63 protein-coding genes (2 of these 63 running past the window's edge) are annotated in these 54,458 nt (G+C 61.3%); 42 read left to right on the top strand and 21 right to left on the bottom strand.

Features of this window, described 5'->3' with window-relative positions:
- Positions 1-122, bottom strand: partial view of a YbaN family protein gene (locus tag BM216_RS23425; RefSeq protein WP_093001635.1) — the start only. It extends 235 nt beyond the left edge of the window; the window shows 122 of its 357 coding nt (coding positions 1-122); its start codon is at positions 120-122; the stop codon falls past the left edge of the window.
- 188 nt (positions 123-310) lie between these two features.
- On the opposite strand from BM216_RS23425, the gene galE reads away from it, so the two are divergent.
- From galE to BM216_RS23375, 9 genes are all read left to right on the top strand, one after another.
- Entirely contained in the window at positions 311-1,300 is a 990-nt protein-coding gene (galE, locus tag BM216_RS23415) for a UDP-glucose 4-epimerase GalE (protein ID WP_093001633.1), read from the top strand.
- 12 nt (positions 1,301-1,312) lie between these two features.
- Positions 1,313-1,708 (top strand): VOC family protein, encoded by a 396-nt coding sequence (locus BM216_RS23410; protein ID WP_093001632.1) that lies wholly within the window; start codon positions 1,313-1,315, stop codon positions 1,706-1,708.
- A 13-nt stretch (positions 1,709-1,721) separates the two neighbouring features.
- On the top strand, positions 1,722-2,417 hold the full coding sequence (gene ung / locus BM216_RS23405; protein WP_093001631.1) for a uracil-DNA glycosylase: 696 nt from the start codon (positions 1,722-1,724) through the stop codon (positions 2,415-2,417).
- A gap of 143 nt (positions 2,418-2,560) precedes the next feature.
- Complete coding sequence (locus BM216_RS23400) at positions 2,561-3,490, top strand: VOC family protein (protein ID WP_093001714.1); 930 nt, start codon at positions 2,561-2,563, stop codon at positions 3,488-3,490.
- A 103-nt stretch (positions 3,491-3,593) separates the two neighbouring features.
- Positions 3,594-4,208, top strand: coding sequence for an alpha/beta hydrolase (locus BM216_RS23395; protein ID WP_093001630.1), 615 nt, complete (start codon positions 3,594-3,596; stop codon positions 4,206-4,208).
- Positions 4,209-4,305: 97 nt separating this feature from the next.
- Entirely contained in the window at positions 4,306-5,589 is a 1,284-nt protein-coding gene (locus tag BM216_RS23390; protein ID WP_093001629.1) for an NAD(P)/FAD-dependent oxidoreductase, read from the top strand.
- Positions 5,590-5,661: 72 nt separating this feature from the next.
- Complete coding sequence (locus BM216_RS23385) at positions 5,662-7,086, top strand: aldehyde dehydrogenase family protein (RefSeq protein ID WP_093001628.1); 1,425 nt, start codon at positions 5,662-5,664, stop codon at positions 7,084-7,086.
- A 149-nt stretch (positions 7,087-7,235) separates the two neighbouring features.
- On the top strand, positions 7,236-9,140 hold the full coding sequence (locus tag BM216_RS23380; protein ID WP_093001627.1) for a diguanylate cyclase: 1,905 nt from the start codon (positions 7,236-7,238) through the stop codon (positions 9,138-9,140).
- A gap of 97 nt (positions 9,141-9,237) precedes the next feature.
- Positions 9,238-9,849, top strand: a complete 612-nt coding sequence (locus tag BM216_RS23375) for a YceI family protein (RefSeq protein ID WP_093001626.1) — start codon at positions 9,238-9,240, stop codon at positions 9,847-9,849.
- 21 nt (positions 9,850-9,870) lie between these two features.
- Here BM216_RS23375 and BM216_RS23370 read toward each other — a convergent pair whose 3' ends face one another.
- On the bottom strand, positions 9,871-10,440 hold the full coding sequence (locus BM216_RS23370) for a transglycosylase SLT domain-containing protein (RefSeq protein ID WP_093001625.1): 570 nt from the start codon (positions 10,438-10,440) through the stop codon (positions 9,871-9,873).
- Between the two features lie 230 nt (positions 10,441-10,670).
- Here BM216_RS23370 and BM216_RS23365 point away from each other — a divergent pair, with 230 nt between their 5' ends.
- The 3 genes from BM216_RS23365 to BM216_RS23355 all read left to right on the top strand — a co-directional run bounded on the left by BM216_RS23365 (position 10,671) and on the right by BM216_RS23355 (position 12,953).
- Positions 10,671-11,936 carry a DUF3422 domain-containing protein gene (locus tag BM216_RS23365; protein WP_093001624.1) on the top strand — a complete coding sequence of 422 codons (1,266 nt, stop codon included), beginning with the start codon at positions 10,671-10,673 and terminating at the stop codon, positions 11,934-11,936.
- A 46-nt stretch (positions 11,937-11,982) separates the two neighbouring features.
- Positions 11,983-12,267, top strand: coding sequence for a hypothetical protein (locus BM216_RS23360; RefSeq protein WP_093001623.1), 285 nt, complete (start codon positions 11,983-11,985; stop codon positions 12,265-12,267).
- A gap of 167 nt (positions 12,268-12,434) precedes the next feature.
- Positions 12,435-12,953: a transglutaminase-like cysteine peptidase gene (locus tag BM216_RS23355; protein WP_093001622.1), complete on the top strand. Its 519-nt coding sequence runs from the start codon at positions 12,435-12,437 to the stop codon at positions 12,951-12,953.
- Positions 12,954-12,987: 34 nt separating this feature from the next.
- Here BM216_RS23355 and BM216_RS23350 read toward each other — a convergent pair whose 3' ends face one another.
- Positions 12,988-13,875 carry a DMT family transporter gene (locus BM216_RS23350; protein ID WP_093001621.1) on the bottom strand — a complete coding sequence of 296 codons (888 nt, stop codon included), beginning with the start codon at positions 13,873-13,875 and terminating at the stop codon, positions 12,988-12,990.
- Positions 13,876-14,139: 264 nt separating this feature from the next.
- Between BM216_RS23350 and BM216_RS23345 the strand changes: the two genes are divergently transcribed.
- The 4 genes from BM216_RS23345 to BM216_RS23330 all read left to right on the top strand — a co-directional run bounded on the left by BM216_RS23345 (position 14,140) and on the right by BM216_RS23330 (position 20,058).
- Positions 14,140-15,438: an adenylosuccinate synthase gene (locus tag BM216_RS23345; RefSeq protein ID WP_093001620.1), complete on the top strand. Its 1,299-nt coding sequence runs from the start codon at positions 14,140-14,142 to the stop codon at positions 15,436-15,438.
- 58 nt (positions 15,439-15,496) lie between these two features.
- Positions 15,497-17,923, top strand: coding sequence for a hypothetical protein (locus BM216_RS23340; RefSeq protein WP_093001619.1), 2,427 nt, complete (start codon positions 15,497-15,499; stop codon positions 17,921-17,923).
- A gap of 144 nt (positions 17,924-18,067) precedes the next feature.
- Entirely contained in the window at positions 18,068-18,493 is a 426-nt protein-coding gene (locus BM216_RS23335; protein ID WP_143102845.1) for a DUF2946 family protein, read from the top strand.
- A gap of 161 nt (positions 18,494-18,654) precedes the next feature.
- Entirely contained in the window at positions 18,655-20,058 is a 1,404-nt protein-coding gene (locus BM216_RS23330) for a PepSY-associated TM helix domain-containing protein (protein WP_210217062.1), read from the top strand.
- Positions 20,059-20,144: 86 nt separating this feature from the next.
- On the opposite strand, the gene BM216_RS23325 is transcribed toward BM216_RS23330, so the two are convergent.
- The 8 genes from BM216_RS23325 to BM216_RS33630 all read right to left on the bottom strand — a co-directional run bounded on the left by BM216_RS23325 (position 20,145) and on the right by BM216_RS33630 (position 28,967).
- Positions 20,145-20,981, bottom strand: a complete 837-nt coding sequence (locus BM216_RS23325) for a class I SAM-dependent methyltransferase (RefSeq protein WP_093001616.1) — start codon at positions 20,979-20,981, stop codon at positions 20,145-20,147.
- Between the two features lie 36 nt (positions 20,982-21,017).
- Positions 21,018-22,427: an APC family permease gene (locus BM216_RS23320; protein WP_093001615.1), complete on the bottom strand. Its 1,410-nt coding sequence runs from the start codon at positions 22,425-22,427 to the stop codon at positions 21,018-21,020.
- Positions 22,428-22,625: 198 nt separating this feature from the next.
- Positions 22,626-23,528: an RNA polymerase sigma factor RpoH gene (rpoH, locus tag BM216_RS23315; protein ID WP_093001614.1), complete on the bottom strand. Its 903-nt coding sequence runs from the start codon at positions 23,526-23,528 to the stop codon at positions 22,626-22,628.
- A gap of 194 nt (positions 23,529-23,722) precedes the next feature.
- Positions 23,723-24,508: a class I SAM-dependent methyltransferase gene (locus BM216_RS23310; protein ID WP_093001613.1), complete on the bottom strand. Its 786-nt coding sequence runs from the start codon at positions 24,506-24,508 to the stop codon at positions 23,723-23,725.
- A gap of 329 nt (positions 24,509-24,837) precedes the next feature.
- Positions 24,838-25,020 carry a DUF1127 domain-containing protein gene (locus tag BM216_RS34695; protein WP_244530288.1) on the bottom strand — a complete coding sequence of 61 codons (183 nt, stop codon included), beginning with the start codon at positions 25,018-25,020 and terminating at the stop codon, positions 24,838-24,840.
- A 213-nt stretch (positions 25,021-25,233) separates the two neighbouring features.
- Positions 25,234-25,407, bottom strand: a complete 174-nt coding sequence (locus BM216_RS34135) for a hypothetical protein (protein ID WP_177230884.1) — start codon at positions 25,405-25,407, stop codon at positions 25,234-25,236.
- An 81-nt stretch (positions 25,408-25,488) separates the two neighbouring features.
- A complete protein-coding gene (locus tag BM216_RS23300; RefSeq protein ID WP_093001712.1) occupies positions 25,489-26,322 on the bottom strand; it encodes a helix-turn-helix domain-containing protein in 834 nt (277 codons plus the stop codon).
- Between the two features lie 1,046 nt (positions 26,323-27,368).
- Entirely contained in the window at positions 27,369-28,967 is a 1,599-nt protein-coding gene (locus tag BM216_RS33630; protein ID WP_143102843.1) for a hypothetical protein, read from the bottom strand.
- A gap of 96 nt (positions 28,968-29,063) precedes the next feature.
- Between BM216_RS33630 and BM216_RS33625 the strand changes: the two genes are divergently transcribed.
- Complete coding sequence (locus tag BM216_RS33625; RefSeq protein WP_143102842.1) at positions 29,064-29,489, top strand: hypothetical protein; 426 nt, start codon at positions 29,064-29,066, stop codon at positions 29,487-29,489.
- Positions 29,490-29,922: 433 nt separating this feature from the next.
- Positions 29,923-30,360 (top strand): hypothetical protein, encoded by a 438-nt coding sequence (locus BM216_RS23275; RefSeq protein ID WP_143102841.1) that lies wholly within the window; start codon positions 29,923-29,925, stop codon positions 30,358-30,360.
- Positions 30,361-30,432: 72 nt separating this feature from the next.
- Here the strand turns inward: BM216_RS23275 and BM216_RS33620 are convergent, their stop codons facing one another.
- Positions 30,433-31,569: a hypothetical protein gene (locus BM216_RS33620; RefSeq protein ID WP_143102840.1), complete on the bottom strand. Its 1,137-nt coding sequence runs from the start codon at positions 31,567-31,569 to the stop codon at positions 30,433-30,435.
- A gap of 338 nt (positions 31,570-31,907) precedes the next feature.
- Here BM216_RS33620 and BM216_RS23265 point away from each other — a divergent pair, with 338 nt between their 5' ends.
- Positions 31,908-32,267, top strand: coding sequence for a hypothetical protein (locus tag BM216_RS23265; protein WP_093001606.1), 360 nt, complete (start codon positions 31,908-31,910; stop codon positions 32,265-32,267).
- A 206-nt stretch (positions 32,268-32,473) separates the two neighbouring features.
- Here BM216_RS23265 and BM216_RS23260 read toward each other — a convergent pair whose 3' ends face one another.
- From BM216_RS23260 to BM216_RS23235, 7 genes are all read right to left on the bottom strand, one after another.
- Positions 32,474-33,670 (bottom strand): site-specific integrase, encoded by a 1,197-nt coding sequence (locus BM216_RS23260; protein WP_093001605.1) that lies wholly within the window; start codon positions 33,668-33,670, stop codon positions 32,474-32,476.
- On the bottom strand, positions 33,643-34,026 hold the full coding sequence (locus tag BM216_RS23255; protein WP_244530282.1) for a hypothetical protein: 384 nt from the start codon (positions 34,024-34,026) through the stop codon (positions 33,643-33,645). The genes BM216_RS23260 and BM216_RS23255 overlap by 28 nt, the downstream gene beginning before the upstream one ends.
- The gene (locus BM216_RS23250; RefSeq protein WP_093001604.1) at positions 34,023-34,286 is read right to left on the bottom strand and encodes a hypothetical protein; all 264 of its coding nucleotides are present in this window, start codon (positions 34,284-34,286) and stop codon (positions 34,023-34,025) included. The genes BM216_RS23255 and BM216_RS23250 overlap by 4 nt, the downstream gene beginning before the upstream one ends.
- A 75-nt stretch (positions 34,287-34,361) precedes the next feature.
- The gene (locus BM216_RS23245) at positions 34,362-35,021 is read right to left on the bottom strand and encodes a GIY-YIG nuclease family protein (RefSeq protein WP_093001603.1); all 660 of its coding nucleotides are present in this window, start codon (positions 35,019-35,021) and stop codon (positions 34,362-34,364) included.
- A 17-nt stretch (positions 35,022-35,038) separates the two neighbouring features.
- Positions 35,039-35,209 carry a hypothetical protein gene (locus BM216_RS34130; protein WP_177230871.1) on the bottom strand — a complete coding sequence of 57 codons (171 nt, stop codon included), beginning with the start codon at positions 35,207-35,209 and terminating at the stop codon, positions 35,039-35,041.
- Positions 35,206-35,535: a hypothetical protein gene (locus tag BM216_RS23240; RefSeq protein ID WP_093001602.1), complete on the bottom strand. Its 330-nt coding sequence runs from the start codon at positions 35,533-35,535 to the stop codon at positions 35,206-35,208. The genes BM216_RS34130 and BM216_RS23240 overlap by 4 nt, the downstream gene beginning before the upstream one ends.
- Positions 35,536-35,635: 100 nt before the next feature.
- Positions 35,636-36,334 carry a helix-turn-helix transcriptional regulator gene (locus BM216_RS23235; RefSeq protein ID WP_093001601.1) on the bottom strand — a complete coding sequence of 233 codons (699 nt, stop codon included), beginning with the start codon at positions 36,332-36,334 and terminating at the stop codon, positions 35,636-35,638.
- Between the two features lie 694 nt (positions 36,335-37,028).
- Here BM216_RS23235 and BM216_RS23230 point away from each other — a divergent pair.
- The 19 genes from BM216_RS23230 to BM216_RS23140 all read left to right on the top strand — a co-directional run bounded on the left by BM216_RS23230 (position 37,029) and on the right by BM216_RS23140 (position 49,377).
- The gene (locus BM216_RS23230) at positions 37,029-37,343 is read left to right on the top strand and encodes a hypothetical protein (protein ID WP_093001600.1); all 315 of its coding nucleotides are present in this window, start codon (positions 37,029-37,031) and stop codon (positions 37,341-37,343) included.
- A complete protein-coding gene (locus BM216_RS23225; RefSeq protein ID WP_093001599.1) occupies positions 37,340-37,630 on the top strand; it encodes a hypothetical protein in 291 nt (96 codons plus the stop codon). Before BM216_RS23230 ends, BM216_RS23225 begins: the two co-directional genes overlap by 4 nt.
- Before the next feature lie 2 nt (positions 37,631-37,632).
- Positions 37,633-38,964 (top strand): hypothetical protein, encoded by a 1,332-nt coding sequence (locus tag BM216_RS23220; protein ID WP_093001598.1) that lies wholly within the window; start codon positions 37,633-37,635, stop codon positions 38,962-38,964.
- A 63-nt stretch (positions 38,965-39,027) separates the two neighbouring features.
- Positions 39,028-39,336 carry a hypothetical protein gene (locus tag BM216_RS23215; protein WP_093001597.1) on the top strand — a complete coding sequence of 103 codons (309 nt, stop codon included), beginning with the start codon at positions 39,028-39,030 and terminating at the stop codon, positions 39,334-39,336.
- On the top strand, positions 39,333-39,536 hold the full coding sequence (locus BM216_RS23210) for a hypothetical protein (RefSeq protein ID WP_244530281.1): 204 nt from the start codon (positions 39,333-39,335) through the stop codon (positions 39,534-39,536). The genes BM216_RS23215 and BM216_RS23210 overlap by 4 nt, the downstream gene beginning before the upstream one ends.
- On the top strand, positions 39,536-39,715 hold the full coding sequence (locus BM216_RS23205) for a hypothetical protein (RefSeq protein ID WP_093001596.1): 180 nt from the start codon (positions 39,536-39,538) through the stop codon (positions 39,713-39,715). Before BM216_RS23210 ends, BM216_RS23205 begins: the two co-directional genes overlap by 1 nt.
- 58 nt (positions 39,716-39,773) lie before the next feature.
- Entirely contained in the window at positions 39,774-40,547 is a 774-nt protein-coding gene (locus tag BM216_RS23200; protein ID WP_093001595.1) for an ATP-binding protein, read from the top strand.
- Positions 40,547-40,693, top strand: a complete 147-nt coding sequence (locus BM216_RS34125) for a hypothetical protein (protein WP_177230883.1) — start codon at positions 40,547-40,549, stop codon at positions 40,691-40,693. Before BM216_RS23200 ends, BM216_RS34125 begins: the two co-directional genes overlap by 1 nt.
- A gap of 29 nt (positions 40,694-40,722) precedes the next feature.
- On the top strand, positions 40,723-41,292 hold the full coding sequence (locus tag BM216_RS23195) for a DUF669 domain-containing protein (protein ID WP_093001594.1): 570 nt from the start codon (positions 40,723-40,725) through the stop codon (positions 41,290-41,292).
- A gap of 134 nt (positions 41,293-41,426) precedes the next feature.
- A complete protein-coding gene (gene dnaN, locus BM216_RS23190) occupies positions 41,427-42,485 on the top strand; it encodes a DNA polymerase III subunit beta (protein WP_093001593.1) in 1,059 nt (352 codons plus the stop codon).
- A 3-nt stretch (positions 42,486-42,488) separates the two neighbouring features.
- Positions 42,489-42,776 carry a hypothetical protein gene (locus tag BM216_RS23185; protein WP_093001592.1) on the top strand — a complete coding sequence of 96 codons (288 nt, stop codon included), beginning with the start codon at positions 42,489-42,491 and terminating at the stop codon, positions 42,774-42,776.
- Positions 42,776-43,705 (top strand): PDDEXK family nuclease, encoded by a 930-nt coding sequence (locus tag BM216_RS23180; RefSeq protein WP_093001591.1) that lies wholly within the window; start codon positions 42,776-42,778, stop codon positions 43,703-43,705. Before BM216_RS23185 ends, BM216_RS23180 begins: the two co-directional genes overlap by 1 nt.
- Positions 43,706-43,724: 19 nt before the next feature.
- The gene (locus BM216_RS23175; protein ID WP_093001590.1) at positions 43,725-44,267 is read left to right on the top strand and encodes a sigma-70 family RNA polymerase sigma factor; all 543 of its coding nucleotides are present in this window, start codon (positions 43,725-43,727) and stop codon (positions 44,265-44,267) included.
- Positions 44,267-46,057, top strand: coding sequence for a DEAD/DEAH box helicase (locus tag BM216_RS23170; protein WP_244530280.1), 1,791 nt, complete (start codon positions 44,267-44,269; stop codon positions 46,055-46,057). The genes BM216_RS23175 and BM216_RS23170 overlap by 1 nt, the downstream gene beginning before the upstream one ends.
- Before the next feature lie 9 nt (positions 46,058-46,066).
- Complete coding sequence (locus tag BM216_RS23165) at positions 46,067-46,636, top strand: hypothetical protein (protein WP_093001588.1); 570 nt, start codon at positions 46,067-46,069, stop codon at positions 46,634-46,636.
- On the top strand, positions 46,633-47,361 hold the full coding sequence (locus BM216_RS23160; protein WP_093001587.1) for a hypothetical protein: 729 nt from the start codon (positions 46,633-46,635) through the stop codon (positions 47,359-47,361). Before BM216_RS23165 ends, BM216_RS23160 begins: the two co-directional genes overlap by 4 nt.
- A gap of 295 nt (positions 47,362-47,656) precedes the next feature.
- Positions 47,657-47,932: a hypothetical protein gene (locus tag BM216_RS23150; RefSeq protein ID WP_093001585.1), complete on the top strand. Its 276-nt coding sequence runs from the start codon at positions 47,657-47,659 to the stop codon at positions 47,930-47,932.
- Between the two features lie 39 nt (positions 47,933-47,971).
- On the top strand, positions 47,972-48,547 hold the full coding sequence (locus BM216_RS23145; RefSeq protein WP_093001584.1) for an MT-A70 family methyltransferase: 576 nt from the start codon (positions 47,972-47,974) through the stop codon (positions 48,545-48,547).
- Positions 48,547-49,377 (top strand): methyltransferase, encoded by an 831-nt coding sequence (locus BM216_RS23140; protein ID WP_093001583.1) that lies wholly within the window; start codon positions 48,547-48,549, stop codon positions 49,375-49,377. The genes BM216_RS23145 and BM216_RS23140 overlap by 1 nt, the downstream gene beginning before the upstream one ends.
- A 5-nt stretch (positions 49,378-49,382) precedes the next feature.
- Here BM216_RS23140 and BM216_RS23135 read toward each other — a convergent pair whose 3' ends face one another.
- Positions 49,383-50,093, bottom strand: coding sequence for a hypothetical protein (locus BM216_RS23135; RefSeq protein WP_093001582.1), 711 nt, complete (start codon positions 50,091-50,093; stop codon positions 49,383-49,385).
- A gap of 71 nt (positions 50,094-50,164) precedes the next feature.
- On the opposite strand from BM216_RS23135, the gene BM216_RS23130 reads away from it, so the two are divergent.
- From BM216_RS23130 to BM216_RS23120, 3 genes are read left to right on the top strand one after another with little or no spacing between them, the layout of a single operon-like run.
- Positions 50,165-50,506, top strand: a complete 342-nt coding sequence (locus BM216_RS23130) for a DUF6511 domain-containing protein (protein WP_143102838.1) — start codon at positions 50,165-50,167, stop codon at positions 50,504-50,506.
- On the top strand, positions 50,503-51,447 hold the full coding sequence (locus BM216_RS23125; protein ID WP_093001580.1) for a hypothetical protein: 945 nt from the start codon (positions 50,503-50,505) through the stop codon (positions 51,445-51,447). Before BM216_RS23130 ends, BM216_RS23125 begins: the two co-directional genes overlap by 4 nt.
- Complete coding sequence (locus BM216_RS23120; RefSeq protein ID WP_093001579.1) at positions 51,444-51,845, top strand: hypothetical protein; 402 nt, start codon at positions 51,444-51,446, stop codon at positions 51,843-51,845. Before BM216_RS23125 ends, BM216_RS23120 begins: the two co-directional genes overlap by 4 nt.
- Positions 51,846-51,853: 8 nt before the next feature.
- On the opposite strand, the gene BM216_RS23115 is transcribed toward BM216_RS23120, so the two are convergent.
- Entirely contained in the window at positions 51,854-52,675 is an 822-nt protein-coding gene (locus BM216_RS23115) for an HNH endonuclease (RefSeq protein WP_244530279.1), read from the bottom strand.
- Here BM216_RS23115 and BM216_RS23110 point away from each other — a divergent pair.
- Positions 52,674-54,458, top strand: partial view of a bifunctional DNA primase/polymerase gene (locus BM216_RS23110; protein WP_348272010.1) — the 5' portion only. It continues 516 nt past the right edge of the window; 1,785 of the gene's 2,301 nt are visible here — the first part of the coding sequence; it begins with the start codon at positions 52,674-52,676; its stop codon lies off the right edge, out of view. The genes BM216_RS23115 and BM216_RS23110 overlap by 2 nt on opposite strands.

Below are 54,458 nucleotides of genomic sequence, written 5' to 3'. Positions count from 1 at the left end.
GAGCGGGCGAAGCAGGCAACGGCGAGCAGAAGGAACGGGGTCGTCGGAAGGATGGGCAGGAATGCGCCGATCACGCCGAGCGCGACGAACAGCCAGCCGAGACAGAGAAAAATGAGTCGCATGAAGGGCCTATGGCAAAATCCTGAACAGGATAGACAAGTTTGACGCCCGCGTCTTCACGTAAAGATTCAGGAGATGGCTGCCATCCACCGCGACAACCATTCCGTCCTTCGCATATGCAGCATACACCCTTCCCATTTGATCCTCGGCGGCTATATTGCCGCCGACTTCAACAATTCTCGAGGACATGATGTCGAAGAAGAAAGTGCTTGTCGTAGGCGGGGCCGGCTATATCGGGTCCCACACGTGCCTGGTGCTGGCGGACAAAGGCTACGAGCCGATCGTATTCGACAACCTCTCAAACGGACATGCAGAATTCGTCCGCTGGGGTGAACTGGAGCAGGGCGATATTCGCGATCGCGCCCGCCTCGACGAGGTCTTCGCCAAGCACAAGCCGGATGCGGTCCTGCATTTCGCGGCGCTGATCGAAGTGGGTGAATCGGTGAAGAACCCGGTCGGCTTCTATGACAACAATGTCATCGGCGCGCTAACGCTGATGTCGGCGGCGATGGATGCCGGCGTGAAGGCCTTCGTCTTCTCCTCCACCTGCGCCACTTACGGCCTGCCGGACCGCGTGCCGATGGACGAAACCCACAAGCAGGCGCCGATCAACCCCTATGGCCGCACCAAGTTCATCATCGAGCAGGCGCTCAAGGATTACGGGCAGTACAAGGACCTGAAGTCCGTCATGCTGCGCTATTTCAATGCCGCCGGTGCCGATTTCGAGGGCCGGATCGGCGAATGGCATACGCCTGAAACCCATGCGATCCCGCTCGCCATCGAAGCCGCCCTCGGTCGCCGCCAGGGCTTCAAGGTGTTTGGTGACGATTACGACACCCGCGACGGCACTTGCGTGCGCGACTATATCCATGTTCTCGACCTTGCCGATGCGCATGTCCGCGCCGTGGATTATCTGCTCGCCGGCGGTGACACCGTCGAGATCAATCTCGGCACCGGAACCGGCACGACGGTCAAGGAACTGCTGTCAGCGATCTCGGACGTCTCCGGCAAGCCGTTCCCGGTCGAATATGTCGGCCGGCGCGAGGGCGATTCTACCTCGCTCGTCGCCAACAATACCAAGGCGCGCGACGTGCTGGGCTGGGAGCCGCAGTATACGCTGGCCGATATCATCAAGTCCGCGTGGGACTGGCATTCCCGGTCGAACCACGTGATGAGTTAAGGAAGTTCTTGCATGGCCAAGCTGGTCCATTCGATGATCCGCGTCCTCGAAGAGGCGCGGTCGGTCGATTTCTACGACAAGGCCTTCGGCCTGAAGGTTGCAGATCGGGTGGCCTTCGACGGCTTTACGCTGATCTACCTGTCGAACCCGGAAACCGGGTTCGAGCTGGAACTGACCGTCAACGACGGCCGGACAGACGCCTATGATCTCGGCAATGGCTATGGCCATCTGGCTGTCACGGTCGAGGACATCGAGGTGGAATACAAGCGCTTCACCGATCTCGGGCTGACCATCGGCAAGCTGGTCGAGATGCCCCATAAGGGCAAGCCGTTTGCAAAATTCTTCTTTGTCACCGATCCGGATGGTTACAAGACCGAAGTCATCCAGCGTGGCGGCAGATTCCAGTAAGCAGGAGAACGACATGGCGGAAGGTGAGGTCAAGCTGGAAGAGAGCTGGAAATTCGCTCTGGAGAGCGAGTTTTCCGATCCCTACATGGCCGATCTCAAGCGTTTTCTCGTTGCAGAAAAGCAGGCGGGAAAGCGAATCTTCCCAAAGGGTTCGGAGTATTTTCGCGCGCTCGACCTTACCCCGCTCGATGAGGTGAAGGTAGTCATCCTCGGGCAGGATCCGTATCACGGCTTCGGCCAGGCGCACGGGCTGTGCTTCTCGGTCCAACCCGGCGTGCGCACACCGCCATCGCTCGTCAACATCTACAAGGAAATGCAGTCCGACCTCGGCATCCCGCCGGCAAGTCATGGCTTTCTCGAACATTGGGCCGAACAGGGTGTGCTGCTCCTGAACAGCGTGCTGACGGTCGAAGAGGGCAAGGCTGCCGCCCATCAGGGGCGCGGTTGGGAGCGCTTCACCGATGCAGTCATCCGTACGGTCAATGACGAATGTGACGGCGTCGTCTTCATCCTCTGGGGCTCCTATGCCCAGAAGAAAGCTTCTTTCGTCGATCAGCAGCGACATCTTGTTCTGAAATCCGCCCATCCGTCGCCGCTGTCGGCCCATAACGGTTTTCTGGGCTCGCGGCCTTTCTCCAAGACAAACGAGTATCTACAGTCGATCGGGAAGGATGCGATCGACTGGCAACTGCCGGAAAACGTTCAATAGGTGAACGTGAGCGGGTTTCCGTCAACGTTTGTCGAACAATCCGTTCGGATGTGATCGTCTATCCAATCCGGGCTCGATCGCCCAAATATCACCCCATGAACAGCGGGCCGCAGGCGCGGCTCCAGAGAGACAAGGGGTTTGACATGCTTACCCAGATCAAGGGCCTCCACCACGTCACGTCGATGGCTGCGAGCGCGTCCACCAACAACAGGTTCTTCACCGACACGCTCGGCCTGCGCCGGGTGAAGAAGACCGTCAATTTCGACGCGCCGGATGTCTACCATCTCTATTACGGCGATGAAGTCGGCACGCCCGGTTCGGTCATGACCTACTTCCCGTTCCCGCATATCGCTCAGGGCCGTCCAGGTACCGGCGAAGTCGGCACCACGATCTTCTCGGTTCCGCAGGGTTCGCTCGGCTACTGGACCGATCGCCTGACAAAGGCCGGTGCCGATGGCCTGAAGGCCGATGAAGCTTTTGGCGAAAAGCGCCTGCATTTTGCCGGTCCGGATGGTGACGGTTTTGCGCTGGTCGAGGTGAAGGATGACAATCGTGCTCCTTGGACCGGTAATGGCGTCAGTGCTGAGGAAGCGATCCGCGGCTTCCACTCCGCCTCGATGCGGCTTCGCGACGAAGGCTCTACGGCAGAATTGCTGAAGTTCATGGGCTACGAACAGGTCGATGCCAAGGATGGCGTTACCCGCTTCGGTATGCCCGGCGGCAATGGCGCGGATTTCATTGATGTCGAGACGATGCCAAACATCAACAGCGCCCGTCTCGGCGCAGGCTCCGTGCATCATATCGCTTTCGCCGTCGACAACCGCGAGAAGCAGCTCGAAGTGCGCAAGGCACTCATGGACACGGGCTATCAGGTGACCCCGGTGATCGACCGCGACTATTTCTGGGCGATCTATTTCCGCACGCCGGGCGGTGTGCTGTTCGAAATCGCCACGAACGAGCCGGGCTTCGACCGGGACGAGGATACGGCCCATCTCGGCGAGGCGCTGAAGCTGCCGACGCAGCACGAGCACCTTCGCAAGGCGCTCGAAGAACATCTCGAGCCGATCGCGTAAAGCCCATTTGGGGCAAGGTGGCTTACCGCCCTGCCGACCTTCCTTCTACGCAATTCCAGATGCAGGCTCTCCTCGCTGGAATTGCTCTCTTTTGGAGATTTCCATGAGTTACGACAGCTATTTGCACCGGGCGCGGCCCGGTGCGCCCGGATCGCCGATCCTGTTCACCTTTCACGGCACAGGCGGCGACGAGAACCAGTTCTTCGATTTCGGCAGCCGTCTGATACCGGGCGCCACGGTCGTTTCGCCCCGTGGCGACGTTTCCGAACATGGCGCGGCGCGGTTCTTCCGCCGCAAAGCGGAGGGCGTTTATGACTGCGACGACCTTGCGCGCGCCACCGCGCGGATGGCCGAGTTCGTGACGGCCAATCGCGACCGTTACGAATCTTCCACCGTGCTCGGCCTCGGCTTTTCGAACGGTGCCAACATTCTCGCCAACGTGATGATTGAAAAGCCCGGCCTGTTTGAAGCCGGCGTGCTGATGCATCCGCTCATCCCCTTTGCGCCTGCGGAGAGGACTGTCCGAGAAACTGCCCATGTGCTGATCACCGCAGGCGAGCATGATCCGATCTGCCCCGTGCCGGCGACGTTGAAGCTCGCCGACTACTACAAGCAGCAGGGCGATGCCGTCACGCTCGAATGGCATTCGGGCGGTCACGAGATCCGGCCGAACGAGATCGAAGCGATCAAGATGTTCCTTGCGCCCTATGGGGCGTGAGGTGGATGGACGGCATATCCGCCGCCTGTCAGTCGCCGATTGCAGGTGTCGGTGAAGCTGCTAGGTTCGGCTCATCATCTTGAGCCGGACGCAGCCCTTGGAACTGCCCTTTTCAGACCCGATCTGGCAGAGGCCGGCAAACAGACACCGGCTACACACGCCGCTTGAAACCAGCGAGACTGTCGATGTCGCGATCGTCGGCGGCGGGCTGCAGGGGCTGTCGACCGCCTATCACGCTGCATGCCGTGGCCTCGCCGTCCGCGTCATTGAGGCACGACGGATCGGCCAGGGTGCTTCCGGTCTCAACGGCGGACAGGTCATTCCCGGCCTGAAGCATGATCCCGAAAGCCTGGTCCGCATGCTCGGGGAAGAGCAGGGGGAGCGTCTGATCTCCTTCGCTGCGGGGACTGCCGACGCGGTCTTCGGACTGATAGAAGATCGAGCGCTTGATGTTCCTAACCGGCGCAACGGCTGGATACAGGCCTGCCATACCCATACCGCGCTTGCCTCCGCTGCCGATCGCCATCGCCAATGGCAGGCGCGCGGTGCCGATGCAGCCCTTCTTAATGCCGCCGAAATCAGCCGGATGACGGGCAGTACAGCCTATGTCGGCGGCTGGCTGAACAGGAGGGCAGGCGTCGTCGATCCGCTCAGTCTGACCCTGGAGCTCGCGCGCATCGCTTCCGAGGCCGGCGCTCTCATTGCAGAGGAAGAGACGGTTTCCGGCATCCGGCGGGAAGGCGGTGGATGGCGTCTCTCGACTGCGTCGGGAAAGGCGATCCGGGCAAAGAAGGTGGTCGTGGCCACAAACGCTTATTCTGAAGCTCTCGTCCCGGGATTGCGCGAAAGCCTTGTGGCGCTGCATTCGTTTCAGATCGCCACCGCAGAACTGCCTGCCTCGCTGCTCGAGACGATCCTGCCCGGCGGGCAGGCGGCGTCCGATTCTCGCCGCATCCTGAATTATTACCGTATCGGGCCGGGCGGGCGCTTTGTCCTCGGTGGCCGTGGCAGAATGAGCGTGCCGAAGAGCGAAGCCGACTGGCGGCATCTTGAGCGGTCCATGGTGCGGCTCTACCCGGCGCTTGAGGGTATCCGGATCGAGCGGCGCTGGTTCGGGCGGGTTGCCGTGACGCCGGATTACATGCCGCGCCTCCATGCGCCCGAGGATGGGTTGATCATGCTGGCTGGGTGCCAGGGCAGGGGAGTCGCGATGATGACGGCGATCGGCGGCCCATTGGCCGAGTTCCTTCAGACTGGCGAAGCGCGCGCCCTGCCGTTCCTGTTATCGCCGATCCGGCCGATCCCCTTCCACCGGTTCCGTCGCGTCGGCGTCGGAGCGCATGTCGGCTGGTATCGCCTGCTCGATCGTCTCGAAAGATGACCTGTTTCGGCTTGCGCCGCCGAAATCCGTATCTGATAGTGCGTCGTCGTCTGTCCGGCAGGGAGGTCCGCAGTGAGCAATCACCTGAAGTTCTTCATCGATGGAGCCTGGGTGCCGCCTGTCGTTCCGGTGGCGCTCGATGTGATCGACCCTTCGACCGAGGAGGCCTTCACGCAGATCGCCGTCGGCTCCAAGGCGGATGTCGACAAGGCGGTAGCCGCTGCGAAGGCGGCATTCCTGGCTTTTTCCCGATGGACGCAATCCGAACGTCTGCAGCTCCTAAAGCGCATCCTTGCCGAATATGAGAAGCGTGCCGAAGACATCGCGCAGGCCGTCAGCCGGGAAATGGGCGCGCCGATCGCCTTTGCTCGCGATTCCCAGGTTGGTGCCGGTCACGGGCATCTGAGTGCCACGATCGCGGCGCTGGAAAATTACAAGTTCACCGAACAGCGCGGCACGACGATGATCGTCAAGGAGCCGATCGGCGTCGTGGCGCTGATCACGCCGTGGAACTGGCCGCTCAACCAGATCACCTGCAAGGTCGGTCCGGCGATCGCTACCGGCTGCACCATGGTGCTGAAGCCGTCCGAAATCGCGCCGATCTCCGGCATCATCTTCGCCGAGGTGATGGAAGCCGCCGACGTGCCGAAGGGCGTGTTCAACATGATCAACGGCACCGGGCCGGATGTCGGCCAGGTCATGGCCGGTCATCCGGATGTCGACATGGTCTCGTTCACCGGCTCGACACGGGCGGGCATCATCGTCGCCAAGACGGCGGCCGATACGGTGAAGCGCGTGGCACAGGAACTCGGCGGCAAGTCGCCCAACATCATCCTGCCCGATGCCGATCTCGCCCAAGCGGTCGCCGATGGCGTGACAGGCTGCTTCGGCAATTCCGGCCAGTCCTGCGATGCGCCGACGCGCATGCTGGTGCCGCGCGATCGTCACGACGAGGCGCTGGAGGTTGCGAAGGACGCTGCCGAGAAGCTGGTGACCGGTGACCCGCAAGGCGAGGGCATCGATCTTGGACCCGTCGTCAGCCAGGTCCAGTTCGACAAGATCCAGCGGCTGATCGAGGCCGGCATTTCCGAAGGCGCAACGCTCGTCACCGGCGGGCCGGGACGACCGGAAAGCCTCAACCGCGGCTACTACATCCGCCCGACCGTATTCGGCAATGTCACCAATGACATGACGATCGCGCGGGAGGAGATTTTCGGGCCGGTTCTCTCCATCCTGCCCTATGACAGCGAGGAAGAAGCGGTCGAGATCGCCAACGACACGCCTTATGGTCTGGCAGCCTATGTGCAGGGTGAGGTGGAGCATGCGAGAAAGATCGCCCCGCGGCTCAGGGCCGGATCGGTCTATCTCAATTATCCGGACTGGGATCTGTTTTCCTCGTTCGGCGGCTACAAGCAATCCGGCAACGGGCGCGAATATGCCGATTGGGGCATTCACGATTTCCTTGAGATCAAGAGCGTCGTCGGCTACGGCGGTTAGCTCCGGGCGATATCGCCGGATCATCAGAGAGCGTTAACTCTGCCGAAAGCTCGTTCGGCTTGAGGGCGTCGTGCTAACTGATCGTTATCTGAGCAGGATTTAAGGCTGGGATATAAACAGCTTTATGGAGTGGCCGCGAGGTTGATGGGTTGAACAGTCTTTGGATAGGCCTGCTGGCGAACACGGCGATCGTGGCGCTGGTGATTTCGTTCTGGTCTAACCTCCGTCTGGCGGCTTTCGACCGGCCGGGCGCTTTCCATCGTCTGGAAATCGGCTGCCTGTTCGGGATGGGCGCGATCGGCGTGATGTCGATCCCGTTCCAGATCAGCGAAGGCTTCTTCATCGATCTGCGCATGACCATGATCGGCACGGCTGCCTTCATCGGTGGACCCGTGGCCGGGGTGGTGACCGCGCTCGTGGCGGCCATCTTCCGCATCTATCTCGGCGGCGCCGGCGTTCTCATCGGCCTGGCGGGCATTGTCGTGGCCGCCGCCGTTGGTCTCATCGGCTACCGTTTCAAGGCTGCAGAAGCGCCTAGCATCAAGGAAAGCGTCATCTTCGCGCTTGCCATGGCAGCAAGCTCTTCGGTGCCGTCACTCATTCTCTCTCTCGACAACTCGTCCGGCCTGCACATCCGCCTGCCGTTCATGACCATCGTTTTCCTTGCCTCGCTGATGGCTTCGCTCGCGATCGCCAACGAACTGCGCCGCCGCGAGATCGACCAGCGCAACCACATGTATCGACACGTCATCGACAGCCTGCCGGACGCGCTCAACGTCAAGGACCGTGAAGGCCGGTTCATCATGGCCAATCCGGCGACGGCCGAACTGATGCATGTCGATGGCGTGTGCACGCTGATCGGCAAGACGGATTTCGACTTCTACCCGGCAGAGATCGCCGCCGCATTCAAGCTTGATGAGGAGAAAGCCTACAGGGCGGCGGTCCCGATCGTCGAGGAGCAGGAACTGGCGCATCTCGATGGCACCAAGGCCTATCTCTCGACCCTCAAGGCGCCGTTCACCGATGCCGATGGCCAGTGCATCGGGCTGATCACCCACAATCGCGACATCACCGACAAGAAGCGGCTGGAAGTGGCGCTCACCCAAAGCGACCGCCGCGCCGCCGAGGCGCTGTCCAGCATTTCCGACGGCCTCGTCATGTTCGACAAGGACCTGACGCTGGTCTTCTGCAACGAGCGCTATCGCTCGATGTTCTCGATGACGGCCGATCTGCGCGTGCCCGGCACGGCCGCGGCCGCGATCCTTTATGCCTCGATCGCGCGGGGAGAGCTGATCGGCATTCCGCAGGAACAGGTCGCTCAGTGGGTGGAAGCGGCACTTAGCCGGCTGCGCGAGGCCGGAACCGTGCAGTTTCCGCTGTCCGACGGCCGCTGGATCGAGTCGCGCACGCGGCCGACGCCGGAAGGCTCCTGCTTCGTCATCTGCTCGGACATTACCGCGGCCAAGCAGCATGAGCTGAAATTGCAGGACATGAACGACAAGCTTTCCGTGCTTGCCGAGACCGACGGCCTGACCGGGCTGCGCAATCGTCGCGCCTTCGATGCCGTCATGGTGCAGGAGATCGAGCGGGTTGGCCGCGGAGAAGGCGGGCTGGCGCTGCTGATGGTCGATGTCGACTACTTCAAGCGTTTCAACGACACTTATGGTCATGGGGCGGGCGACCGCTGCCTGAAGGCGGTGGCCGACTGCCTTCGCGCCTCTGTCCGTAACCCTACCGATAGCGCAGCGCGTTATGGCGGCGAGGAAATGGCGCTGGTCCTGCCCGATACGGACGAGAAGGCCGCACTTGCGATTGCCGAGGATTTCTGCCGACGGCTGCGCGAATTGCACATCCCGCATTCCGGCAGCCATATCGGCATCGTCACCGCAAGCGTTGGTGTCGCAGCGCTGCCGAGTGGTGGCCCGGTCATCAAGGCGACGCGTCTTGTTTCTCGCGCGGACGAAGCGCTTTATGCCGCCAAGGGCGCCGGCCGCAATGGGGTGAAGACCTGGGAGCCCAGCCGCCCGCGCATCGTCCATTCGGATATCGCCTGATCCGGGCACGTCGACAATGTGCCCACCTTGCCCGCGACAAAGGTGAGGCAAGGCGATAATAAATGGGTCTGCGACTCGAAGCCCAGGACCCATCTCCATGAAATTTCTCAGCGTTTTTACACTGGCGACACTCTGCGCGACAGCAGCCCTGGCCGCCGACGTGAAACCCGCTCCCTCCGGCACCTATGTTTCCGATCCCGCGCATTCGAGCGTGACGTGGAAGATCAGCCATCTCGGCCTGTCCCACTACACCGCTCGCTTCACGAAGATGTCGGTCGAGTTGGTCTGGGATGCCGACAATCCGGCGGCTTCCAAGGTGACGGCGACTATCGACCCGCTTTCGGTTCGGACGGATTTCCCGCGGCCGGAAGAAGAGGATTTCGACAAGGAAATCGGCACGGGCGAAAATTTCCTCGCATCTCAGGAGATCCGCTTCGTCTCGACATCGGTCAATGTGACGGAAGGCAACAGGGGCGAGGTGAAGGGCGAACTGACCTTCCGCGGGCAGACGCATCCGGCCACGCTCCTCGTCACCTTCAATGGTTCGATGGCAGAACAGCCACGCGAGAAGACGCCGAAGATCGGGTTTTCCGCCGAAGCGAAGTTGAAGCGCAGCGACTGGGGTGTGGCGTCTCAGATCAAGTCCATCGGCGACGAGATTACCGTCATCATCGAGACCGAATTTCAGCCGTCCAAGAAGGCCGACTGATCTTTCGCTCGGAGCTGCGGATCAGTATCCGCAGCTCTGCAACTGGGCGGCATAGCGTGCCGCGACAGCTGCCGATTTCTTGGCGGTCTGTCTCAGGCTGCCGCTGAACTGGCCGCGATCATAGCCGGACTGGCCGGAATAGTAGGCGAGGTAGAGGTTATAAGCGTCGTTCCGGGCGATGCCGTTCCGCTTGTAGCTCTGGTAGTGATACCAGCCGACGAATTTGATCGCGTCGCCGAAGTCGTTGCGGCGCGCCCCCCAGCGTCCGGTGTCGCGACGATAGGTGTCCCAGGTGCCGTCCAGCGCCTGGGCATAGCCAAAGGCGGTGGAAGGACGTTTTGTCGGGATGAAGCCGAGCAGCCACTTGCGCGGCGGGCGCGCATTGGCCCGGAAGCTCGATTCCACATAGATGGTCGCCATCAGGATCGAAACGGGGATGCCATACTCGCGTTCGGTGGCACGCGCCTCTCGGGCCCAGTTGTTGAACAGGCCGTCCTTCTGGTCAAAAATGGCGCAGGCATTGGTGATACGGCTCGGCGCACTGGCGCAGCCGGTCAAAGCCATGAGCGCGATGAAAAACGCAATACGCATCGCAGAAACTCGGGTCATGCCCCGATAGATGACTCTTAAGATTTAATGAAAAGTTTAAGCAGCCGGATCTGCTGCCGATGACGGTGCATTCGAGCGGCTTGTCGAATGGACTGCATGCGCGCATCTTCTGCGGCAAACCGCCGCGTCGTACCGTTCATCGCATTTGATAATAGGCAGGTAACAATAAAGTGCAGATCACGCGCGATCGGGCCGTAGCCGGGGAACCATGAATGACGAAACGCAGCTTTTCGTTTCCAGTCGCTGACGTCAGGGCGCGTGCGCTCGGTGAAATCCATTCCCGGCCCTATACGCTGCTTTCGTTGCCGCGCGTCATCTTCCAGGTAGCCTTCCTGACCGAGGATAATTTTGCTGCCGACCAGTCCATCCTGGCGGAGCTGTCGCTTGGGCAGGGCGTTCCGGCCCCGGCGCCCGACACGAGCCATCACACGATGACCTGGGGCAGCGGTACCTTGCGCTGGGAGCGACATACGGAATTCTCCACCTATTTCTGGGATGCTCCGGCGCCTGCCGCCTTCGGTGGCGAGGTTTCCGTCAATCCGTTCGGCGCGAGTTTCGCGGCGCCGGGCCCGTTCATCTCCGGCGTGCGCATCGAGATCCGTCCCGCAAGCGAGGACGTGTCTTCTGTCATCGAGAATTTCGATCCGACCAGCCTCTGCCAGAGCATGGTTGCCGATGGAAATGCGACTGTCATTACCGACTTCCGCCAGGACGGTGACGGGCTGACGAAATTCCTGATCCTTGACCACGGCATGACGGATGCGGCGCGCGGCATGCTCGCCCAGCGTATCCTTGATATCGAGACCTACCGGACGCTGGCGATGATGGGCCTGCCGCTGGCGCAGACGCTGTCGCCGGAAATCCGTCGCATCGAGGAGCGCTTCACAGCGGTGACGCAGCGGATGAAACAGCATGCGCGAAGCGAGGCCGACGGCATGCTGGCGGAGATCACGGCACTTGCCGCCGAGCTGGAAGCCAATGCGGCGCTCAGCCTCTATCGCTTCGGCGCCAGCCGCGCCTACAACAACATCGTGCTCGAACGCGTCGCCATGCTGGCGGAGAAGGCGCTGCCCGGCAACGAGACGCTCGGCGCTTTCCTTAATCGCCGTCTGGCGCCGGCCATGCGTACCTGCCAGTCGGTGGAAGAGCGGCAGGTCAACCTGTCGCGCAAGCTGACCCGCGCCACGGCCCTGCTGCGCAGCTGGATCGACGTCGACCTGCAGAAGTTCAACACCGAGATCCTCGCGTCGATGGACAAGCGCGCGCATCTGCAGCTTCGTCTGCAGCAGACGGTCGAAGGCCTGTCCGTGGCGGCGATCTCATACTATTTCATCGGTCTCGTCGGTTATCTGGCCAAGCTCGCCCACAATGTCGGGGTGGAAATCGCTCCGGAGACGCTGACGGGTGCGGCGGTGCCTGTCGTCGTGCTGGCCATCTGGTGGACCGTTCGGCGCATTCGCAACAAGCACAAGGACTAGCCGTTTCGGGCGAGGAGGTGAGGGAATGCCAAGGACAATGGGTAGCTTGAGCGCAGTCTTCGTTTCCCTCTCTTTATGCCTGTCGGCCGGTGTCACTCTTGCCGCCGACCTGCCGGTGGATGTTGCTGCCTTCGTCGAAGAGCGGCAGCAATGCGATCATTTTCGCGGCGAAGAGGCTTATGACGAGGCCAGGGCGGCGGAGATCAACAAGGCTCTCGATCGCTATTGCAGTGGCACCGATGCGCGGCTTGCGAAGCTGAAGGCAAAATACAGCAAGGGACCGGCAACGGCCGTGACGGCTCTCGACGAGTTCGAGGACCGTATCGAATAGGGCCGGTCAAAGCTTCATCGGTCGCTGTTGTGCCAAGACGAGAAAAAAATCGATTTCAATAAAATTGCATCTTTCCGCTTAAGCGCGCTGAAAACCTGTCGGCCTATTGTCGTGCCATAACGAAACGAGATGGCCGAAGAGCCGTCCGGCAAACAGGGTACGGTGCAATGATCAAGAAGCTCATCATTTCGGCGGTCGTCCTCACGGCCCTCATCAGTGGCAAGGAAGCCAACGCGGCCGGTGCAGCCGGTTTCGCCCGCGCGCTTGCGGCATCCGTCGCACATTCCGAAGTCGCGGAACTCGCCCCCGCCACATCGTCGATCGGCTTCACCGCCGAGAAGCGCAGCGAAATTATCGGCGTCAGCGCCGAAGTCGACAAGACGATTCAGGGCGTCGATGCCTACTTTGACATGTTTGCTGAAAGCGATGCGAAGGCGGCCGCTCCGCAGGGCTGCTTCGACTGCGCCGACATCAAGCGCGACCAGCTGATCGGTCTCGGATGGTCTGCCGATGCGATGCGTATCGCTTACGCCATCTCGGCCGAGGGACGCATCGAGCGGGTGCTGATCGTCGAGACCGCGCTTGGTGAACTTCTGGTCGGCGAAGGCCGCCCGAGCTTCATCGGCGAAGAGGACGCGCGGGACATCGAGCTGCCTTTCGGCGCTGACTTCTCCTACGAGATCTGATCTCCACGGATTTTCGAGCTTGATACGGCCGGGTTCACTGCGAGCCCGGCTTTCCCCGTTCCGCGATCGCGATGCCGCCGAGCGCCAGGACGAGGGCGACGACGTGGAAGAGTTGCATATCCTCGCCCAGAATGACGACCGATAGAAGCGTGCCGAAGACGGGAATGAGGTTGATGAACAGGCCGGCCCTGTTGGCGCCGATGCCGACGACACCGAAGACATAGAGCGTCTGCGCGACCAGTGAGGCAAAGACGGCGGTATAGGCGGCGATCACCCATCCTGCCGTGTCCGGCCAGATGGCATTGCCGCTCGATATTTCCCAGCCGACTAGCGGGATCGTGGTCAGGAGCGCGAAGAGTGCCGGTAGCGCCATCAGCGTGCGCCAGTGAACCGGCGGCTTCCAGCGCAGCGAAACCGTATAGACGGCATAGGCGACCAGAGCGATGATCATCAGCGCGTCGCCGAAGTTGAGCTCCAGTTCCAGGAGCGACATGAGGTCGCCATGCGATGCCGTGAGCGCCACGCCGATCAGGGTCAGAGAAAAGCCGCCGATCTGCGCCCAGGAAACCCGCATGCGAAACAGTGTGAAATTGAACAGGAAGATCAGCATGGGGATTGCCGCCTGCTCGATCGTCACGTTGATCGCGGTCGTGTATTTGAGCGCGGTGTAGAGCGTCGCGTTGAAGGTCGTGAAGCCGATCACTCCGAAAAATGCCAGTATCGGCAGGTGCTTGCGGGCGATCGGCCAGTCTCTCACCAGTTGCGGCATGGAGATCGCAAAGATCACGACAACGGCGAAGAACCAGCGCCAGAAGGTCAGCATCATCGGGCTGATATGGCCGACCGCGAGTTTTCCGGCTACCGCGTTGCCGCCCCAGCAGAGAGTTGCAAGGACGAGGTACAGGTAAGCTCTGTTCAGCAAGGCATCTCCCCCGATTGCCGTAGGCAGGCGACTACACGGCTCGCGGGCAATACAGGCAGGTATCTGTGTTTGTCACGCAAAAACCTCAGCGTGTTCATAAACAGGTCGCTTTCCTCGTGCCAAGGCATTATAGATGCGCGCGTTTGTGGTGCTCCGGGTCCTTGAGGCGCGGGCATCGAGAAGAAGAATTGGTATCAAGGCCGACGTCTTTTCCAATCCGTTTGAGAAAAGCGATCGGCCGCCGTCCGAAGGGCAGGAAGCAAAATGACGAACGTTGTAGTCGTAGGTTCGCAATGGGGCGACGAGGGCAAGGGCAAGATTGTCGACTGGCTCTCCGAGCGCGCCGATATCGTCGTGCGTTTCCAGGGCGGCCATAATGCGGGTCATACGCTTGTCATCGACGGCACAAGCTACAAGCTTTCGCTCCTGCCTTCGGGCGTCGTACGTCCGGGCAAGATGGCCGTCATCGGCAACGGCGTGGTTGTCGATCCCCATGCCCTGATCGCCGAAATGGGCCGCCTGAAGGACCAAGGCGTCGTCGTTACGCCCGAGAGCCTGCGAATCGCCGAGAACGCCACGCTTATCCTGTCGCTCCACCGCGAGCTCGACGGCATGCGCGAAGATGCGGCCTCCAACAGCGGCACGAAGATCGGCACCACCCGCCGCGGCATCGGCCCGGCCTATGAAGACAAGGTTGGCCGCCGTGCGATCCGCGTCATGGATCTCGCAGATCTCGATGCGCTGGAAGGCAAGGTCGAGCGTATCCTCACCCATCACAATGCGATACGTCGCGGCATCGGCGCAGCCGAGGTCGAGCACAAGACGATCATGGAGGAACTGACCTCGATCGCCGACAAGGTTCTGCCGTTCATGGACAGCGTCTGGCAGCTTCTCGACAAGGAGCGCCGCAAGGGCTCGCGCATCCTGTTCGAAGGCGCGCAGGGCTCGCTGCTCGACATCGACCACGGCACCTATCCCTATGTGACCTCGTCCAACACTGTTGCCGGCCAGGCTGCGGCAGGCTCCGGCATGGGGCCGGGCTCGCTCGGCTATATCCTCGGTATTACAAAAGCTTACACGACCCGCGTCGGTGAAGGTCCGTTCCCGACGGAGCTTACCGACGAGATCGGCCAGTTCCTTGGCGAGCGTGGTCATGAGTTCGGCACCGTTACCGGCCGCAAGCGCCGTTGCGGCTGGTTCGATGCGGCACTGGTGCGCCAGTCGGTTGCCACCAACGGCATTACCGGCATCGCGCTAACCAAGCTCGATGTTCTCGACGGCCTGGAAGAATTGAAGATCTGCGTCGGCTACAAGCTCGACGGGCAGGATATCGATTACCTGCCGGCATCGATGGCGGCCCAGGCCCGGGTCGAGCCGGTCTATATCACCCTCGAAGGTTGGAAGGAGTCGACGGTCGGCGCACGCAAGTGGGCGGATCTGCCGGCTCAGGCCATCAAGTATGTGCGCCAGGTGGAAGAGCTGATCGGTGCGCCGGTCGCACTGCTATCCACAAGCCCCGAGCGCGATGACACCATACTTGTGACCGACCCGTTTGAGGACTAAAGTCAAGAATTGATTATCCATTCGGCCGGCCGACGCTGGCGACCATGAGAAAGTCCTGATGGCTGATTTTGTAGCGGTGATCCGCCGCGCTGTTGACGGTTTGGCGACCAACACGCCTGAAGCACGCGTACGCGTGTATGAAAAGGCTCGCGGCGCGGTCCAGCGACAGCTCGAAAACATGAAGCCGCGTCCGCCAGAAGAGATGCTCCGTCGCCAGATGGACAAGCTCGAAGCGGCCATCGCGGAAGTTGAAACCGAGCATGCCGAGGCGCTGCCGTCCGAGACGGTGGCTCCAGTCCCGACGGAAATCTACGAGGCTCCAGCGCCTGCCGTAGAGCCGACGCCGGTTGAAGCTGCAGAATCTCCCGAACCGGAAGTGCCTGCCTCGGCAACGGAACCGGTCGTCACCGACGAAGAACGTGCGCCGGAAACCTATGCGGCACACGACCCCTACGAGCAGCCTGCAGAGCCCGAGGCGGCGGCAACCACTGAGGCGCAGGCCGACGACGAATGGCGTCGCGAGCCGGAGCCTGACACGGTCCAGCCTGTCCAGCATCACTGGAGCGAGCCGGAGCACGCTGAAACTGTCGAGCCCGTCGCCGAGGAGCCGAAGGCGGAACGCTACGGCGACTGGCGTGACGAGGTTCCCGAAGGCGAATCGGCACTCGCCGTATCCGGCGAGGCCCAGCGCGACGAGCATTTCCACGCCCATGAGGACGACGCATCGATCCAGCCGCCGGAACGGGCGGAGAGCGAGGATGCGCGGGCGCATGAGCATGAGCATGAGCCGGTTCATCATGTCTTCGACGAGGACCGTCGTGAGCAGGTTGCTGCAGCAGAGCACGACAACGTATTGTCCTGGCCGAGCGCAGATCACGATCATCCCGTGGAGCAAGCGCCGGAAGCTGCCCCAGCCGAAAAGTGGGACTGGTCGGCGTCCGATCCTGCGCCTGCCTCTGGTGACGACCGACCTGCCGCTACCGCCTGGGACAATGGCGGCGAGCTTGCCCAGCCGTTCAACCAGACGCAGAGCGGCGACAGCGTAGATGCCCATTTCAGCCCGGAAATGCGTGCTTCCGTCGACCCCGTCCGCATGCCAGCCGCGAGCGACATTCCCGATCTCACCCGTCCGGCGGACGCCGCGCAGGAACAGGATCCGTTCGAGGCCTATGTGAATGCGCAGCCCTCGGCACCGTCAGCAACCGCGGCCAAGTCCGATGAGCGCGATCCCTGGAGCGACCTCGAGGATCTGATCGGTTATACCAAGGAGGCTCCCGCTGCGGAGCCGGGCAAGCAGCAGGCGAAGGCATCCGAGGACGACCTCAGCGATCTGCTGGCACCGCCGGCAAAGCCCTATCGCGTGACGGCTGTCCGCAAGCGCAATTACGGCGGCATGATCCTCGGCCTCATCGGTTTGCTCCTGCTTGCAGGCGGCGGCTATGCGCTGTGGATCAATCGCGATTCGCTGAACGACATGGTCGGTGGCCTTATCGAATTCGGCACCAGCCAGACCGCCGATCAGGCTCCGGCCACGAACGAAACCGCTCAGCAGGCTGCGCCTTCGCAGCCGGCGCAGAGCACGCCACCGGCGCAGAATTCCACGCCGCCGGCTGGCCAGAATACTCCGGCCGCGCAGGCACCGGGCACTCCGCCTCCGGCTGACGGTTCGTCGTCGACCGGCAAGTTCACCCAGCGCCTGATGCAGGATGGCTCCGAGACCGATGCAGGTCCGGGCGATGCCGGCAGTCTGGCGCAGAACGCGGAGGGCCAGTCGGTTTCGCAGCTTAATGCCCCGCCGGCCAATCCCGGCACGGCTGCTCCCGCAGAGACGCCGGCGACAGGCGGAGCGGCTGCGCAGACGCCCCCGGCATCCGGTGCGCCCGCCGCGCCAACGGCGACGCCTTCCGAGGCGCCTGCCGCAGCGGGTGAGCGCATGTTCCTCTATGAGGAGCGCATCGGACAGAGTGCGCCTACGGCAATCGAAGGCACCGTTTCCTGGTCGCTCCAGCGGGAAGCACCGCAGGGCGGTGGAGCACCGGAACCGATGGTACAGGGACGCATCACCGTGCCCGGCCGCGGCCTCACGGCGTTGCTGACCCTGAAGCGCAACACCGATTCGTCGCTGCCGGCCAGTCATCTAATCGAAATCGTCTTCGCCGTTCCGCCGGACTTCGAAGGCGGCGCGATCGACAGCGTTCTGCGCATCGCGATGAAGCAGACGGAGCAGGATCGTGGTAACGCGCTCGTTGCGGTGCCGGCGAAGATCACCGACGATTTCCATATGATCGCGCTCAACGACTTCCCGGATGCCCGCGCGACCAACCTGGAGCTGCTGCGCACGCGTGACTGGATCGATATCCCGGTTGCCTATCGCAACGGCCGCCGCGCGCTGCTGACGCTGCAGAAGGGCCCGGACGGCAAGGCCGCTTTCGACGAAGCCATCGGCGAGTGGAGCCAGCAGAGCGGTACGCCGAACGGCCAGTAATCCGGCCGATCGCCTGATCGACAAAGGCCCGCGATCCTCACCAGGATCGCGGGCCTTTCTTTTGGCCGAATGAGGATATCGCGAGCCAGGGTTGTCGACGAAGAGCGCTGCAATGTCGCATTGACACCGAGGCGTTTCGAAGCCATGCATCCGGCCATGCGTTTCTTCCGGCAACTCATCAGCGATGCGACCTGCGGCGGCCCTCTGGCCGCGCTGATCGGCGTGCTGATGGCGCTGCAGGCGCTCATCGGCGGGTTCGGATCCGGCACGATGGCGTTCGCCTCGGTCGAGCAGGCGATCATCTGTTCCGACGGTACTGCCGAGACTGCTCATCACCAGTCTTCGGGCGGCACGCACAAGTCCGACAGCACGCACAAGAAGGACTGCTGCCTCACTGCCTGCCAGATTGCGGCATCCGCTCATTTCGGCATTCCCGCCAAGGCACCGCTTCCTGCTGCATCCGCGGCGATGCGGCCGCAGCCGGGCTTCGTGCTTGCCGATATCAATCTTGCGCCGCGCCATCTGGGCTCCAGCCGCACGGCACGGGGGCCGCCCGTTTCTCCGGTCTGACGCCGCCCTCCCGCCGGTTCGTGCCGGCTGCCGTCAATCGGAAACAATGATGATTTTTCAAAAGATTGCCCTCCCGGCAGGATCGCGCAAGCGCCTGTATCCCGATGCGTTTATCGCCGGATCGAAACCTATCCGCCTCCTTCCAGCTTGCGGAGGCTGCGATGTCTGCTGATCGTCCAGTTCCTCAGCCCGCGCCCGGTGCTATCCGGCAACTGATCCTGCGGCTGCATTTCTATATCGGCGTGTTCATCGCTCCCTTCATCTTCATCGCAGCGCTGACCGGTACGGTTTACGTGCTCACGCCGCAGATCGAGGCCCGGCTCTATCGCGATCAGCTCGTCGCGCAATCGAGCGGTCCGGCGAGGCCGCTGTCCGAACAGATTGCCGCCGCCCGCACTTCGATCGGCGAAGGCCCGCGCTTCTTCGCCATCCGTCCGGCAACGGAAAAGGGATACACGACACGGGTAATGTTCACCGAGGCCGGCCTTGGCGAATCGGAGACGCGGGCCGTCTTCGTCGATCCGGCGTCTGCGGCCGTCCAGGGTGAGATGATCACCTACGGCACAAGTGGCATCCTGCCGTTCCGCATTGCGCTCGACTATCTTCACCGGAATCTGCTGCTTGGGGATATCGGCCGCAATTACAGCGAGCTCGCAGCGTCCTGGCTGTGGATCGCGGTTGCCGGCGGAGTGCTGCTCTGGTTCTGGCAGCGGCGCCTGCCGAAAAACGCGGGCAGGGCAGGGCGGCAGAAACGCCTGCATAGTCTGATCGGGCTCTGGGTCTCGCTAGGGCTGCTTTTCCTCTCCGTCACGGGGCTCACCTGGTCGCGCTGGGCAGGCAACAATATCGACCAGTTCCGCAATCAGGTCGGCTGGGTCACGCCTTCGATAACCGTTGATCTTGGAGATGCTGCGCCGCCGAAACCGGTGGGCGAACATGCCGAACATATGGCGCCCGCAGCCGCTCCAGTGCCACCCCGTCCCGAGGCTCTGGTTCTGTCGGAGATCGACAGGGTAGCCGAAACCGCGCGTGGGGCAGGTATCGATTCGCCGATGATCGAGATCCGCCCGCCGCGCAGCGAGACACAGGCCTATCGGGTCAGCGAATATGACCGCAGCTGGCCGACGCAGGTCGATACGCTCGCTATCGATCCCCGCGACATGAGCGTGACCAGCCGGGCCGATTTCGAGACCTTTCCGATCATCGCCAAGCTGATCCGCTGGGGTATCGACGCCCATATGGGCGTGCTGTTCGGCGTCGCCAACCAGCTCTTCATGGCGACACTCGGCATCGCACTGATGGTGTCGATCGCATATGGCTACCGCATGTGGTGGCTGCGGCGGCCGGCAGCCGGTGCTTCGCCGCGAACGCTGGTGCGCGCGTTCTCCTATCTGTCGCCGACGGCCAAGGTCGTCGTGGCGATCGTGGCGATCGCCTTCGGTCTAGCCCTTCCGGCGATGGGGGCGAGCCTGGCTCTCTTTCTTTTCGTCGACCTGATCCGTTCGGCCTTTGCGGAAATCGCTTCGGCGGATCGACGGCAAGGGCTGCCGCCCGGCGTGCGGTAAACGTATCTGTTCCTGAAAGCGGAAGCCCGCGGTCGAAGCCGCGGGCTTTAATCTTAGGTGCCGGCATTTCGCCGGCGCAAGCAGGTTCAACCGGCGGAGCGGGTGGCGCTCAGCCGCTCGCCGCCATCGGCCGAGATCGTCATCGTGTTGTCGGCTGCGATCTCACCGGTGTAACGGGTGCCGTTGGCTGTGAAGGCGATCGTGCGGCCATCCATCTTGGCGTCGCTGATCTCATGGCTCCTGCCGTCCTGGGTGAGGGAGCCGGACAGCATCTGATAGGTCTGAGCCAGTTCCAACTGGCCTTCGCCAACGATCCATTCGCCCGCGACCTTGGCCGGAACCACCCATTTGTAGGCCCGGCACCAGTTGGTGCAATCATCGGCGACTTCCACAGTCTCGTCCGGTGTCCAGTCTCCCATGTTGAAGCTGTTGGAGACGACACGGGTGCCGGGTTCCATTTCGAGCAGGGTGGGGCGCAACCGAACATTCAGGTCGGGTAGAAGGAAGAGGGTGATGACATCCGCATCCGAGAAATCGGATTCGAAGATGTCCGCCTGGGCGAATGTGGCGCGGTCTGCAACGCCCGCCGCCTCCGCATTGCGCTTGGAAAGGGCGACCATATCGGGATTGTATTCGATGCCGTGGCCACGCGCGCCAAGCTTGGCGACGCTGATGACGGTGCGGCCATCGCCGGAGCCGAGATCGACGACATAGTCATCCGCCGTGATCTCGCCCATCTTGAGCATGCTGTCGACCAGTGTCTGGGCGGTCGGCACCCAGATGACATCCTTGCCTTCCTGTCCGACCTTCGGTTCGTAGGTGCCGGTGGCCGGTGCGGCGGGCGCGGCGGTCTGGGCGAGGGCGGTGGTGATCGGAAGAACGGCTATCGTGCATGCAAGGGTAAAAGTGCGAAGCGTCAGCATGGTGTCTATCCTTCTCTGGGTTTGGATTTTCTGGGGTCAGTGATTGGAGGCTTGGGCATTGAGGGCGGGAATGGCGCGGGATGGCTGGGACCTTGCCTGTTCGGGCGGGTCATTGCGCTGGAACCACAGAAGCGGCGCACCGGCGACGAGAACCACGACACCGATCAGCGCGGCGATGCCGGTATAGGCGAGGCTGCCATGCAGCATGTAGGCGCAGGTGATGCAGAAGAGCGCAGGCGTCAGCGGATAAAGCGGTACCTTGTAAGGGCGCAGCCGATCCGGCTCCTTGCGGCGCAGGACGAAGACGGCGATGCCGATCAGGAGCAAGGAGCCCCAGAAGACCGGCGCGGTATAATCGACCATTGCCTGGAAACCGTCGCGCGTGCCCGCACCGATGCCGACCAGGGCAAGCGCGACACCGGCCTGGAGAATGAGGCCGTTGGCGGGCGTCTTGCCGCGCTCGTTCCATTCTCCGACCCGTGGCAGGAGCGTCAGGTCCTGCGCCATCGCGTAATAGACACGACCGCCGGTGAAGATGGTGGCGTTCAGTGTGGAGATAGCCGCCACGACCACTGCGAGGCTGACAATCACGGCGCCGGACGGTCCGGCGATCGCGCGCATCATTTCCGCCGCCACGGCATCGGACTGACGCAGCCCATCAAGGCCAAGAACGGCGAGCATGGCGATATTGGCAAGCACATAGAGCGATGCGATGGCCGCCGTGCCGAGTACCAGAACGCGGGCGATGTTGCGCGGGGCATCCTTGATCTCGCCCGTCAGGTAGGCGACCTCGTTCCATCCGCCATAGGTGAGGAGCACGAAGATCATGGCCATGCCGAGAGCGGCGGTCTCCTGGGACTGGACAACGGGAGGCGTGGGCTCCCCGGAGCCCAGCAGGAAGCCGGCGAGGATGATGGCGACGACGGCGCCGATCTCGATGAAGGTGACGGTTATCTGCAGCGTCTTGCTCTGGCGCGTGCCGATGACGTTGATCGCCGTGAAAACAACGATTGAAAGTGCCGCATAGATCGCTGGCCCGTAAGGACCGAGCGGGACGATCTGGCTGAGATAATCGCCGAGCACGAAGGCAACGCCGGCAATCGCGCCCGTCTGCATGACCGAGCCGCGGGCCCAGCCGAACAGCACGGCCGTGGGCCGCCCATAGGCCCGCGACAGGAAATGATACTCTCCTCCCGCATGGGGATGGGCGGCCGCGAGTTCCGCGTAGCACAGCGCGCCGATCAGCGTGATCAGACCGCCTGCGACCCAGACAAGCACGAATGCCAGTTCGCTCTCCACGTTGGCCGCCACGATCGACGGCGTCCTGAATATGCCAATGCCAATGACGAGACCGACCATGATGATGACTGCATCGAAAACTGAGAGTGAGGCATTGGGTGCGCGCTTGGCATTGGGGTGGCTTACTCTCGGATATACGAGAAGCATCACGATGCCGGGAGGAACCGTGAGAACGGGGCGGGCTCAATTTTGCTTCCGCTTCTTGTGAACTCCGATCCAAGGCTGGAATGGGCTGTGATGCCGGCCTGGCGGATCGAATGGCTGGCCGTTGCGCAGATGCCGTAACGAAAAAGACCACGGCCGTGATAGCCGTGGTCTCCATATTGTGGCGTGGAATAGGCCTCGTTACGCGTCTACGACACGCAGTGCCTGAGCCTGGGCCAGTGCTTCCTTCTGAACGGCCTCCTGCACCTTTTCGAAGGCGCGGACCTCGATCTGGCGGACGCGCTCGCGGCTGATGTCAAATTCCGTCGACAGTTCCTCGAGCGTGATCGGATCCTCCGTCAGGCGACGGGCCTCGAAGATGCGGCGCTCACGGTCGTTGAGCACGCTGAGTGCCTTGGACAACATGCGGCGTCGGGTATCGAGTTCGTCCTGCTCGATCAGCACGTCTTCCTGACTATCGTGGTCATCGACGAGCCAATCCTGCCATTGGCCAGATTCACCTTCCGCGGCGCGGATCGGCGCATTCAGCGAAGCGTCGCCGGAGAGACGGCGGTTCATCGATACGACTTCTTCCTCCGACACGTTCAGCTTCGTGGCGATTTCCTTGACCTGGTCGGGCTTCAGATCGCCGTCCTCGATGGCCTGGATCTTGCCCTTGAGGCGGCGCAGGTTGAAGAACAGGCGCTTCTGATTGGCAGTCGTGCCCATCTTCACCAGCGACCAGGATCGCAGGATATATTCCTGGATCGAGGCCTTGATCCACCACATGGCATAGGTCGCCAGACGGAAGCCGCGTTCCGGGTCGAATTTCTTGACAGCCTGCATCAGGCCGACGTTACCTTCGGACACGACTTCACCGATCGGCAGGCCATAGCCGCGGTAACCCATGGCGATCTTCGCCACGAGACGCAGGTGGCTCGTCACCAGTTGATGGGCGGCGTCGCGATCACCATGTTCGTTATAACGCTTCGCAAGCATGTATTCCTGCTGCGGTTCCAGCATCGGAAACTTGCGGATCTCGTCCAGATAACGATTGAGACCGCCTTCGCCGGCGGTAATGGAAGGCAAATTGTTACGGGCCATAAAGCACCCCTTTCCGATCGTTGTCGGCTCCCTCTGGTCTAGCTTTTCGGGCTGTAAGGCGAACCGAATATGGCGCGGATCGTTTCCGATCCCGCACCAACCCACGTACCAAGTAAGTACGGCATAACAGTGATTCAAGGCATCACGAGCGCGTTATATCATTACGTTTTGGTAATGATATCAGCCGCCCAGTTTCACCGGTAAACTCTCTCGGAAAGAGATCGCATACCCGACCTGACCATCACTTCATAAACCATGCGCCGGGTCATCGGATTGTGCAATCTTATCGCCTTGGAGCCTAGGAACTCGGTTTCAACGTGGTCGAAGGCCATAAGATCCGCCGCGTTGTTAATCGCGTCGCGATAGAAGTCGTAAAACTCTCTTCGGCAGACATAGGTCTTGTATTTCGTCATGCAGAAGGCGGCGAACTGCTCCTGGCGGTCGCGGAGGAAATCCGACACGCCGACGGTCACTTCCGGCCATGCCGGATTGAAGGTGTCGTCGAAGGCGATGATGCCGTGATCCGCAAGCGTGTCCGTCGCCAGCATGCTGTCGGAGAGGACGTGGCGCAGCATGTGGCCGCCGTCGATGCTGAAGAAGCGTATGCGGCCGGCCTTCTCGGTGATTTCATTCGGCCGCAGCTGGGTGCTGTCGCCCTTGATGATGAGATCCTCATCGACCTTCAGACCGAGTCGTTCGCCATTGTCCAGGAAGCGGCTGTACTGGGTGACGTCACCGCTGATCTGCTGGTCGATATCGAACAGGTCGATCGCCAGCACCTTGTCTTCACCGTTGCAGACCTTCTTGAACAGAAAATACGAGCGTCCGTAGAAGACGCCGATTTCCGCCACGCCGCCATTCAGGCCGTTGTCGCTCTGCGCCTGCAGGAGGGACAGGAACACGAGGGCATCCGGGGGATCCAGATATCCCTCCACGGTCTGGAGGTCGTCGAAAATGAATTTGCGGAGATCTGCCGTCATGTGCTGCGTGTCCTCCAGTGCTCTGGAATACTCAGATGGCGAATGTCTTGACATCCGATCGATAGGGCGATGCCTGGATCGGATGTCAATTTCCGCATTGCAGCAGGCGGTCTAAATCAAGCAAAAGTTTGGCGCCGCTACCAACCGGCAATTTCGGTTGAAATAATTGACATGTAGTCATTTTATTGAGCGCTGAAACCGAAATGTATTATCGGTTTTGAAAAGGAGTTCGGAAAAGTATTTTGCCGTCCGTCATATCTTGTTTTTTACGCCGCGTCGGCGGCAGTAAATTACTTTACGATTGCTCGAATTCCTAGTTCCGATACTGCTCACATTCTTCTGCGCTCAAGGTTGTGGGAATGGCTGCTGCGATAGCGGCTGTAGCTGCCATAGGCCTGGCTGCGTGAGATGCCGATATCCTTGAGCTGGTCATCGCTGAGTTCCAGAAGGGCCATGCGATGGCGGCGGTAGCGCCAGCGCATGGCGATCCATACCAGCAATCGGCTCACGATGTTTCGCGGTGAAACCTTCGCTTCCGTTACGCCTGCAATTTCGCCTTCGTCGGCCGGCAGGTCGAAGGCATAGTCTATTGGTTCCGGCGCGCGGTCGAAGACCGCCCGGTTCTCGTTTTTCATCGTTTTTCTCCAGGATTTGTCTGGCCCGTCTGTCGGGCTTGGAGGGGTGGCCGTTCAGCCGCCCCTGGTCTCGATGGCAGTATCGGCGGCTTAGCGCACGATGTGAGCTGCGGCAGCGGCCGTGGCCCGTGTCGCTGCTTCAGCCTCGCGAAGAACGATGGCGCATTCCTCGCAGCAGACTTCGACGGTCTTGCCGCCGATCTTGACCGCAATGCGCGTGTCGTCGAGTTCGCAGTCGCAGGCGGCGCAGGTGTTTTCCTTCATCTCGTTTCTCCCGGTGCTTGATGTTGACGAGATCAGGAGACACCGTTTGGCGATTGCGCGCTGTCAGAATCTTTAGTGATTTTACTCCTGGCGGCTTTGGCCTGCCGTTTGCCTCAGTCCGGCAAAACGCTGGAACTCGGCGGGCGTGCGGCCATAGGCCTGGCGGAACGAAGAGGAGAAATGGCTGTGGCTGGAAAAACCGAGATCAAGCCCCAGCACGGTCAGGTCGTCATAGCTGCCGAGAAGGTCTAGCGCGCGGGCGAGCCTGAGACGCAGCTGGTAGCGATAGAGCGGCATTCCCTCCACCTTGCGAAAGACCTGGGTGAGATAGACGGGCGAGACGCCGGCTTCTTTTGCGATTTCCGAAAGCGTCCAGCGACGGGCAAGATCGGCGGAGAGGAGAAGCTTGGAGCGGTTGACCAGTTTCTGCGTGCTGAAGCCGGGTGTCGGTGGCCGCGCGGTGCGCTCGCCAACCGATCGGCGCACCAGCGTCAATGCGAGAGCTTCGCCTTCCAGAGGCTCTGCGGTGCGGTTGATCAGGCTATGGCGCAGGAGAGCCACCTGAGCCTGGGCACGGGCATCGATGCCGAGGCGCTGCTTGTTGAAGGCGAAGGTGTCGCCTGATCGGCGGTGGACATCCGGAACGATCTCATCGAGAAGCACTTCCGGCAGGCTGAGGCTGATTGAGGCATCGCCGCCTTCCACCGGATGGCTGATGCGATAGACGTCGCCCCTGTTGAAGAACAGGACCTGGCTTGCCTCAGCCACCGCTTCGTCATCACCGACATGGCGCATGAAGACGCCGCGATACGGGAAGACGAGGCAGGTGGTGGTGGACGTTTCCTCGTCGCTCAGATGCCGATGCGCGCCATCGCAGACGACATCCCGCACCGTTAGCAGATCGGTCTCGAGCAGGGTGGTGGAGTGGGTGTGGCTGCTGTTGGCTGCTGTCCTGTGGGTGTTCCCGTCGTTCGTTCTGGTCCTGCTGTGCGCGTCGCCTTGTCTGCTGCGTGCGGTCGGCGTGGCTTGTGGTTGCGCTGTGTGGGGGGGTGCCGTGACGTGGATTGGTCCTTCGCTTGGCGTCTTGTTCTTCGGTGCTGCCTGCAATGTCGGGGGTGAGCGTGGGTTTCTTGGACGCTGGCAGTGCTTGTTCGTTCGGTATATTAGGGCTTTGCTGGGGGAGGGTGGCTGCGGTCGGTTGGGTTCCCGTTGGCGTGTCGTTGGACTTTCCTTCGGTTTCGTTCGTGTCTGGTTTGGGTTCTCTTGCTGGGTCTTTGGGTTTTGTTTGGTGGTGTGGTGTGCCGCGGTGTGGGGGCTAGTGGGGGGTCGTGCTTGGCTACTGTGGCGTGCTGGTGGGGCGCGTCATCACCCTTGGCGTAGGCGCTTTCGTGGGCAGCCTTCTTGCTCTTGTGGCGCGTGCTTTCGCTCCCTGGGAGGGCGACCGTGCTGGCGTCGTCTTGCTCCGGCGTTTCCATTGGTGGTGGCAGTTCGTGGCGCCTGCGCGTGCCGTCCTCGATGCGGTGCGGGCGTTCTCTCGGGCCGTGGGCGGCGTTTCGCGCTGGATTTTCGTGTTCTTCGGTGCGTTTTGTTGTGTCGAGGGGCGCCTCTCTCTCGTTGTCGGTGGGTGTTGCGCGTGGTTCCCTCGCGTGTTGTCTGGTTTCGTCGATGCGTCCCTCATTGGGGCTGGGCTTTGCTCCATTTCCTCGTGCCTTGGACCCTGGTGCCGGGCTGTTGTCTTTAGGCCTCTGCTAGGCGTCTTCGTGCTGTCGGCGGGTTTGTGGGGGTCGGCTGTTGGCCTGCGGTTGTGTCTGTGTGTTGTGGGGCTGCTGGCGGTCTGCTTGGTGCGGGTCCTGTTCTGCCGGGCTTGGCTGTTGAGTCGGTTGGTCGCGGTCGGGGGTCCGCCTGTGTTGTTCCTTCGTGGGGCGCTGGGGGGGTTTTTTCTGTTCGGTTGGGTGGGTTCATTATCGGGGTGTCGGGCGTTGTTGGCTGTGCTGGCCGTGGGGTGGTGCGGTGTGTTGATCTTTGGGCGGTTTGGGGTGGTCGGGTTTCTGTTTTTCGCGTGGCTGTCTGGGCGTTCCGTTGGGCGTTTCGTGGTGCTGTTTGGGTGGTGGCCGTTCTTTGCTTTGGGGCTGGTGTTGTTTGTGCTTGGAGCATTGCCGACGCTCTCGTCGTTGCTGTTGCGTGGCGTGGCGCTCGGTGGTGTGTTTCTTATGGTCTGTCGATGGGTGGATGGGTCGTTGTTGGTTGGTTTGCTTGTGTTTTCTCTGTCGGTCCTGGTTGTGGTTTGGCCGTTTTTGGTGCGTTGGGATCTTTTTTAGCTTGCGCTTGCTTGCAGAGTGTTTGGCGGGATGATGGTGGCCTTGTTGGCGGCGCTTTTCGCTATTCCGCTGTTGTCCTCGGCGTCCTCCGTCTTGTTTGTGGTGTTCTTGGGCTTGTTCTTTTTTTGTCTTGGCGTGTTGCTGTTTTTGTTGGGGTTGCGCCTGCTGCCCCCTGTGGCGAGGTCTGTGTTCGGGGGGTTGTGTGGGCGTTTTGTGCGGTTGTGGGTGTTCTTGTTGTTGGGCGCAGTTCGGGCTCGTAGTCGCTTGTTGGGCGTTTCGGTGTTCTTTTCTTCTGTCTGCCTTGATATCGTCGTGGGTCTGGCGGGGTCGATTCGGTGTTGGTTGGCGATTTCTGCGTGGGGTCGGGGGGTGCGGGTTTGAGGTCTGTCCTCGTTGGTCCTCGGTCTTCTTCGGCATTTCGTCCGGCCCGGGTTCTTCGGGTTGCGTGATCTGGGCGGTTCGGGGCTGCTGGCGGGTGCGCAGGGAGTGGTGTATGGCTTTGCGGTGGATCGGGCCGGGTCCTGTTCTGGCGGGCTCGGGCTGGCGGTTTGGGTTGGTGTTTGATGCGGCCGGATATTGTTGGTGGGCGCTCTGCGGCTTGCCGCGATGGTGCGTCTGTGCGGGGATCTGGTTTGTTCGCGTGGTGTTCAGGGGTTGTTCGATGGGCGCGGTCGGCTGGATTGTGTGTGGGGTTTTCTGGCGGCGTTCGCCTGCCTTTTCCTGCGTGACGGTTTGGGGGGGGTCGGCTGATTTGTCCGGGTTGGCGGCGCTCTTGGTGCGGTTGGCGGTCGTGTGGCCGCGCGGGGGTTGTCTTGTGCCTCGGGGGTGACTTGGCCGGCCCGAGGCGACTTGCTTGTTGGCTGGTTCTAGGTCGGCGGGGGGGTCCTGGTCGTCTGACTGTTCGGGGCTGTGGCGGTGGGCGATCTCGTTCTTCGCCTCCGCCGTGCCGGCGTTTGTTTCCTTGTCGGGTCTGTGGATGTTTGCGGGGGGCTTGCCGGCTCGGATGCGCGAGGGGGTCTGGTCGCCATGGTTTGTCAGCGGGTTGGCGCTGGTTCGGGTCGTGTTGGCGGTTCTGGTGTTGATGGTGTGGGCGGTGGGCTTGGCGATGGCGGTCTTTTGGTCGTCGTTGTAGGGCGCTTCGCTGGGGCTTTGTTCGCTGTTGGGTTTCGGGTTTTCCGCTTCGGTGATCCGGATTTGTGTCGTGTCGCCGTTGGTGGGCTTTTTCTTGGGCTGGGTGATCATCTTGCCGTTGGTCTTGACCGCGCCTTGCTCGGTCCGCGCGTTGGCGCGGCTGCTGGAGTGTTGGGGGTCGGGGTTTTGCTTCGGCCGGGCGTCCCGATGCCTGCCGTGGTGTTGGGCGTCGCTGCGGTGTTTGCTTGTCTGTCGGGGTTGGTTCTGGGGTTTGCTGTTTCGTTCTTCCGCATTGTGGCCTCTGCATCACTGCAGGCTTTTCTCTGCTGGGACGCGAGGTCGAGTTCCTGTGGGTGCCGCTTGGCGTGGCTATGGGGCGAATCCGCGGGCGGTTTGTTGTTCTGGATGTCGTTTTTGGTGGGGTCGTTTTCTTGTGCTTTATGGCCGTGGTTGGCGGCATTGTTTGGCGGTTTTTCTGGCGTGCTGGCGCTCGGTCGGCGGCTTTGTCTCGTGGTGGCTTTTTTGCGTTTGCTGGTGGCGAGCCTGTTGCGGCTGTGGTCTCTCTTCCTGCCGGCTTCGCGGTCGGGCGGGTGTGGCTGTCTGGCAGGCATATCGTCTTGTTTGGTGCGCTGAATGTGGTGCGCGCGTTTTTTGTGTTGGTTGTTTCGGTGGGTGGGCTGTTGGCCGCCTTGTTGTTCGGTCGGCCGCCGTGGTGGCGCCTCTCGTTGTTGGGCGTGCGGCTGGTTCTCGTCTCGCTGGGTTGCGGTCTGTTGGTGCTCGGGGTTTCGTTGGTCGCCGTGGCGGCTTCCTCGTGGTGGGGGGTTTTGTCGTTTGCGTGGTTGTGGTGGCCCCCGGGTTGGGGTCGGTTTTCCTTTCCGTTGCCGTTCTTGTCCTCGTGCCGGGGCTTGTCGGTGTGGTTGCCGTCCTTGGGGCGTTTTCCGTTTATGTGGCGGTGTATGTTGCGGCCCGTGCGGTGGTGGCCGGTCTGGTGGGCTTTCTTGTGGATCTGGGGATTCTTGCCGTCTTCCTGTGTGTGGGGTCTCCCTCTGCGGCGTAGGTTGTCGGAGTGGTTGCTGGTGCTGGTGTGGTCGCCGCGTGGGTCGGCATTTTCATTGCGGGCGGTGTGGGGTTGTTCTTCCGGATTGCCGCCGGCTTTGGTGTCGCTGGCTTTCTGGTGGTGGCGCGCTGGTGGGACTTGTTGTATGGTCAGGCGCTTCGTGTGTTCGTGGGTTCGTTGTTGCTGGTGGTTTTTGCGCTGGGCGGTTGGTTGGCTTCGGTGGTTGTCGCGTTGGCGTTCGGGGGCTTTGTGATTTGTGGCCTGTCGCTGTTCTGCGTTGCGGCTCTCGGCCTTGTGGTCGCGTCGCCGAGGCTGGGGCTTGTGTCGTGCGGCGTTTGGCTCGGTGTGCCTGGGTTGTTTTTGTCTTTGGTTTCTATGGGGGTGTTTGCGCGGTTGCGCTGTGTCGCGCGTCTGAGTTCCGGGAGGGCTGGTTGGCTCGGTGTGTAGCGGATTTGGGGTGGTGGGTGTCGTGTCTGACGTTTGGCTGGGGGCCGGCTTCGTGTTGGTGGCTTCTGGCGTTTACGCGGGGCGGTTCTTGGGCCTTGCAGCGGGGCTGTTGTGCGCGGCGGGTTGGGTTTTTCCGGTCAGCATGTGCTTCATGGGGGAGTCCTTGGGTTTGGTGCTGGCCGTCATTGCCCGCGTTGTGTGGGCTGTGTTTGGCGTTTCGTGTCGGCGCTTTTCGTTCTTGCTGTTGCGGTTGGTGTTGAGGCGCGGCTCGGCCGGGGGGGTCGTCTGGTTGTGTGTCTGGGTTGGATGTTGCTTTGTATTTGGGCGGCTGGTGCTGCTTTGTGCGGCGGTCTTTGGGTTTGGCTGGCTCTCGTTGGGCTTTGTCGTTGTCTTGAGTGGATGCGTGTTGGGCTTGGCTGCTTTGTCGTGGTTTGGTCCCGGTGGTGCCGCTTTCGTTGTTTGGCGGTCTTTTACTTTTTCGCGGAGGCGGTTGTTGTGTTGGTGGTGGCTGTTGATTGCTGTTTCTTTGTCGGTTCGGGGCTGGATCTCGTTCGTTCGGTTCTCGTTGCGGGGGCTCGGCTTGTGCTTTTGCTGGTCCGGCCGTGTTTCGGCCTCTTTGGCGCGGGTCGTCGGCTTCTTTGGGTCGGGTGTCAGTTGCTCGTGTTCGTCGCGGCGGTCGCTGGTGGGGCAGTTCGGGTTCTCGCTCTTGGTGTTGGGGGTGGCGCTTTCTGTTCTGGTGTTGTTGCTTTGGGTGGTTGAGGCGTCGATTGGCTTGTTTCTGTTGTCGATGTCGTGCTCTTTGTTGCCGGGGGTGTCTTCCGGGGCTTCGATGGCGGCGTTGGTTTCGGAGTTGTGGTTGTCCTGCTTGGGTGGCTGGTTGTGGATTTCTGTGTGGGGGGCGTGGGTTTTGTCGATTTTGGCCTTGGGTTGGCTGTTTTTTGTTGTCGGGTGCTTCTTCTCGTCGGGGGGGGTGTCGCTCTTGCGGTTCGGCGGCGCGATCTTGTCGCTTTTCTGCCGGGGTTGCTTTTTGGTGCGTGCCTTCTCGGCTGGTTGGTGGGGGGGTGCGGTTTTTGTCTTGGCGCGCGCTTCTTGCGGGGTGGTCTTGTTCGTGGCGGTGGTTGGGTTGTTGGTGCGGTCTGGGTTGGGGTGATGGCTTGGGGGGTCGATGTGCTTGGTGGTTTGTGGCGTCTTTCGTTTCGCGTGGGCCAATGTCAGGTCGGTTTCGTTTTTGATGGGGGTTTCTTCATGTTGGGCGTCGTTGTCGCGTTTCTCTTCTGTGGGTTTTGTGGCCGCGGTGTTGGGTTGTCTTTCTGGCTCGGGTGGTTCGTTCTTCTGCCTTCTGTTGCTTTCGTCCTGTTTGGCGCGTTCTGCTCTCCGCTGGGGTTCTTTTTTGGTTCGGGGGTGCGCTTCGGGTGGCCTCTCTTTGTGCCGCGCGTGGGGCGTCCGCCTGTGCTGATCGGGTTCGGGCCGTCCTTGTGTTTGGGCCGTCGGGTGGTGGCTAGGGCTGCGGTGTCGACAGCTGACCGGGGCACGGCTTCGGAGTTTGCGTGGAGCTCTTTGTCCGCGGGCTGTTCGTGTTGGCGGTTCCTTGTATGGGTGTGCTGTTCGCCTTTGTTGATGCCTGGCGTTGGGGTCTGGGCGTTCGGCGGGTGCTGGGGGGGTTTCTTGGTGTCGTGTTGGCCTTCGCCTTCGGTTTTGGGGGGGATGCCTGGGCCTTGGCCTTCGTTTCCGCGTTTGTCGCGGTTTGGCGGGCGACGCTTTTGTCCTGGGTTCTCGATGGCCTTGGCGATTCGGCCGCTGGTCTGCTGCGCGGATGTTTGGCCGGCGTCTTTTGTTTGCTTCGGGGTGTCCTGGTTTTCGTTGCTCTGGTGCGTTGTGGGTGTGATGGGGCGGGAGGTCGTCTCTGAGTTGGGGATTATGGCTTTTATGCGTTTGTTTGTGGTGGTGTCTTTCTGGTGGGTGATCTTCAGGTCCGTTTTTTTCTTGTCGCTCTGCTTCGGTTCATTCTCGCGGCTGCGTGTTTTTGGACGCTTGGTATTAACAATCGGTTAAGCATTCTCGGGTCTAACCGATTGTTTTCGTTGACAAGCGTTATGGCGCGTTACTGCGCGCGTTACGAACTTGTTTTTCGTTTGTTCGAACGCGCGTCGGCAAAGCGTTCCGCTGCTTCCAGTGCTGCACGGTCATACACATCGGAAGTTGTTTTTGTTGAGGCGTGCCCGGCTACCTTGGCGGCGTCGTCCGTGCTGATGCCGGCGGCGCGGCCCTCGGTGATCCCGCTGGCTCGGAGGTCGCGAGCCCAGATCTTGCTCGAAAGGCCAGCGGCCTTGCGATCGATTCGCCACTTCGCTTCAAACCAATTGCCACTGTAGGGCTCACCTGTTCCTGCGAACAGGATGACCGGGCCGACGCGGCTCTCGGCTGGCCAGTGCTCCAATTCCTCCATCACCATTGGCGCTCGGCTGAGCGGGAAGGTGACGGCAAGGCCGGTCTTCATCGACGTCTTGGATGGGACGTATCGGAGAACGAGATCCTCGTCGATGTCTTCCCACTTGAGGCCGAACCACTTCTTCTGCATCCGTTCGCTGACGACCGTGCTAATGCCCTTTGCGTTAAGCGGAACCCACTGACCAATCACGTCCCAAAGCCGGAGCGTGGTCTCGAAGACGAGCGCGTAGGCAAGGGCGCACGACGGGCGCCCGTCGGCATGGGCATTGGCACGAAGGGCAATAACCTGGTCGGCAGTGATGATGCTCTCACGGCGGCGCGGCCGTGGAAGCTTGCGGCTCGCGGCTTTCAGTGTCTCGCGCAGTTCAAGGCAAGGCGTGATGCGGCACATGATGCCGTAGGAGACAGCAGCGTCGAGGACGGCACGCATCATCTTCGATGCGGCAAGCTTCTCGCCACCCTCCGACCATGCGTCATGCCAGCGCTTCAGGTCGACGCCGGTTATCTTGTCGATGTGCCGGTCGCCGATCTCATAGACGAGGCGATTCAGGTAGTAGTCATATGGGTACTGAGAACCGGGCCGAAGAGCGAAGTAAGGGCTGTCCTCCTCGGTATGGTACTTCAGCAGCAGAGACTTGAGCGTTCCATCAAATGACAGGTCACGCTCCCGCAAGCCAGCCTTCCATGCATTGAGTTCAGCCTGCAACAGTGCGCACTTGGCGAGAAGCTGCTCAGGCTCGTCGCGCAAGTGCGAAAGGTTGACTGTCCGAGGCTCATAGTCCTTGGCCGAAGCGACCCATACCGGCGTCTTGCTGGCTCGCCGCTTGATCCACTTCAGGCCCGGCGCCGTGATTTCTTCCATTCGCCTAACCTTTCCTCTCCATCTGGAGCGGCGGCCGAGAAGCCTGCCGTGATCCCAAAATACCCATCATAGAACTTCTTCACCAGCGGGACCGGTCTGCCGTCGTGCAGAGGGTCGATCCGCGGGAAGCCTTTTCGCTCGAGCTGCGGAATGACTGTCTTCACCCACATCGCTGACCTGGTTCTGCCGACGATCGCAACGGCCAGCTGTTGGTCGGTGGCGAACATCGGCAGGTGCCCCAACGGATCCGCCAGGGGCGTGTTGTCGTTCGCAGGGATCTTGCTCATGCTGCGCGTGCCTCGCTGCGCTGGGATGAGGGCGGCAGAAGCCGCCCCTTTGTTCGTGGTATCGTTCATGCCGCCCTCTGGCGCTGAGGCCGGCGGTTGTCATTTGCCGGCCGAGGTTTGGTTCCGCTGACCTGGCGCAGCGCGGTCGCGATGGCCATGCTGCGACGATTGCGCCGGCGCTCGTGCCAGCCTGCGACTGCGGCCATCACCTTCGGTGTATTCGTCTCGGCGGTGAGGTTCGCAATGACCTCAAGGTTGTCTTGGCTGCGCGTCGGCACGAAGTCCGCATGGAAATCGGCAGCAAGTCTTCTGGCGTCCTGTTGGCGCATGGTGTGGTCTCCTTCTGTGGTGTGGTGGTGGTTGGTGGTGGTCTGCCCGTTGGTGGCGGGCATAGGCCGTGTTGGTCAGGCTGGCTGATTATTGAAGTCGTAGATTGCTGTACGCTTGCTTCCGAAGAGCCAGCTGTCGAGGTCGACTTTCACGTACAGAACAGTTCCGCCGTTTCGAACGAAGGCTGGTCCCGTGCCGGTCATGCGGCTTTTATTGAGCCAACTGACGGATTTGCGAATATAGGCCGCAGCTTCTTTAGTGTTGAGGAAGTCATGTTGCGGCACATCCACTGAAGCGCGAGCTTTCATGCGTTCGACTTGCCTCTCAATTTTGCGATCGACGGCTCGCCTCTCAGCTGCCCTCATTGCATCCGACGCCTTTAGATTCCCGAGAGCCGTAACAACTTCGTCGAATTCGTCTCGTGACCTGTTAGCCGCGTCAAAGAAGCCAACGTGCTCGTCGATATCCTCCAAGGACACGAGGAACCACTCAAGCTTGATATTTCGATCTCGGAAGTGTTTGTGGCACGATTTCTCAAAGCCTCTGGCCTGTGCCTCGGTATCGAAATGCCATGCCTTCAAAAGGATCAGGTTAACCGGCGCGCCGGTCTGCAGTTGATCAAGGCGCAGTTGCGGGTTTTTCGCTACGCCGATCTTTATCGCAAGTTCGAGACCGCCGTATTGACCGTCGATGCCTATGGCATACACGAAGTAATTTGTATTAGTATCGGCCATAACAGCCTCCTTTTTCGTTAAACCCGAGCCTCGACCGCCATCTGGCGATCGATGTGGAATGCCTGATAGGCGACGCCTGCGGTCAGCATCACGAGGACGACGAAGAACACTGCGTGCTGGAGCGCGCTTTGTGTCTCTGCAATGTGCTCATGGATTGGCGTCAGGTGAATGCGGCGCGGGCCGCTCACGCCGCTTCTCCGTTGACGATGGCCGAAGTCGAGAACACGTCATAGCGGCCGCCGTGCAGCTTCTGCAGGCGTTCCGCCTCAGTGCGGGCCGAGTCGATGTCGCGATGCTCGAAGGGAAGGGCGCCGTGCACAATGTGACCGGTCTTGATGCGACCGGTGCGGCCGCCACGCCGGAAAACGAAATGCCCGCCGCCGACCTTTTCATTCCGGCGCGGGCGAGGGTGACGCTTGGATTTGTGATCGGGCCGCTGCATCGGCTCAGCGGAGCCGGCGGCGTTGGTCGGAATGTAGTCGTGGTCGAAGTCGATATTGAGTGCGGGTCTCATGATGGTCTCCTCTTTTAGCTCGCTGTGGTGCGGCGAGTGAGGAAACCATACGATGCGATACGCACCCTGTCAACGAAAGTAAGGTGCGTATCGCAACTTTCTAAATCAGCGGGCTGTACTTTCCGACCACGATGCCTACGATTCGCACCGTTGTGTCCTCGTCAGTATGTGCCATGTCGAGCTCCACCTGTTCGTCGAGTTCAGCACTATCCGTCATGAGTCGCTCGCCGTCGGCATAAACCTTGATTGTATGTTCGCGCAGGCCAGCCCGAACTCGCTCTACATCGACGAGGAGGCCGGGCCTTAGCTGGACAGGCGAGCGATCGTAATGAAGGATCACGGCATACTCGCCGTCTGGAATGCGCCGGCTCACGCTCGTGCCAACAACCTTGCGCGCATACTGGATGCTCGCCGGGTAGTCGGGATTGGCAGGAACGTTCGTGCTGTCGTCTAGCGGGGTGTCGACGCCTTCGCGCCAAAGGCCTCCAGCCGCTTCGCCATGGATGGCGAGAGGTTGAGGCGCCAGATCTATGGCGTCATCCGAGTCGGGAGACCTGTCGCGCATCTTCGGCTCAAGTACATCAAGCGCCAGCAAGCGCTCGAGCGGCACCTTGAATGCCAGGGCGTACGATACAGCGGTGATTTCATCGAAGGCGCGCGATCCAGTTTCGTGCGGCTTGTACGTGTTTTCATTCCATTTGAAGTGCCGCACAGCGTCCGGCAGCGTCTTAAAGCCTGCGTTGATCCGCGCATCGCGCAGTCGGCCCGCCTTGATTTCTTTTAATTTTTCTTTGTCCACGGGTTCTTCTCCTTACGGTGTGCGATGCGTATCATAAAAATAAGGTGCGTGCCGCAACTTTTCTTATTGACGTCAGTGTGCGTATCGCATACGTTTTGTTTGTCACCAGATGGCGGGGGCCTTCTAGGAGACAAAACATGGCGAACAACACCAACGACTTTACCGCAAGAAGAAGAGCGAAGCTCCAGAACTATTTCAGAAACGCAGGTCCACGGGAACGCGGACCACCAAGAAGAGCCAACATGGCGCCCGATCCCAAGCGGGTAGAACCACAAGAGCGGCCAAGCGCATAGGAGGCAGATTTGACTAAGGAATTTTCAGGCAGAAGAGCAGTCGAGCAGCATGGAGGTCGCAGAAGAGTGCCTCCGGAAGGCCAGCCACCGTGAACACAGAGCCCGCATCATGCGGGCTTTTTCTTTTTGTAGGAGCCTCTTTCTATGAGCCTCCGCTGAAATTGAAAACGGGGCGCTCAGCCCGACACCACTCGTTGGCACGCCCCGGTTTCGACTGAGATCAACAGGCACCACACCCTCCCTCAGTCTAAGAGGAGACCATGCGAGAACATGGCCACGTCTTAGAGATAGATGCGTGTCTGTTGATTGTCAACTTTGGTGAAAAGCGCACTTGCGCCCACCCAATGTAACCATCACCCCTATGCCACCCTGACACCACCGGGGAATAAAGAGGAGACTAAATGAGACCCAGAGCCATCACGGCCGAGGCACTTGACGTGCTTCGTGAAATGAAGCGCAGCGGCGCAAGCTATCAGACACTCGCAGACTTCTACGGATGCGGTAAGAAAACCGTCATCGACGCATTCAACGGCCGCAAACCGGCCCGCCCGGCCCGGGCCGAGCATCCCGACCGCATCACGGTCATGACCGCCCACAATGGCGGCTGCTCGACGACCTCGGGCATGATGCCAGTCACTCTCCCGCGCCTTCGTTGCCTGGAGACCCGCGTTGCGGCGAACGACAATCGCCTGCCGGAAATGGCGGTGGCGGCATGAGCACCATCGACGACAACCAGTGCGACTGCACCTACTTCGACGAGGGCGACTGGGTCGAATCCAAGCTGAATACCGATATCATCGGCATCGTCGTCAGCAACAGCGACTTCGGGCGCTACGTGAACGTCCAGCTCGCCGGCAGCCTCGAGGTCCGGCCTTTCTTCGCTGTCACGCTCCGCCATGCCGAGCGCGCCGATCCGCCGGCAAAAGCGGAAGAGCCGCCTACGGCCGTCATCATCAATTTCGAAAACTATTTGCGCGGCGCCAAGCCGCAGGGGAGGGCGTGATTATGGGTAAGTTTAAGGTAGGCGATAGAGTTCGGGTTATCGACAACACCGGAGCGCCATCGCGCTACGCAAATGGCGAGACCGGCCTTGTGGAGGAGACCTACGCCGGCAACATGGTAAGGCTCGCCGGAAAGTCGGCGGTAATGTACGAGCATCGCTTCGAAGCCTGGCGGCCGAAGGTCGGCGAACGAGTGCGGTTTCTTCGCGATAGCACCGCGGGTGGGGCTCGGTATGGTGCTGCGGGAGAGGCCGCTACGGTCGCGAAGGTCTATTGGAATCCGGAGGAGGTTGATGTCAAACTCGATGTGAACTCAGGCGGTATCACGTTCAACCCTTCCGCTTACGTCAAAGACCTCGAACCTCTCCTCGTCACCGAGGCCGCACCCGTCGCGGCGGAAGTTCAAGCGGCGGCATGGACGATCAATTCGGCTGTGCCGGGTGACGTGGTCACGCCAACGAATTGGAGTGGCGACTTTTTCACGGACGGCAAGCCGTATGAAGTCAGCGCGGCGTCAATGATCCGCAGCAACCATGGTTGTGAATATCCGCTCTACGCGGTCAACCATGGCAAGTGGCGCCTTGTCACTGCTGCGTCCACCACCCTCACCATCGAAGCCGGCAAGTTCTACAAGACGCGTGACGGTCGGAGGGTCGGGCCTTCGAAGGTCTCGGAATGGCCGAACGGCGACTGGAAGTCGCTTCGCGAACTCTGGCTGTTCAAGGATGATGGCACGTCTGGCGGTACTGACCGAAAAAACGACCTCGTCGCCGAATGGGTCGACGAGCAGCCTGCCAGGGCCAGCAACGACAACGCGGAGTCGGCAGCCAAGCCGAGATTCAAGGTCGGTGATAGGCTCTTCCTGGCTAGGTCGTTCCACGGATCTGCACTGGTCGGCGCTACCGGAACAGTCGGGCCGAAGGGAATGTTCGATAGTTTCGTCGATGTCATCTGGAACCATGACGACCTCTCGAATGGCCAGATGAACGGCGGATATTTCCCGGATTACTTCGACCATGCTCCGGCATCGCCCGCCATCGTCTGCCTGATCGAAGACGGTCAGCCGAAGCCCTCACGCTACCCGCGCGTCCATGCGTGCGAAGGCGAGGCGAGCGAGGAGGCCACCCGCCTGGCGCAGGTCTATAAGGGCCAGAAGTTCGGCGTCTTCGTCCTGACGCAGACCGTCAGCGAAGGGCAGATCTACGCCCACGAGTGGCAGAACCTTGCCGCCAACGGCAACAAGATCGGCGCCGTCAAGGCCCTGCGCGACTTCGCCAGCCTTGATCTACTGTCGGCAAAGAAGGCCGTCGAGACCTTCATCGATAAGGCCGCCTAACCACACCACCACCATCACCACAGCAACAGCCGTGCGCCTCACCGGCACGGCGAGAGGAGACCTATGTCCACAGCATTCCAGAAGGTGCTCGATAAGGAGCACGAGAACGACAGCAAGCTCGGCATGCCGTCGACCAGCCTTGAGCACCACGTCCGCCGCCTGACGCTGATGGAGCGGCTCGCTGGCGGCAAAGGCTGGCGCGACCCAAAGAAGGAACCGCGCCGCGATGCGCAGGGACTGACGCGCGGCCAGCGCAAGCGGGCGCTCCGTGAGACCACCAACGCCAAGGTCAGCGAGAGCCGGCCTTACCTCTTCATGCACAGCGCGGCTCGCGCTCGCTGGCGCGCAGAGCAGGTGAGGGCGGCGGCATGACAAGTGACGCTGCGGGAGTGTGCGCCGGGCTTGTGGCTCTGGCACTAGTGGTGGCCGGATTTATCGCGGCCGCTGCAGCGTGGGTCACCCATGTTGTCGCCTGCATCAAGGCCGGCGCGTGGATTCTCCTTGCCTTCGGCTGCATCGTCGCACCGGTCGGCGTTGTTCACGGCGTTGGCCTGTGGCTGGGGGTGTTCTGATGACCAAATCCCCATGGGGAACCTACGCCACGACTGGCACGCCGCTCGACTACACCCCGATTGACGCGCCCATCATCCACGTCGCACCTGACATCCCTGAGCGGCCGTCGCGGCTCTGGGGATGGGTCTACGCCACCGGCGCGCTGATCGTCGGCGTCATCATCGGGCAGTTCATCTAGCCCACTGCGGCTGGCTCACCACCAGCCGCAACCACCACCCACCACAAGAGGAGACTGCATGGCTATCAGCCTATCATCCCTGAAATCGACGAAGAGAGCCGACCCTCCGGTCATCCTGCTCTACGGCGTCGACGGCATCGGCAAGACAAGCCTTGCCGCTGAGTTCCCTGACGCGGTCTATCTCGCCACCGAAGGCGAGCGGCCGCCGTCAGACGTCGAGCTCGTTACGCCCGGCACGATCGAGAGCTTCGACGAACTGCTCGACATCTTCGGCGAACTGCTCACAGAGGAGCACGACCGCAAGACCGTCATCCTGGACAGCCTCGACGGCCTCGAGCCACTCGTCTGGCGCGCCACGTGCCAGCGCATCGGCGTCGCGACCATCGAAGAGGCCGGATTCGGTAAGGGCTACGTCGAGGCCGATACCGAGTGGAACGAGCTCATGGCAGCCGTATCGGCTCTGGCGCAGCGCGGGATCTGCGTCGTCATGCTCGCCCACCCGGAAATCGTTCGCTTCGACAGCCCGGTGACGGACCCCTACAGCCGATACCAGCCGAAGCTTCACAAGCGCGCCAATGCGCTGGTCCGCGAGAAGTCCGACATCGTCGCCTTCATGAACTACCGCGTGTCCATCAAGGAGAAGGAAGTCGCGCGACAGACGAAGGTGGCGCACGCTGAGGGCGGCAAGGAGCGGCAGGTCCACCTGAACGAGGGCGCCGGCTTCAATGCCAAGAACCGGTACAGCATGCCCGATGCCATTCCGTACAAGAAGGGGCAGGGGTTCGCCGAACTCTCGAAGCACTTTCCGGCGCCTACGGGAGTGGCAGCCTAATGTTCGTCGAGAAGGAAAGCTGGTTCGCCTGGTTCCCGGTCGTCGTCCGCACTTTGCGCGGCAAGCGACTGGCTTGGCTTGAGACCGTGCAGCGCGAGCGCATCGTCAGCCCCTATAGCAGCGGACCTTTCCGCTACTACGCCTAACACCAACTCACCACAGAAGGAGACTACGCATGGCCGGACTTGGTCAAAGATTTAATGCTCAGGATCACGACACCGAACAGCGCGGCAGCAACCTGCCGAACGGCACTTATGTGCTGGAGGTTTCGGCCTCCGAGGTGAAGCCGACGGCTAAGGGCAACGGAACCATCCTCAAGCTCACCTACGACGTCGTCGAGCCGTCGGAGTTCAAGGGTCGGAAGATCTTCGCGAACATCAACCTCGAAAACGCCAACTCCACGGCGCAGGAGATCGGCCAGCGCGATCTCGCGAAACTGTGCCGCGCCATCGGCCTCAACGAGGTCAACGACTCCGACGAGCTTCATTTCATCTCGTTCACGGCAAAGGTCGGCGTCGAGAAACCGCGCGAGGGCTACGAGCCGCGCAACGAGATCAAGCGCTTCTTTTATCCGGACGAAGGCAATGTACCGGCCGCCGAGATCGACCCGAACCAGCCTGCGCAGCGGTCGGCTCCGGCAAACGACAACCGACAGCAGCGTACGGCTGCAAACGACAATGCGGCCAGCAAGCCCGCCGGTGGCGCAGCTGCGGGCACCACGCGCCGGCCCTGGGGCAACAAGTGATGGGTTGGCCTGACGCCTTCGCCAGCGCGGCCGGTGCGTTCGCCTTCGTGGCGTTCGTCTGGGTCGCGCTCCGCTAACTCTAATGCGGGCCGCCTCACCATCGGCTCGCCTTTACACCACAAGAGGAGACCATCATGCAGCTGAATATCAGCCGCACCGAACTCGCGCGCGTCGTCGGCGCCGTGGGCAAGGTCGTCGAAGCCAGAAACACCATTCCAATCCTGTCCAATATCCTGCTGGAGGCCGAGGGTGGCACTCTCAAGGTGACAGCGACAGACCTCGACATCCAGGCAACGGCCAGCGCCGAAGCCGATGTCCAGAAAGCCGGCACAACGACCGTCAGCGCCAAGCTGCTCGGCGAAATCGTCCGCAAGGCAAGCGCAGCCGACATTTCCATCTCACTGGTAGACAACCGCCTTGAGGTGAAGTCGGGCCGAAGCAAGTTCAAGCTGGAAACCCTGCCGGCGTCGGACTTTCCTGACATCCTCGGCAAGGGCACATTCGACGCCGAGTTTGACATCGACCTTGCCGGCCTGTTCGCGCCAGTTGCGTTCGCCATCTCGACAGAGGAGACCCGCTATTATCTCGGGGGCGTCTACTTCCACGTCGTCGACGGCAAGGCGGTAGCTGTGGCTACTGACGGCCACCGGCTCGCGCGCAACCGTGGCCCGGTCGTTCCGGAGTTCGCCGGCGTCATCGTGGGGCGCAAGACCGTCGGCCTGCTGCCGAAAGGCGAGGTGACGGTTTCGGTCTCGCAGGAGAAGATCCGCATCCAGCATGCCGACATCAGCCTGACCGCCAATCTGATCGATGGCACATTCCCAGACTATCAGCGCGTCATCCCGCGTGACAACGACAAGATCATCACCGTCAACCGCGACGAGATGATGAAGGCGGCCGAACGCGTTGTGACTGTCTCGTCGGAGAAAGGCCGGTCGGTTAAGCTGAGCATCGCGCCAGGTTCAATCGCCCTGGCGGCTCGATCTGATGCCGGCGAGGCGGAGGACGAGGTTGCCGCGGAATACAGCGGCGAGCCTTTCTATGTCGGCTTCAACAGCCAGTACGTGCGCGACCTGTTCAATGTCCTGCCTGCAGGAGAGGTCACGATGGCGCTTTCGGATGGTGGCGGTGCTGCGGTCATCACCGGTGGCTTGGCTGGCTGGGACGGCGTCTTGATGCCGGTTCGGGTGTAGCTCATGGCCAAGTTCCTGATTGACTACCGGTTCCAAGGGCGCAGCACCGAGGTCGTCGAGGCTCCTTCTAAGGAAGATGCGGAGGCGATGATCGAGGCGAAAGTCGATAAGGATGACTTCCACATCGATGCCGAAGAGATCGACGACGTTGATTACAGCGTCGCCGAGATGCACCCGGTGACACGGGACGGCAAGGAGATCTGGACGACTTACGTCAGGTCTGGCGATCAGCGCGGCCATCAATCTGCGCTTGCTACGTCGCCGCTGTTTGCGTTCGGGGGTGGGGCATAATGGCCCCACTTCCACGCCCTGAATCCAGCACCGTCCGCGCCATCTTCGCTGCCTATGAAGCCGCGGCCAATTCGTGGGACAGCCTCGGCATCTCGGTCGGCGAAGCGAACGCACCTTGTGACCGCCAGCTGTGGTACGCCTTCCGATGGGCTAGCCCACTGGAAAAGCATCACGGCCGCCAGCTGCGCCTGTTTGAGACTGGCAACATCGAGGAAGACCGCCTCGTTGCTGATCTCGAACGGATCGGCGTCGACGTGTACGGCCAGCAGGATCGCATTCGCCTCGTCGGCAGCCATGTACGAGGAAAGTGCGACGGCAAGGCCATGGGCGTCGTCGAGGCGCCGAAGACCGAACATCTCCTCGAGTTTAAATCGAGCAATGCCAAGGGCATGAAGCTGATCGTTAAGGACGGCTGTCAGAAGGCCAAGCCGCTTCACTACGGTCAGTGCCAGCTGGGAATGCACGCCTTCGGCCTTACCCGGTGCCTTTACCTTGTCAGCTGCAAGGACGACGACACGCTCTACGCCGAGCGCATCGAATACGACGCCGAGTTCTGCCTGCGACTGCTGGCGCGCCTTGAGCGCATCATCGATTCGCCGGAGCCGCCCTCACGCATCAGCGAAGATCCGGAATGGTTCGAGTGCTTGTTCTGCAAGCACAAGCCGGTTTGCAAACAGCAAGCCTGGCCGCGCGTCACCTGCAGGTCTTGCATCCATTCGACGCCAGAGATGGGCGGCGACGGGCACTGGTCCTGCGCCCGTTGGGCCAAGCCGATCTCATTCGACGAGCAGAAAGAGGCGTGCCCGACGCACCTGACGATCCCGGCCATGGTGCCGGGCGAGCAGGTCGACGTCGACGAGGACGCCGAAACCATCACCTACCGTCTCGCCAACGGCGAGATTTGGATCGACGGCGCCACCACCGCCTAACACCACAGAGGAGACCGCCATGATCCCGGCGAATGACAACAGGCCGACCGGCTTTGACGCCGCGCTTGTCGCCTACCTTCCTATGCTCCGTCGCAAGGCGCGCATAATCACACGCGACCGTCAGAAGGCTGACGATCTTTTGCAGGAATCGATGATTGCCATGCTGCGGCGTGCCGGCACATGCAGAATGGAGACGTTCCGGACATGGGCGCAACTCGTCATGGAGAGCGTGGCGAGTGGGATGCGCAAGCGCGAGCGGCGCCAGATGCGCAACGCGCCTGAAGTCTCGATTGATGCCATGGTCGGCGATGACGTTGCGCCTCTTGAGAACAGATGCGCGCAACTGCGTGTGCAGCCGGAGCAGTTCGTTCGCGCCGATCTCGCGGAGGTCGTTGATCGTCTGCAGCGCATCCCGAACGGAAACATCGTGCTGCGTCGCGCGGCCGGCGAACTGCTTTCCGACATCGGAGACGAGAACGGCACGAGCAAAGAGAACGTTCGCCAGAAGGAAGAGCGTGCCCGGGCCGTTCTCGTCGCTCGTCTGCAAAGGCGGGCTGCTTGATGGGGCTGCGGTACTATCAGGAAGACGCCGTTGCGGCGCTGTTCGACTATTGGGGAGAGGAGGCTGGCAATCCGCTGATCGACCTCGCTACCGGTACGGGCAAGTCGATGGTAATGGCCACCGTCATCCAACAGCTCGTCGAGGGCTGGCCCGACATGCGTATTATGGTAGTCACCCACGTGGCCGAGCTCATTGAGCAGAATTACCTCGAGCTACTCGGCGTCTGGCCCTTTGCGCCGGCGGGCATCTTCTCAGCCGGCCTTAACCGCCGAGACGCGCGCAGTCAGATCATTTTTGCTGGCATTCAGACTGTCTGGAACAAGGCGGACCTGATCTGCGGCGCCCGCGTCGTCGACGGCGAGAAGATCTTCGACCGACCCATCGACGTAGTGCTGGTCGACGAATGCCACTTGATCCCGAAGAACAGCGACACTCAGTACGGCCAGTTCTTTCGCGTCATGCGTGAAGTTAATCCGGATTTTAAGATTGTCGGCCTGACCGCAACGCCATTTCGACTGGACAGCGGTCGCCTCGACCAGGGAGACGATCGCATGTTCGACCGCGTCGTCTATACCTACGGCATCGCCGATGGCGTGCGGGATGGCTACCTCGCCCCGCTGTCATCGAAGCATACCGCTCTCGAGCTCAGCACCAAGGGAGTCGGCAAGCTCGGAGGCGACTTCAAGCAGTCGGCGCTACAGGCTGCCGTTGACAAGATGGACGTCACGCGCGCCGCAGTCGATGAGATAGTGGCCAAGGGCGCCGACAAACGGTCTTGGCTTTGCTTCTGCTCCGGTGTCGAGCATGCCGAGCACGTCCGCGACGAGATACGGTCGCGCGGCATCAGCTGCGAGACCATCACCGGTGACACTCCGAAAGAGGAGCGCCGCCGGATCATCGAGGATTTCAAGGCCTATCGCATCCGCGCTCTGACCAACAACTCAGTCTTGACGACGGGATTCAATCACAAGGGCGTGGATCTCATTGCGGCGCTCCGGCCGACGCTTAGCGCGAGCCTTTACCTGCAGATGATGGGAAGGGGCACTCGCGTGCTTTACGCGCCAGGCATGTCGTTGGAGACGCCGGAGGAGCGCCGCGCCGCTATTGCTGCCGGGCCTAAGCCGTCCTGCCTCGTGCTGGACTTCGCCGGCCTCGTCGACAAGCATGGGCCGGTCGATATGGTTGAGCCGAAGGAGCCGGGTAGCGGCGACGGCGAAGCGCCGATGAAGATCTGCCCGCAGGATGGCTTCGACAAGCATGGCGAACCAGGCTGCGGCGAGAAGCTGCACGCCTCGGCTCGCATCTGCACCTGCTGCGGGTTCGAGTTTGACATCGATGACAGCCCGAAGATCGCTGCGAACGCCGCCGACGTGCCAATCATGACGATGGCCGAGCCGGATTCGCGCGACGTTACGAGCCGCACATTCCGCTTCCATGAAGGGAAGGGCGACAAGCCGCCGTCAGTCAAAGTCACTTACATGTCTGGCATGACGGCCATCAACGAGTGGCTGTGCCCCGAGCATTCCGGCTTCGCCAAAACTAAGGCGGATAGGTTTTGGCTTGCCCATGCAGGCCAGCGGCCGTTCCCTCGAAGCGTTTTGGAGTGGTTGGAGCGCCAGACCGAGTTGAAAGAGACAGCGGAGATCATGGTCAAACCGAGGGATCGGTATTGGGACGTGGTTTCTCATGTGGTCGGCGACTATGGCGCAGCCAACGACGACGACGAGCCGCCGGCGAACGACAACAAGCCTGCGTGGATGCAAGAAGATTGGGATGACATCCCGTTCTGACGGTTGACGATGGCCAATGTAACCGCCGTTGTCATGAGCATGAAGCGCCCACCAGCGCCGAAGAAGACCACACCACAAGAGGAGACGAAGATGAGCGAGAGAGCGGCCGACGACGGCCTGATTTCGGTGACCGTCAATGACGGCAAGTACACCATCCAACAGACATCACCGGGCACATGGGAGGCACTTCGCTACGGTGAGGAGTGGCCGGCGTTCCGCGGTAGCGGTCCCGACAACCTCCATGTGGCGCTCGCATATGAGATTGCTGCCCTTCGTGAGCAGGTGGCTGACCTTCAAAGAAAAGTGAATGGGTGCCAGTGGTACTGGCCGGAAGATGACACTTCTTCCGACGCGTGCGTCGAAAACCCGTTCGAGGTCTTGGAATGGGATAAGGACGGCACAGTTGCTGCGGTTTCTCGCGGCGGCATCATCGAGACGCGCTACTACGCTATTCTTCCAGCGGCGGAAGATGCCGACAGCGACGACGACTTCGAGGTCGATGAAGCGACTCACGAAGCCGCGCAGAATAAGGTCAATGCAGAGCTTGCTCGCCGGATACCGCCGCAGGTGGCCGCATGACCGAGTTCAACCCCACCGACATCGCCGGCTCCGTGCCGAAGACGCACAACCAACCACCCTACATCGCCATCTTCACCGAGATCGACGACCTCTACGAAGAGGCCAAGAACTGGGCCGACGGCGAGGCCATCTCCAGCCAGGAGATGCACGACGCGATCGAGAAGCTGTACGACGGGCTGCACGAGGCCGGCAAGAAAGCCGACGCGCTGCGCGTCGAGGATAAGAAGCCGCTCGACGACCAGGTTGCCGCGGTGCAATCGCGTTATAACCCCTACATCCAGCCGAAGAAGGGCAAGGTCGATCTCGCCAAGTCGACGCTCGGTGCTCTTCTCGCGCCTTGGCGCAAGAAGGTTGCGGACGAGAAGGCAGCGGAAGCTGCCAAGCAGGCCGCCGAAGCAGCAGCTGCAAAAGAGGCTGCAGAGGCGGCGATCAGATCTTCCTCCGGCAACCTTGCCGCTCGCGAAGAGGCCGAGGAACTTCTTGCCGACGCGAAGAAGATGGAGCGCGGTGCGAAGCGTGCCGACAAGGCGGCGACGACTGGGACGGGGTTAAGGTCGGTGTGGTCGGCGGAGATAGCCGACGAAGAAGCCGCTCTTGAGTGGGCGTACACGCTTGCGCCAGTCGAGTTCATGGCGCTGGCCTTATCGCTCGCAAATGAGCGGGTGCGGGCCGGTGCGCGTGAGCTGCCTGGGTTCCGGGTGGTGGAAGAGAAGGTTGCTCGGTGATGATCAAGCTATCGATCGATGCACGAGCGCTTATGACGACATTCTTCGCGCACGGAGAAAAGAGTTCATTGAAGATCGGCGGAGAGGGCGCACAAAGCGTTTTGAGTGACCGCGCGTCATCCGCAATGGACGAACTTGTTGAGGGAGGATTCGTAACGGCATCCCTTTTCAACTCATCCGGTCGCATGGAGTATATCGGCACGTCGAAGTGCTCGGGCATGAAGCTAACACTCCACGAGATGGAGCGGCACGGTAGGTGGAGCGCCACGAAGCCGAATCCTGCGCTGTCATCCACATGACCAAAACCGTCATGATCGCCCGCGGCAGCGCAGCCGTCCAAGCCGCCCGCATCATCGCAATGGTGGCGGCCGAGAAAAAGAAGAAGGCAGAGGCCTACTACATAGCCGCCGAATGGCACGACAAGCAAGCTGCTGCTTGCGGCGAGATCGCCAAAGATGAGCCACGCACCGGTGCGGACATCCGCGCAAAGGCCGCAGTTGCCGCCACTCACCACGGCGCAAGCGCGGCCGGCCTTCGTCTCGCGGCTACGCAGTTGCTCCGCACACTGTAGCGCGCCACCACCGCGCAAAGCACCACAAGAGGAGACTATATGAATCCCTTACCAGAGGGGCGCTTCGGCGCCATCCTTGCTGATCCGCCGTGGGCGTTCAGAACCTACGGCAAGAAGAGCGTGGCTCCGGCCCGGGGGGGGCAACCCTACGACGTCATGTCGCTCGCCGACATCACAGCGTTGCCCGTTGCTGACGTAGCGGCGAAGGACTGCCTCCTGTTCATGTGGACCGTCAGCCACCTGCAGGGAGCCGCCATCGAAGTGGCCGCGGCTTGGGGCTTCAAGCCGGTGTCGATCGCCTTCGTCTGGGACAAAGGAAGGATGGGCATGGGCTACTGGACGCGCCAGGAGGTGGAAGTCTGCCACCTGTTCAAGCGAGGCAAGCCGCGCCGTCTGTCCCGTGGCGTCCGCTCTGTGATCCGCGCGCCGCGCCGCGAGCATAGCCGAAAGCCCGACGAGCAGTATGGCCGGATCGAGAAGCTCGTCGGCGGCCCTTACCTCGAGCTATTCGCTCGGCAGGCTTGGGCCGGCTGGTCGGCGTGGGGCAATCAGGTTGGGAAGTTCGAGGCCGCCAACGATAATTCACCGGCCGGTGACCTACTGAGGGCCGCCTGATGGCCAAGCTCACAAAGGCTCAAGCGAAGGCGCATGCGCAGGCATGCGATCTGCTGACTAAGCCGGTCCTTACCGAAGACGACAAGGACTTCGTGCTGAAGAATTGGAACGAGGGCGCCAACCACGTCAACGGTGCGGCGGGCGCTTTCTTCACGCCATACGACATGGCCTTCGACTTCACGATCGATGCGATCGGGCAGGGCGGGTACGGCGGCCGGATCATCGATCTATGCGCCGGCATCGGCATGCTCTCGTATGCCTGCTGGCATCGCAGCCATCAGAGGGCGCGCATTACCTGCGTCGAGCGGAATCCGGATTACCTGGCTGTCGGGCAGAAGATTCTGCCGGAAGCGGAATGGATCCTCGCCGACGTGCTGGACGTGCTGGGCATGGATCTCGGCCAGTTCGATGTGGCCATCAGCAATCCGCCATTCGGCAATATCAAGCGCGAAAAGAATGCACCGCGATACAGTGGCAGGGACTTTGAATTCCACGTTATCGACATCGCGTCTCACCTCGCCTGTGAGGGCGCCTTCATTGTGCCGCAGATGTCGGCGGGCTTCAACTTCAGCGGCGGCGGCCACTACCGGCGCCAGCAAGATGGCAAGGCGGTCAAGTTTCAGGAGCTGACCGGGCTTCACTTCGACGCTGGCTGCGGCATCGATACGGGATTCTACATCAACGACTGGAAGGGCGTTTCGCCGATGTGCGAGATCGTTAGCGTTGATTTCGAGCCGGACCACACGGTGGTTGTCGAGCCTGTGCCGACGCCGGTGGTCGCAAATGACAACGCGCCTATCCAGGCGGATCTTTTCGGGGAGGCCGCATGAACGTGCTACTCCCGATTGTTCCAATCGAAAAAAAGACGCAACGTTCCCAACGCCTCTGGCTTCACGGCAAGGAATGCGAGGTGGCTCCGCAAAGTGGCCGGCGGGATATCCACCGTACCCTTGAAATCGAAGGTACCAGCTTCGTCGAGATTGTTGCCCACGAAATCCAATATCCTAGCGATGGCGTAGCACTCCGCGGCAGTAATGTGGCGACCTCTGATGTCACTGGTTGGCTGAACAGAGACGAAGCCCAAAACGTCTCTCAGCGTTGCCATAGTGACCGTCGCCAGCATTGTGTCGATCGTCGAAAATCGTGGGTAGCTGGCGACGATGAGGTCGCTGTTGAAATTAGCGCCGAAGTTAGGCCCATGCGCGATGTCAAATGCCAGGTCGATAAATCGTTGAGAGGAAAGGTTACAAGAGTTGATTGCGTCCAATTTTGCTGCCTTTGCCATAGCGTTTGCGGTGTCTCGAGCTTGCATACGATACGCGATGACGACCGCTGCACCACCGCCGAGCGCAGCGAGTCCCGCAAGAAGTTCCTGATAGTCCTTTACCCAGCCGAGCAGAATTACGTCACCGAGACCTTGCCAGCCGCTCACCCAGCACGCGACTTCCCAAGGCAGGCCGCAAGTCGCTCTCTGCCAAGCAAAAATGTATGCAAGCAACATCCACGCTGCCCAAAGCGCGATAAGCCATCGTTTCCAATTCGTCATATTGCTTCCCCAGCCGGGGGCAACCTGCCAGCGCAAAAACCATTATGCAACCGGATTCGAAGGAGTTTCTCATGACCTTCCAACCCACCAAAGTCGGAGACACACCGGCCGTTTGCAACTGCTGCGGCCGTCACGCGATCGGCATTGGTATCGGTGACGGCAAAGAGCCCAGATACCTCTGCCAGGAATGCGTCATCCTCATCGAGCAGCTGAAGCGCGTCCGCCGTTTCGATCCTTACGAGCTAGAGGCTCGCATGGGCGGCATGGAAGCGGCCGGGCCTCTGGTCGACGAGTTCGGCAGCGACCTAGCCGAATGGAGCGAAGAGCAAGTGCTCATCTTCTGCGCCGCGATCTGGAAGGGTTGCGCCGACAAGTTGAGGGAAGTGATCAGAAAAGGGGAGGCGCCTTTTTGACCAGATACCATAGCGTTAGTGGCGGAGCCGGCTCCTGGCTGGCCGCCAAAGTCGATATGGCCGCACACCCTAATGAGGAGCACCGCTTCCTCTTCGCTGACACGCTATACGAGGATGCCGACTGCTACCGGTTTCTCATCGAGGGCATTGCCCACCTCATCGATCGCGACGTCTCCAACGTGCTACCGAGGGCATCAGACTTTCCAGACTACCGCGTGTTGGGTGAGTTTGACATCGCCACTTACGCCGGCAACCCGGAATGGCGAGCCTTCCTCGCCCAGCTTCGCGCCGACGTGGCGGAAGTGATGCCGGAACTGACTTGGCTCGTTGAGGGGCGCGATCCGTGGGAAGTTTTCCGGGATCGAAAGTTTTTGGGCAACAGCCGGATCGATCCTTGCTCGAAGGTGCTAAAGCGAGACTTTCTTGCCGCTTGGCTTGATGTGAATGCCGACAAGGCGGCCGATATCATCTGCGTCGGCATCGGGCCAGATGAGGCGCATCGATATCACGTATTGGCGCAGCGGCAGATGGCGGCCGGATGGCAATATGAGGCGCCGCTACTAGGCACTTTCGAGGGCGATATCGGTGCGTTCGTCTACCTTGCAAAGGCCGGAATTGAGCGACCACGGCTCTACCGCAAGAACTACATCCACAACAACTGTGGTGGCTTTTGCATTAAGGCCGGCCACGCTCACTATCAGAACCGCTTCTATGCGGATCCGGAGCGCTATGCCTACGACGCTATGATGGAGCGCAAGCTGGCTGAGTACATCGGCAAGCCGGTGACGATGCTCACCGACCGTGCGAACGACAACGTCAAGAAGCCGCTCTCGCTCGACGAGTTTGCCGAGCGGATGCTGGCAAAGCCGCAGTTCATCTTTGAATACGAACCAGGATCCAGCGGTTGCGGCTGCATGGTCGATTACGAGGAGGCAGCATGAGGATCTATCTGGCGCACCCGGTCACGGACTACGGGACGGAGCGGCAGGCGGCTGCGATTGCGGCGTTACGAAAGTATTGGGCGGAAGAGCGCTCAACTCAGCCGCTTGAAATCGAGAACCCTGACCAGCCCCGCCACCAGGATGGCTATGACCGTGAGGGCATGGACTACTTCAAGAAGGTGGTGGAGTCCTGCGACAGGCTTGCCTTCATGCGGTTCACCGATGGTTCGATCGGAGCTGGCGTGGGCCGTGAAATCAGGTGGGGCTTACTCTCATGCTTTGCAGTCTATGAGCTGTTCGATGGCTGGCTGTATCATGTGCAATATATGCCTACACCAATACTGACCGTTGAGCAGACGCGGGCTAAGCTGGCGGAAATCCGTGGGGTGGCGGCATGAGCGTACCATCACAGGACCTCGATTGCCTTCATCTTGGCGAGGTGGGTCTGTCGAAGCCCTACCACGTCACCGAAATGGGCTTCACGATGGCAGTTCGGACAAAGTGCAATAACGAATCTCGGATCGTCCGGCCCGCCGTCAGACAGCCGGCGGATATGGTGAGGCTCGAGATACGGCGAGCCGTTGGAGCGCAGGAAAGGAGCATCTTTTCGGCAATGCTCGCACTTCCCACCGCAACGGGCGAGGACATAGTCACGAACCTTTCTGCTCCGCTCGTAAACGGTTGCGCTGGTCATTTTGCTACTCGGCGCAGCCTTTGCTGCAGCCATGGCGGCCAGTCGAAGATCATCGAGGGAAGCCGCAGGTGGAAAGGCCGGCAGCGCGCTCTCGGTAGCGTCGACGACTTCCTCCAGACGTCGGAGCTCGAAGACGATTGCATCTCTCATATCTCCGTGCGAGTCGGGTGCTCGCTCAATATGGTAGTTCTCAAAAACCATCTCGTCTTCGAACTGGATCGTGTTTGCGAGGAGATTGAAGAGGAGAAGGCTCTTGCCGCGAACCGCGTGCTCCGCGATCGCAAGGTTGCCCTTGCTGAGCTTCATGTCTCCCTTCTGGCCCTCGCCAAAGTACTCGAAGACACCGTCGGGACGCCAGCGATCGCTGTAACCGTGGTCGAGCCCTCCGAGGCCAGTGAAGATAAAGACGATGGGATAACCGGCCGGCGTCGCGATGCCTCCTCGCTCCTGTCCTTTGAATCGACCGTGAATGTCTCTGCGCCTGTTGTAGATGTGACCCCGCTCAAATCCCCACGGCATCCAGATTCCTCTCATGATTCTCATCCGAGGCAAGTTTCTCGATTTCGAACGCCAGGACCAGATAGAAATGCAGCGGAGGAGACTGTCTTTGCAAACGCCGCTTGAATTAGCCCAGCACTACACCGAACAAGGCTGGCCGGTCTTTCCGTGCCGTTCGCACGCCGAGGAGCACGTCGACCAACACGGCGAAATCATCATGCTCGGCGAGAAAACCCCGCTAACCACGAATGGTTTCAAGGCAGCCACGCGTTTTGCCCGGATCCTTGACCGCTGGTGGACGGATTGGCCCGACGCGGCCGTCGGTCTGCCGACGGGATCGCCGACGGGCTTCTTCGCCCTGGACATCGATAACAAGCCCGGCGGTTCGAACGGCTTCCTGTGGCTGGACGAGATGCAGGCCGAGCACGGCCCGCTGCCAGAAACGGCGCGTGTCATCAGCCCGAACGGTGGGATGCACATCTACTTCAAGTACGTCGTGGGCACTCGCAACCGCGGCGCTCTTGGCGCCGGCGTCGATATCCGGTCTGAGGGCGGCTACGTGGTGGCGGCCGGCAGCACGATGGCGAATGGTCGGCAGTACAAGTGGGTGGACGACGTGCGCGAGATCGCAGACGCGCCTGCGTGGTTGCTGGATTTGCTGCTACCGAAGTCGGCGCCGACGCACAGCAAGTACACGGCGTCATCGGCGACCAATAACGCCTACGTCGACGCTGCCGTCGACCGGGAGCTTGCCGACCTTGCCGGCGCTCCGATGGGCAACCGCAACAACAGCTTGAATGACGCAGCGTTCGCGCTCGGCACTTTCGTCGGCGCCGGTGCACTGCCGGAGGCTGAGGCGCGCGCCTTGCTGCAGGACGTGGCGCGCGGCTGGGGCAGGGACTGGTCGCGGTGCTGCAAGACGATCGAGAACGGGCTGAAGGCTGGCATTGCGCAGCCGCGGCACATTCCGGAGCCGGATTTCCAACCGCAAGACAACACGCGCCTGGTCGACATCACGCGGATGATTCAGCGTGGGCTAGAGAAGGCGAGGGCTCTGGAGGCGAGGGTCGATGAGGATGTGGTGAGCGAGCTGGTCGCCGACGATCCCGTACGGGAAAATTCGGAGCCGGACGTGCCGGAAACGGATGATGTGATCCCAAGCGGGAACGCGGCCAACGACAACGTGCCTTCCTCCCCCATCACCGCCACGGCCTTCAAGTGGATCGATCCTGCCACGATTCCGCGGCGCGAGTTCGCCTATGGCTCGCACTTCATCCGAAAATACGTGTCGGTCACGGTCAGCCCCGGGGGCCTCGGCAAGACGTCCAGCAGCATCGCCGAGGCACTGGCCATGACGTCGGGCAGGGCACTGCTCGGCACCAAGCCGCCGCAGCGTCTCAAGGTTTGGGTGTTCAATGCGGAGGATCCGCGCGACGAAATGGAGCGACGCATCATGGCGGCGTGCATCCACTACAACCTCAAGCCGGAGGACATCGAAGGCCATCTGTTCCTGGACAGCGGCCGCGAGCAGGAGCTTTGCGTCGCCATCGAGGACAAGAAGGCCGGCGTGCGGATCCAGCAGCCGATCGTTGAGGCAGTTGTGGAGCAGATTGAGCGGTACGGCATCGACGTCATGATCGTTGATCCGTTTGTGTCCACCCACGGCGTCAACGAGAACGACAACGGCGCGATCGACAAGGTCGCGAAGCTATGGGCGCAGATTGCGGACTATACCAACTGCAGCATCGACATCGTGCACCACTTGCGGAAAGTGGCGGATCGCGAGGCGACAGTGGAAGACGCCCGAGGAGCGGTGTCG

The sequence above is a fragment of the Rhizobium sp. NFR07 genome, from assembly GCF_900111905.1.
GTDB lineage: Bacteria > Pseudomonadota > Alphaproteobacteria > Rhizobiales > Rhizobiaceae > Neorhizobium.
This window is presented reverse-complemented; position numbering and strand designations above follow the sequence as displayed.

Excerpts from the sequence above, each read along its gene's own strand:
- BM216_RS23145 (WP_093001584.1), top strand. The coding sequence starts at position 47,972 with ATGAATCCCTTACCAGAGGGGCGCTTCGGCGCCATCCTTGCTGATCCG.
- BM216_RS23370 (WP_093001625.1), bottom strand. The coding sequence starts at position 10,440 with ATGCGTATTGCGTTTTTCATCGCGCTCATGGCTTTGACCGGCTGCGCC.
- rpoH (WP_093001614.1), bottom strand. The coding sequence starts at position 23,528 with ATGGCCCGTAACAATTTGCCTTCCATTACCGCCGGCGAAGGCGGTCTC.
- BM216_RS23220 (WP_093001598.1), top strand. The coding sequence starts at position 37,633 with ATGGGTAAGTTTAAGGTAGGCGATAGAGTTCGGGTTATCGACAACACC.
- BM216_RS23335 (WP_143102845.1), top strand. The coding sequence starts at position 18,068 with ATGCATCCGGCCATGCGTTTCTTCCGGCAACTCATCAGCGATGCGACC.
- BM216_RS23325 (WP_093001616.1), bottom strand. The coding sequence starts at position 20,981 with ATGCTGACGCTTCGCACTTTTACCCTTGCATGCACGATAGCCGTTCTT.
- BM216_RS23205 (WP_093001596.1), top strand. The coding sequence starts at position 39,536 with ATGACCAAATCCCCATGGGGAACCTACGCCACGACTGGCACGCCGCTC.
- BM216_RS23215 (WP_093001597.1), top strand. The coding sequence starts at position 39,028 with ATGTCCACAGCATTCCAGAAGGTGCTCGATAAGGAGCACGAGAACGAC.
- BM216_RS23200 (WP_093001595.1), top strand. The coding sequence starts at position 39,774 with ATGGCTATCAGCCTATCATCCCTGAAATCGACGAAGAGAGCCGACCCT.
- BM216_RS34125 (WP_177230883.1), top strand. The coding sequence starts at position 40,547 with ATGTTCGTCGAGAAGGAAAGCTGGTTCGCCTGGTTCCCGGTCGTCGTC.
- BM216_RS23320 (WP_093001615.1), bottom strand. The coding sequence starts at position 22,427 with ATGCTTCTCGTATATCCGAGAGTAAGCCACCCCAATGCCAAGCGCGCA.
- BM216_RS23330 (WP_210217062.1), top strand. The coding sequence starts at position 18,655 with ATGTCTGCTGATCGTCCAGTTCCTCAGCCCGCGCCCGGTGCTATCCGG.
- BM216_RS23245 (WP_093001603.1), bottom strand. The coding sequence starts at position 35,021 with ATGGCCGATACTAATACAAATTACTTCGTGTATGCCATAGGCATCGAC.
- BM216_RS23355 (WP_093001622.1), top strand. The coding sequence starts at position 12,435 with ATGATCAAGAAGCTCATCATTTCGGCGGTCGTCCTCACGGCCCTCATC.
- BM216_RS23410 (WP_093001632.1), top strand. The coding sequence starts at position 1,313 with ATGGCCAAGCTGGTCCATTCGATGATCCGCGTCCTCGAAGAGGCGCGG.
- BM216_RS23180 (WP_093001591.1), top strand. The coding sequence starts at position 42,776 with ATGGCCCCACTTCCACGCCCTGAATCCAGCACCGTCCGCGCCATCTTC.
- BM216_RS23175 (WP_093001590.1), top strand. The coding sequence starts at position 43,725 with ATGATCCCGGCGAATGACAACAGGCCGACCGGCTTTGACGCCGCGCTT.
- BM216_RS23170 (WP_244530280.1), top strand. The coding sequence starts at position 44,267 with ATGGGGCTGCGGTACTATCAGGAAGACGCCGTTGCGGCGCTGTTCGAC.
- dnaN (WP_093001593.1), top strand. The coding sequence starts at position 41,427 with ATGCAGCTGAATATCAGCCGCACCGAACTCGCGCGCGTCGTCGGCGCC.
- BM216_RS23395 (WP_093001630.1), top strand. The coding sequence starts at position 3,594 with ATGAGTTACGACAGCTATTTGCACCGGGCGCGGCCCGGTGCGCCCGGA.
- BM216_RS23140 (WP_093001583.1), top strand. The coding sequence starts at position 48,547 with ATGGCCAAGCTCACAAAGGCTCAAGCGAAGGCGCATGCGCAGGCATGC.
- BM216_RS34135 (WP_177230884.1), bottom strand. The coding sequence starts at position 25,407 with ATGAAGGAAAACACCTGCGCCGCCTGCGACTGCGAACTCGACGACACG.
- BM216_RS23150 (WP_093001585.1), top strand. The coding sequence starts at position 47,657 with ATGACCAAAACCGTCATGATCGCCCGCGGCAGCGCAGCCGTCCAAGCC.
- ung (WP_093001631.1), top strand. The coding sequence starts at position 1,722 with ATGGCGGAAGGTGAGGTCAAGCTGGAAGAGAGCTGGAAATTCGCTCTG.
- BM216_RS23160 (WP_093001587.1), top strand. The coding sequence starts at position 46,633 with ATGACCGAGTTCAACCCCACCGACATCGCCGGCTCCGTGCCGAAGACG.
- BM216_RS23185 (WP_093001592.1), top strand. The coding sequence starts at position 42,489 with ATGGCCAAGTTCCTGATTGACTACCGGTTCCAAGGGCGCAGCACCGAG.
- BM216_RS23210 (WP_244530281.1), top strand. The coding sequence starts at position 39,333 with ATGACAAGTGACGCTGCGGGAGTGTGCGCCGGGCTTGTGGCTCTGGCA.
- BM216_RS23365 (WP_093001624.1), top strand. The coding sequence starts at position 10,671 with ATGACGAAACGCAGCTTTTCGTTTCCAGTCGCTGACGTCAGGGCGCGT.
- BM216_RS23130 (WP_143102838.1), top strand. The coding sequence starts at position 50,165 with ATGACCTTCCAACCCACCAAAGTCGGAGACACACCGGCCGTTTGCAAC.
- BM216_RS23400 (WP_093001714.1), top strand. The coding sequence starts at position 2,561 with ATGCTTACCCAGATCAAGGGCCTCCACCACGTCACGTCGATGGCTGCG.
- galE (WP_093001633.1), top strand. The coding sequence starts at position 311 with ATGTCGAAGAAGAAAGTGCTTGTCGTAGGCGGGGCCGGCTATATCGGG.
- BM216_RS23165 (WP_093001588.1), top strand. The coding sequence starts at position 46,067 with ATGGCCAATGTAACCGCCGTTGTCATGAGCATGAAGCGCCCACCAGCG.
- BM216_RS23345 (WP_093001620.1), top strand. The coding sequence starts at position 14,140 with ATGACGAACGTTGTAGTCGTAGGTTCGCAATGGGGCGACGAGGGCAAG.
- BM216_RS23195 (WP_093001594.1), top strand. The coding sequence starts at position 40,723 with ATGGCCGGACTTGGTCAAAGATTTAATGCTCAGGATCACGACACCGAA.
- BM216_RS23340 (WP_093001619.1), top strand. The coding sequence starts at position 15,497 with ATGGCTGATTTTGTAGCGGTGATCCGCCGCGCTGTTGACGGTTTGGCG.
- BM216_RS23115 (WP_244530279.1), bottom strand. The coding sequence starts at position 52,675 with ATGAGAGGAATCTGGATGCCGTGGGGATTTGAGCGGGGTCACATCTAC.
- BM216_RS23240 (WP_093001602.1), bottom strand. The coding sequence starts at position 35,535 with ATGAGACCCGCACTCAATATCGACTTCGACCACGACTACATTCCGACC.
- BM216_RS23375 (WP_093001626.1), top strand. The coding sequence starts at position 9,238 with ATGAAATTTCTCAGCGTTTTTACACTGGCGACACTCTGCGCGACAGCA.
- BM216_RS23120 (WP_093001579.1), top strand. The coding sequence starts at position 51,444 with ATGAGGATCTATCTGGCGCACCCGGTCACGGACTACGGGACGGAGCGG.
- BM216_RS23225 (WP_093001599.1), top strand. The coding sequence starts at position 37,340 with ATGAGCACCATCGACGACAACCAGTGCGACTGCACCTACTTCGACGAG.
- BM216_RS23260 (WP_093001605.1), bottom strand. The coding sequence starts at position 33,670 with ATGGAAGAAATCACGGCGCCGGGCCTGAAGTGGATCAAGCGGCGAGCC.
- BM216_RS33630 (WP_143102843.1), bottom strand. The coding sequence starts at position 28,967 with ATGATCACCCAGCCCAAGAAAAAGCCCACCAACGGCGACACGACACAA.
- BM216_RS23255 (WP_244530282.1), bottom strand. The coding sequence starts at position 34,026 with ATGAACGATACCACGAACAAAGGGGCGGCTTCTGCCGCCCTCATCCCA.
- BM216_RS33625 (WP_143102842.1), top strand. The coding sequence starts at position 29,064 with ATGCCTGCCGTGGTGTTGGGCGTCGCTGCGGTGTTTGCTTGTCTGTCG.
- BM216_RS23135 (WP_093001582.1), bottom strand. The coding sequence starts at position 50,093 with ATGACGAATTGGAAACGATGGCTTATCGCGCTTTGGGCAGCGTGGATG.
- BM216_RS23230 (WP_093001600.1), top strand. The coding sequence starts at position 37,029 with ATGAGACCCAGAGCCATCACGGCCGAGGCACTTGACGTGCTTCGTGAA.
- BM216_RS23250 (WP_093001604.1), bottom strand. The coding sequence starts at position 34,286 with ATGCGCCAACAGGACGCCAGAAGACTTGCTGCCGATTTCCATGCGGAC.
- BM216_RS23310 (WP_093001613.1), bottom strand. The coding sequence starts at position 24,508 with ATGACGGCAGATCTCCGCAAATTCATTTTCGACGACCTCCAGACCGTG.